The sequence below is a fragment of the Streptococcus sp. 2741 genome (assembly GCF_013276315.1).
Lineage (GTDB): Bacteria > Bacillota > Bacilli > Lactobacillales > Streptococcaceae > Streptococcus > Streptococcus pseudopneumoniae.
In genome coordinates this window covers 1-57,671 of the sequence record NZ_VMKU01000018.1, presented here as the reverse complement: position 1 = coordinate 57,671, position 57,671 = coordinate 1, and the positions used below count along the sequence as shown (strand labels likewise).

Sequence of the window (57,671 nt, the reverse complement as noted above, 5' to 3'; positions counted from 1 at the left end):
CTCCATATCAGGAGTCGTATAATAGCCATCGTCAACACCATTCATTCCGATAAAGGCACGGTCAAAGTGCAATTGGTTAATCTGGTTAAGAGCAACGCCCCCGATACTAGCATCTGTCGCCGTCTTGACGTTTCCTCCAACCATGACAGTTGGAATCTGCTTTTCAACCAACTGAGCGGCATGGTGAATGGAGTTGGTCACAACTGTAACATTCTTATTGACCAATTCATGAATCAAAAAAGCAGTTGTTGTTCCAGCATCGATAAAGATGACATCTTTTTCTTTAATGAGAGAGGCTGCCTTCTGAGCCAGCAACTTCTTTTCTTGAAGGTTTTTGACAGATTTTTCTTGAATGGTTTCTTCTTCTTGCAAGGAATGGGGCAATTCTGCTCCACCATGCACGCGACGAAGCTTGTTTTCCGCTTCCAACTCATCCAAGTCTCTTCGAACCGTTGATTCTGACGTTTCTAGCAAACTAACTAATTTTTCAAGAGAAACTACATGATGTTGATTTAACTCCTCTAAAATCAGTTGCTTACGCTCTGTTTTTAACACTGAATCACCTCCTGTTATCGTTTACACCATTCATTCTATCATACTTTTTTTCAAAGTCAAGCATTTTTTATCATTTTCCTTCAAATTCTGTCATTTTTCTTATTTACAGAATTTTTATTGCAAGATAAGGACCTTTATGGTAGACTATTTAAGTAAGTATTGGAAGATTACTCAAGAGGCTTAAGAGGCCGTGTTGGAAACGCGGTAGGCGTGTAATAGCGTGCGTGGGTTCGAATCCCATGTCTTCCGTGGAAAAACAGATCTAATACATGATACCCTAAAACTTTGTATTTCTATCTTAGTTTTTGGGTATTTTGTAATTTCTTTACAATCTCCACATCGTTTCAATATACAAGTTCTAGAGAGAGTATGAATTCTTTCCACTCCCTTCTTATCTCATACTATTTTACAAACAGTAAAAGACAAAATCTCAAATACTTCAAGTTTAATTAATCCAGTTTCTTAAACTCTTACTTTTTAACTAAACCATAAAAGATTTTCTTTTCGTTCTTTTTTTGATATACTTTACTTATAAAAACAGATAAATTAAATATCAAAACTTATTATGAAATTCTATAGAGTGTAAAATGAAGGGAAGAACAAAATGTCAAAAGTTGTTAAAGTTACAGGAGCAGAGGTTGTAATCTCACATAATGAAGAGTACTTAAAAATAAATCCATCTGAATTAAATTTTGTTCCAAAATTAGGTGACGAAGTTGAAATTCATAAAGTAGATGGTGAGATTATTATCATGAAAGTTGAAGATAAAAAAGACGACAAAATTAATATTAACATTGTCAATGAAAACAACGCTGTGCAAAATCAGTCACAAGTTGTTCACACTCAAGAAATCGCTACGGGTGTACATTATGTTAATAAGTGGGTTTATGTTATTCTTGCTTTATTCTTAGGCGGATTGGGTATACATCATTTTTACGCAGGATATAACGGAAAAGGTTTCCTTTTTCTGATTTTATCTTTAACAGGAATACCTGCTATTATTGCACTTTTCCAAGGCATCATAGCTCTCTTTAAGAAACCAGATGCATACGGAAGGATCGCTGTCTGATCTACATTTCAGATTTCCACTCTCTAGAATGTAGATAAAGTAGAAAGGAAAGATATGAAAGAGTTACTTCTGACAGATAGTGAAGCTAAAGCTCTCATAAAAATAATTAAAGCAATTGCTAATAAACACAATCGAACTCTTACGAATCGCAGTTCAGGTACTATTGACCTTGTTTGCAAGCATGATACTAGATTTATTTTGAACTACTTCTACAGCACTACAAGCAAAGTTTTTCATCTAAGGGAAACTCAACACAACTACACTCTCTTACGAATCAATCTAAATAATAAATTCCATAAGAACGCAAACGGCGAGAAAGTTTGGGGAAATCGAGTTAACATCTTCTCTGAAGAAGAGTATTATCAAAAAGGGGATGAAACAACTCATTACAAAGCCTATCCACTACCTTATGAAGATATTCTTAACACTGATGACTTCCTGAATATGCTTGATAATTTGCTTGACTATACCAATGTGAACAATCCTGAAAATATAGCAATTAATATACAAGAGGATTTGTTATAATCACCCTATAAAGAAAGGAGAATATCATGAATGCTACTGATATCAAAAATACCTATCTAAATTACATAAAAGAAAACGCTGTTTTTAACGATGTGACTGATACTCATACTGAAGTGATTACTCCTTTTATAGACCCATTAGGTGAAGCTATTGGTTTCTCAATAAAAAGCAATGGAAAACATTTGACAGTTACAGATGATGGTTATACTATCTGGAATTTATCCATTAATAATATTGATGTTACAAAAAAAGGGCGACGTCAAGACATCTTTAACTCACTTCTCCACTTTAATGGATTTGATTTACACGATGGAGCAATCGAACGAACGACTGGTAAAGAACATCTAGGACAAGTCATACATGATATGACACAATTGCTGATGAATGTTTATGACTTTATTCAGCTAACACCTAACAATATTAAATCTCAATTTTTAGACGATGTTAAATCTTACTTCATGAAAAATGAGCATTACACAGTCTTTCCAGCTTTCTCAATTGCAGGTAAATCTCGTTTAGAACACCGCTTTAATTTTGTGTTTATGAGTAAAGGTATTTCAAAAATAGCCAGAGTTCACAATAACATAACCAAACAACAAGTTGATACTATCTTAGCTAGTTGGTTAGATACATCTGAATACCGTAGAAAAGAATATGGAGATACAGAACAGTTGTATATCATTGTAAGCGATGAAGGGTATAATAATATCAAAGATGACCATCAAATCGCTCTACAAGAGTATGGTATTAACATTTTGAACTTCTCAGATAAAGAACAATTAGAGGTCCAATTAGGGAAGTAACTACAAAAAATCCTATATTTACTAAAGCATGCAGAGGAATACTCGAATCGGAGAACGCTTTACGAAGTACATAGATTTCTAGGATGCAACAAATGTTGTATCCTTTTTTTGTATCCCTTTTTTAAAAATAGGGTCTGTTTTAGGCTCTGTTTGTGACTCCTTTTTTAGCAAAAGAATGCAAAGGAATACCAAAGACAAAAACAAAAAACGTTGATTTAACAACGTTTTACCAAGGAATGCAAAGGAATAATGGAGCCGGTGGGAGTCGAACCCACGTCCAAACACCTGCCAACATATTTGTCTACAACCATAGGTTATGTATTAGTTTAACAGCCCCTCGACACATAACTCAAGCCTAGAAACTGCGAGTCTATCAATCTCTTATCAAGCCGCTAGACAAGACTCAATCGTATCTCGCTAATAATAAGACCTGTCATTGAACACGAGCAATCCAAATCGGGTCACGCCTGCTGGTTTTTAGGCAGCTAGAGCGTAAGAAGTGTTATTTTTTGCAGTTATATTTAACTGAGCGTTTACGTCGCCACACGAGTCGCAAAATATGCCTCATAATGCCTGTCGAATCCGTAACGACCCCAAAAGACAATAAAACTATTATACCTTATCTAACACAAAAATGCAAAAAGAAATCACATACCTAAAAAAGATACTATTCGAGAAATTTAGCAAACTGGGATACTAACTACAACTTTCTCAGTGCATAACTTTACGATTATGAATAGAACTTACGAAATCCAATTAACACATACCTAAGATGAAGCTATCTGTTTTGAAGAAATTCACGAAGAGAATTATTCTAAAATACTTTCAGATGAGAATTTTCCTACTCTCTTTGTTTCAATTCATTTGAGTTTAAAAACAATAAAATCAATCCTTATATTATTCGGACTACTTTTCACTTATTGCACCAAAATATAGTAAAATGAAATAAGAATAGGACGAATAGATCAGGACAGTCAAACCGATTTCTAACAATGTTTTAGAATTAGAGGTGTACTATTCTAGTTTCAATCTACTATAAATAGGTTTCATTCGAACTTTAATAGACTATGAAAACCAGTGGAACTTACCCTGACACGGAATTCCACTGGTTTTTTCGATTTTTATCAGATTAACTTCTACTATTCTTAGCTGTGAAAATTAGTTTAGGACTTTAACTTATTTTCAATCTTCTAATCTAAAGGTCACTTCCAGTAAATAAAAATCAGGGTTCTCCTGACTTTTACTTAGCTAATTCTCTTTCTCGTTCTTTCATGATTTTATGATTTTCATACAAACGGGATAAGAACTTAGAAATTTCTTTTAAGATAGAATAGGTTGGCACTGCGACAATCATTCCAACTACACCATAGATATTGCTTGACAACAAAAGTAAAACCAAAATCGTGATTGGATGAACCTTCATAACACTTCCTACGATTCTAGGATATAATATATTGCCATCTACCTGCTGAACAACAAGCATATAAATCACTGCAATCAGCATTCTATGGGGATCAGTGAATATATTTGCGATGATCATAGGAATCAAACCAATACTTGGCCCCACATAAGGAATTAAATTGGCTACACCAGAAAAAATAGCAAAAACTAAAGCATATTTTAAACCAATAATACTATAGCCAATATAAGCTAAACAACCTATAATGATTGCGTCAATCGAAACTCCACTAATATAGCGAGCAATCGTCGCATTTAAATTCTTTAATAAGCCTGCAATATGCAAGCGATCCCTCTTTAGAACCGTTCTTTCAAGCATGGGCAAGAATTTATGTCCATCTAGTAAGAAATAAACCAAAAAAACTGGAGTCATAATCAAAATCAAAACAGTACTGATAAGAGCTGACAAGACGCTCCCCACACTATTTGATACGCTATTTAGGATCTTTTGAAGAATATCAACATAGGATAAGTTTAACTGCTGAATTGTAGCTTCTACATCCAAATTCTGGAGCGCAGGATAATTAGATAAGTCTATGATTAAGTCTTGTACTCGACTATAAATAGTTTGACTAGATATAATCAAGCTAGATAACTGATTAATCAAAATAGGTAAGAGATAGACAACACCTATGACCATTCCCCAGACCAAAGCACACAAGGTAATTAAAATACCAAGTAAACGATTGAGTTTACAGACTTTATTTAAGAAAGTAACAATAGGGTTTGTCAAATAATAAAGAAAGCCCCCTAATAAAAATGGAATCATAATTGTATTAAGCACGCTAACAAAAGGGTTAATCAAAGACCCCATCTGTCTCCATAGGTAAAAGATGATGGTTAAGAGTAAAATTTCTGTGGTCCAAAAAAATAATTTATTTCTACGAAACATGAGTTACCTCCCTCACTCTATTTTACCATATTTTCAAAAAGCTTAACGGATGAATTATTAAAGCAAGAATATTTTTTTTCTTTATGATAGAATAAGACTACTATGAAAAAAATATTGTTAACTTTATTAACTGTCTCCTTTTTAGGAGGTGCTTCTACTGTTGCTGCTCAAGATTTTAATATTGCTGCAAAACATGCCATTGCTGTTGAGGCAAATACTGGTAAAATTCTCTATGAGAAGGATGCAACGCAACCTGTCGAAATTGCTTCCATAACAAAATTGATTACTGTTTATCTGGTCTATGAAGCTTTGGAAAAGGGAAGTATTACCCTCTCCACTCCTGTAGATATTTCTGATTATCCTTATCAATTGACGACAAATTCTGAAGCCAGTAATGTTCCTATGGAGGCCCGTAATTATACTGTCGAAGAGTTGCTTGAAGCAACTCTGGTATCTAGTGCCAACAGCGCCGCTATTGCCCTAGCTGAGAAAATTGCTGGCTCTGAAAAAAACTTCGTTGATATGATGCGAGCAAAACTCTTGGAATGGGGAATCAAAGATGCCACTGTTGTCAATACAACTGGTCTGAACAACGAGACTCTAGGAGATAATATTTACCCGGGCTCAAAAAAAGATGATGAAAACAAGCTCAGTGCTTATGATGTCGCTATCGTTGCCCGCAACCTCATCAAAAAATACCCACAAGTTTTGGAAATCACCAAAAAACCTTCTTCTACTTTTGATGGGATAACAATCACTTCAACCAACTACATGTTAGAAGGTATGCCTGCTTACCGTGGTGGTTTTGATGGACTGAAAACAGGAACAACAGATAAGGCTGGAGAGTCTTTTGTTGGTACTACTGTCGAAAAAGGCATGAGAGTCATCACAGTTGTTTTAAATGCAGACCATCAAGACAATAATCCTTACGCTCGGTTTACAGCTACATCTTCACTAATGGATTATATTTCTTCTACATTTACACTTCGCAAAATCGTTCAGCAAGGCGATGCCTATCAAGATAGCAAAACCCCTGTACAAGATGGAAAAGAAGATACGGTCACTGCAGTGGCCCCAGAGGATATCTATCTAATTGAACGTGTTGGGAATCAATCTTCCCAATCTGTTCAATTCACACCTGATTCCAAAGCAATCCCAGCACCACTTGAAGCTGGAACAGTGGTTGGCCATTTGACTTACGAAGACAAGGACTTGATTGGTCAAGGTTACATCACCACAGAGCGCCCTAGTTTCGAAATGGTTGCAGACAAGAAAATGGAAAAAGCCTTCTTCTTAAAAGTTTGGTGGAATCAGTTTGTCCGCTTTGTTAACGAGAAATTATAAAAAAATCGCGATTTAAACCGCGATTTTTTTTATTACAAATTCATCTTCAAAGTTCTTGATTTTGAGTAGATCTAATGCTCAATGAAAATCAAAGAGTAAACTAGGAAGCTAGCCGTAGGTTACTCAAAGCACCGCTTTGAGGTTGTAGATAAAGCTGACGTGGTTTACACTTTGATTTTCGAATAGTATCAAAGTCCTTGATTTTGAGTATATCTAAAATCAAATTTTACCCAACTGACCCTTCCATCTCATAGCTAATCAAGCGGTTCAGCTCAACAGCATACTCCATTGGAAGCTCTTTTGTGAAGGGCTCCACAAATCCCATAACAATCATTTCTGTCGCTTCTGATTCTGACAATCCACGACTCATGAGGTAATAGAGTTGTTCTTCTGAAATCTTAGAAACCTTAGCTTCGTGTTCCAAAGCAACTTGCGAATTGTGGATTTCATTAAATGGAATAGTATCTGATGCCGACAAGTCATCCATGATAATGGTATCACATTCAATGTGAGAAACAGATTTCTTAGAGTTCTTGTTAAAGGTTACTTGACCACGGTAGTCAACCTTTCCTCCGCCTTTAGCGATGGATTTAGACACGATAGACGAACTGGTATGTGGAGCATTGTGAATCATCTTGGCACCAGTGTCCTGGTGTTGCCCTGCATTAGCAAAGGCAATAGAAAGCATAGTACCACGCGCCCCTTCTCCATCTAGGCAAACAGATGGGTATTTCATGGTTGTTTTGGCACCCAAGTTTCCATCAATCCACTCAACAGTCGCATCTTTCAAGGCTTTAGCACGTTTCGTTACCAAGTTATAAACGTTATCAGACCAGTTTTGGATGGTTGTATAACGCATATAAGCTCCATCCAAGGCAAAGATTTCGACAATGGCAGCGTGCAAGCTGTTGCTTGAATAAGTCGGTGCTGTACATCCTTCTACGTAATGGACACTTGCTCCTTCATCAACGATAATCAAGGTACGTTCAAACTGACCTGTATTTTCGTTGTTGATACGGAAGTAAGTTTGAAGAGGAATATCTACCTTGACCCCTTTTGGTACGTAGATAAAGGTTCCACCTGACCATACTGCTGAGTTGAGGGCTGCCAACTTGTTATCTGTTGGCGGTACCAACTTCGCAAAGTATTGTTTAAACAAGTCTGGGTATTCCTTGAGGGCAGAATCCGTATCTGTAAAGATAATCCCCAATTTCTGGAACTCTTCCTTCATGTTGTGGTAAACCACTTCTGACTCATACTGGGCAGAGGCACCAGCTAGATAAGCACGCTCAGCTTCTGGTATACCAATACGTTCAAAGGTTTCTTTAATCTTTTCAGGAACGTCATCCCATGAACGAGCTGGTTTATCAGATGGTTTTTGGTAGTAGATCAAGTCATCAAAGTCAATCTCTGACAAGTCTGCTCCCCAAGTTTGCATGGGCATTTTTTTAAAGGTTTCGTAAGACTTCAAACGGAACTCTAACATCCACTCAGGTTCTCCCTTGGCAGCTGATAGTTCACGAATGACATCTTCATTCAATCCTTTTCCTGTCGATAGGACAGGCTCTACATCATCATGGAAACCAAATTTATATTCACCAAGGTCAATTGGTTTTGGTTCTACTCTTTCTTCAGCCATAATATCCTTTCTTTCATTCTTCATTTCTACTGATTCATAAGACAAAAGAAACTTGTCTTATTGTTTTTCTTGATTTTCAATTGTTTTCTTAAGGGCAGTCCAAGCCAAGGTCGCACACTTAATCCGTTGTGGAAATTTTGCAACACCTGACAAGAAGGCTGCATCACCTAGTTGGTCTTGGCGGTCATCTTTTTGTCCTTGAACCATTTCAGAAAAAATTGTCGCAAGTTCTAAAATTTCTTGTTTGGTTTTTCCTAAAACTGCGTCCGTCATCATGCTTGCAGAGGCAGTCGAGATGGTACAACCTGAGTTTAGAAAAGCGATATCCTCCAAGCGGTCATCTGCATCAAACTTGACGGAGAGATTGATGACATCCCCACAGGTAGGATTGTTGAGACTGATTTGTTCAGCGTCTTCTAACTTCCCTTGGTGATGTGGATTTTTCGAATGGTCCGCTACCACTGCCATATAAAGGCTATCTAGTTTAGAAAGTGCCATTGAAAAACTCCTTTGTCTTTTGTAAGGCATCGACTAGCTTGTCGCAATCTGCCTTGGTATTGTAGATATAAAAACTTGCACGAGCTGTTGCTGGAACATCCAAATACTGGAGCAAGGGTTGCGCACAGTGGTGACCCGCACGAACTGCCACACCTTCATAATCCAAAGCCGTTGCAAGGTCGTGAGGATGAAGGTCGCCTAGGTTAAAAGCAATGACACCTGAACGTTGAGCCAAGTCCTGTGAACCATAAATGGTCAGTCCTTCAATCGCCTGTAATTTTGGATAGACATATGCAATCAGTTCCTGTTCATGGGCTTCGATGGCATCCATACCAATCTTTTCCAGATAATCCACTGCTGCTGCCAGTCCGATAGCACCTGCCATGTTAGGAGTTCCAGCCTCGAATTTCCAAGGCAATTCCTTCCAACTAGCCGATTGTTCGTAGACGAAATCAATCATCTCGCCGCCAAATTCTATTGGAGACATTTGCTCCAGATACTTTTCTTTGCCGTAAAGGACACCTATCCCAGTCGGACCAGCCATCTTGTGACCTGAAAAGGCAAAGAAGTCCACATCCAAGTCCTGAACATCAATCTTCATATGAGGCGTAGATTGAGCACCATCCACCACCATGATGGCTCCAACTTGGTGGGCTATTTGAGTGATTTCCTTGATAGGATTAACCACTCCAAGAACATTTGAGGCATGAGCTAGGGAGACAAATTTCACCTTATCAGTCAATTTAACTCGCAAGTCATCCATATCCAAGGCACCGTCCCTGAGATAAACATAGACAAGCTCTGCCCCAGTCTTACGGCAGGCTTCCTGCCATGGAATGATATTGGAATGGTGTTCCATGACAGAAATCAAAACTTGATCTCCCTCAGTCAGAATCTCCTCAGCAAAGCGAGCTACCCAGTTAAGACTGGTTGTCGTTCCTCTGGTAAAGAGAACTTCCTTTGTAGAGTCTGCATTGATAAACTTACGAATGGTTTCACGAGCCGCCTCATAAGAAGCTGTCGCCCTTTCTGCCAAGGTATGAACACCACGGTGAACATTGGCATTGTCCTTCTCATAGTAGCGGTTAATCGTTTCAAGAACAGCTAGTGGTTTTTGTGTCGTTGCAGCATTGTCTAAATAGACCAATGGCTCATCGTTGACAATCTGGTCTAAAATTGGAAAATCCTTGCGAATCGCTTCTACATCTAACATAGGCTACCCCTTAGCGTTTTGACAATTTTTCTTCGATAGTCGCAATCATTTCATCACGAACTTCCTTGACTGGAATCTCAACGATAACGGAGCCAAGGAAACCACGGACAACCAAACGTTCTGCAGTTGCCTTATCCAAGCCACGGCTCATGAGGTAGTACATATCTTCTGGATCCACCTGACCGATAGAAGCCGCGTGTCCTGCAGTAACATCATTTTCGTCAATCAAAAGAATTGGGTTAGCATCTGAACGCGCTTGGTCTGAAAGCATGAGAACACGACTTTCTTGTTGCGCATCTGCTCCCTTAGCACCCTTGATGATGTGACCGATACCATTGAAAGTCAAAGTTGCTTTTTCAAGAATAACCCCATGTTGAAGGATATTTCCAATTGAGTTGCAACCATAGTTGGTTACACGAGTATCAATCCCTTGTACCTGACGGCCACTTGAAAGAGCTACAACCTTGAGATCTGCATGGCTACCATTTCCAATCAAGTCGCTATCAAAGTCAGCAACAACATTCCCTTCGTTCATGACACCGATTGCCCAGTCAATGCTTGCATCGTTGCCTAATTTACCACGACGGCTAATGTAAGCAGTGACGTTTTCACCTAGACGGTCAATCGCAGCAAACTTCACTTGAGCACCAGAACGTGCAATCACTTCGACAGTGATGTTTGCAGTTGCTTTTGTACTTCCTTCACCACGTGACTCTAAACGCTCCAGATAACTAATCTTAGAATTTTTACCAGCGATAATCATAATATGCTTGTTAAACGGTACATCGCTATCGCTGTCTTGGTAGAAAATACCTTCGATTGGTTCTTTAATCTCAACATTATCAGGAATATAGAGGACAGCACCACTATTGAAATAAGCTGTATGGTAGGCTGCCAACTTATCATCGTCATACTTGACAGATGACATGAATAATTCCTCAACAAGCTCTGGAATTTCTTCTAAAGCTGAATGGAAGTCTGTAAAGACGACACCCTGTTGAGCCAACTCAACTGGAATTTGCTCAAAAACAGTTTGCGTTCCTACTTGCACCAACTTCAAGTGGTTATCTAAAGTTGTGAAATCTGGAACATTTACTGATGGCTCGCTTTCTGTAATCGTTCCATCACCCAGATTCCAACGGTGGAATTTGACACGCTCAATAACTGGTAATTCCAAAGTCTCAATCTTGTCAAAAGCTTTTTGACGGAGGTCAGCCAACCAGCTTGGTTCAGCGTGCATTTCTGAAAAAAGTTTAATATTTTCTTTAGTCATTTACTTCTCCTAAAAGATACGAGGGAATTACAATTCTTCCTTGTAGTCGTAGCCAAGTTCTTCAGCTAGTTTTGCGTATCCTTCACGCTCCAAACGCGCAGCCAATTCTGGACCACCAGAAAGGACAACACGACCTTCCATCATGACGTGTACCACGTCTGGTGTGATGTAGTTCAAAAGACGTTGGTAGTGAGTGATAATCATAGCACCAAAGCCTTCACCACGCATAGCATTGACACCTTTTGATACGACTTTAAGAGCGTCAATATCAAGACCAGAGTCAATCTCATCCAAAAGGGCAAAAGTTGGTTCCAACATCAAAAGTTGAAGAATTTCATTTCGTTTTTTCTCACCACCAGAGAAACCTTCATTGAGATAACGTTCAGCCATTTCTTCTTTCATGTTGAGCAATTCCATTTTCTCGTCCAACTTAGTGATAAACTCACGAACTGAAATCTTTTCATCATCTTCTTTACCAGCATTCATAGCGGCACGAAGAAACTCAGCATTGGTAATTCCAGGAATTTCAGATGGGTATTGCATAGCAAGGAAAAGTCCCATACGCGCACGCTCATCCACTTCCAACTCAAGGATGTTTACGCCATCAAACAAAACTTCACCTTTGGTTACTTCATAGTTTGGATTTCCCATGATAGCGGCAGAAAGAGTCGATTTACCTGTACCATTTGGTCCCATGATAGCGGCAATTTCTCCTGTTTTCAGGGTCAGGTTCACCCCTTTTAAAATTTCTTTTCCTTCAATCTCAACGTGAAGATCTTTGATTTCTAATACTGACATGATAGTTCCTTTCTTTTTCAAGACCTTTACAGTGCTTACTAGAAACATACTAGTTGTCTCTAGAAAATACGGTAATACTCAATGAAAATCAAAGAGCAAACTAGGAAGCTAGCCGCAGGTTGCTCAAAGTACCGCTTTGAGGTTGCAGATAAAGCTGACGTGGTTTGAAGAGATTTTCGAAGAGTATAAAAGGTCAATAAATATACTTTTATAGTATAACAAAAAAAAGCCTAAAAGGCTTTGATTTTGTCTGGAAGCTGAGGGCTAGTCTTTCCTATTAAAATGCTGATCGATGACATCAACGATTTTGCCCATCACATAACTGACACGAAAATTTCTGAAGAGTAAAATTGCCCAAAAGGCTGCCATAATATAGCGGCCAGTCATCCAGGCTTCATTGAAAAAATAGGTCTCAGCAGCTGTAAACAGCGCCATAATAATAAATTGTTGTTTATTCATAAATTTATTGTATCATGAAATCTTTCTTTAGTCTTCCTCTACCTTCACTTTATCAGCCAAAAATTCAAATCCTTCTGGAATCAGACTTTCTTCTGCTTCTTTTTCAGTTTGAGAAGATTTGGCTTTGGCTGAAAAGGCTGCGCGAACTTCTTTCCATTCCTCCATGGAAATAGCTAAAATCTCAGGTGAAAAACCTGCTGCCTGACTGAGGATGTTGCCAAACATAGTGTTGAGATTGTCCCGTTTCATGGTTTGACCAGCATTAAAGTTAGACTCAAAAGCAAGAATTGCATGGTGTTCATTGGCCGCAACCGGTTGAGAACCAACCAGCAAAGCCTTATCCGGCCCACCTAGACTTTCAATTACCTCTCCCCAGGCATTCTGCAAGCGAATCAGGTTTTGACGTGCCAAATCAGGATTTTCGACAGCCTCTTGTAAGATAGATTGCACTTTATTGCGATCTACACGATAGACTGTTTTGCCCGTAGCTGGACGACTAGGAGCTGGACTTGTTGGCTTGGATACAGTTCCCACATTTGCGAGTTCTTGTTTGAGACGTGTCACTTCCTGTCTCAGCGTAGCAATTTCATGTTCAACTGCCCCAGAAAGAGCTAGTTCAGGCTTAATCTCTGCTAAACGGATGGTCATCATCTCAGCATAAATCTTGGGCTGCAAACTAGACTTAATATCTGCTAAACTCACTGTCGCTAAGCGAATCATTTCAAACAGATTTTCCTGAGGAAGTGCCAAATTTTCTACAAAGACTGGACTATGATGAGTATTTTCTCCCCCTGTTTGAACAATTAACAAGTCTCTTAAATAGTGCAAAAGGTCGGTCACAAAACGGGTCATGCTCTTACCATTATCAAAAAGAAGATTCAAGCAAGACAAAGCTTTGGGAACATCCTGTTGAGACAAGGCAGCCACATAATCATCCAAGGCTGATAGGCTAATGGTGCCAGTAATTTCTTCAGAGATGGCAGTCGTCAATTCATTTCCCTGTGTCAAACTCAGGGCTTGATCCAAAATAGACAAGGCGTCCCGCATTCCACCTTCCGCTCGTCTGGCAATGATTTCCACAGCCTCTGGTTCAGAACTGATATTTTCTTTTTCTAAGATATAGTGGATATGTTCCTTAATATCCTGTGTCTTAATTGATTTAAACTCAAAACGTTGCACACGGGATAAAATAGTAGCAGGAATCTTGTGCAATTCAGTAGTGGCCAAAATAAAGACTACATTCTGTGTTGGCTCTTCCAGCGTCTTTAGGAGGGCATTAAAAGCCCCTGTAGACAGCATGTGAACCTCATCTATGATATAAACCTTATAACGAGCAAGACTAGGGGCGTAGGTAGATTTATCACGAATTTCACGAATTTCATCCACCCCATTATTAGAGGCCGCATCCATTTCAATGACATCTTCTAAACTACCGTCCGTCACTGCCTGACAAATATAGCAGTTATTACAAGGTTCACCACCCACTTGATTGGGACAGTTCATAGCCTTAGCAAAAATCTTAGCTACACTGGTTTTTCCCGTTCCACGTGGACCAGAAAAAAGATAAGCATGACTTATTTTTTCTTGTTCCACTGCTTGTTTAAGAGTCTTAGCCACAACTTCTTGACCAACCAACTGGGAGAAGTTTTGACTTCTATATTTTCGATAAAGTGCTTGATACATTAAGATTTTTCCCCAAACATTGTAAAGTCCCATTCCGTCTTTTCAAGCAAAATAGCAACAAATTGTTCCAAATAATCTCGATCCATAGCATCGTAATCCTCAATCTCTGAAGAATCCAAATCCAGAACTCCAAGTAGTTGGCCATTCTTTATCATCGGCACCACAATTTCACTTTTAGCTAGACTGTCACAAGAAATATAGTTGGGATAGGTACTTACATCACCAACCAGGACTGTTTCCTGAAACTCAGCAGCTTCACCACATACGCCCTTGCCTAGTGCAATACGGATACAGGAAACACCTCCTTGGAAGGGACCTAAAACCAATTCCTTTCCATCGAACAAATAAAAACCTGCAAATACGGTATTCGGAAAACGTGATTTTATGAGAGCACTGGCGTTGGAAAGATTAGCCAAAACATTGGTCTCGCCTTCCAATAGGAAGGACAATTCTTCATTTAACATTTGATAACGTGATTGTTTTTCTGATTTTAACATAGAACTATTATATCAAAAAAGGAGCAGAGACAAAAGAAAAATCCCTTGTTTAGTAAACAAAGGATTTTGTGAATTTTCAATTTGATTAAAGTTCGATATCACCAAACAAATCAGCCATTGAAAATCCTGTTTGTGTTTCTGGAAGTTCGAAATCACGCTTCTCTTGACGTCTTGGACGACGTGGACGAGCAGCACGTTTTTCTTCTTTTTGTCCTTCTTCTTGAGCTGGACGTTCTTCAAGAGCTTTAATAGAAAGTGATACACGCTCTGCATCTGCGTTAACTTCAAGAACTTTAACTTGAACTTCTTGACCAACTTTAAGAGCTTCTTTTGGATTTTCAATACGTTTGTGTGAAATTTGTGATACGTGAACAAGTCCATCGATACCTGGCAATACTTCAACAAATGCACCGAAGTCAGTCAAACGTTTAACTGTTCCTTCTACTACATCACCTTTAGCCAATTTTTGCTCAACACCATCCCATGGTCCTGGTACTGTTGCTTTAAGTGAAAGTGATACACGTCCTTCTTCTTCGTTAAGATCAAGGATTTTCACTTCAATTTCTTCACCAACAGTTACAACTGATTTTGGTGAAACGTTACGTTCATGTGACAATTCAGTCAAGTGAACCAATCCGTCAACACCACCAAGGTCGATGAAAGCACCGAAACTTGTGATACGAGCAACTTTACCAGTTACAACATCACCAACAGCAAATTTACCAAATACTTCAGCGCGAGCTGCTGCTGTAGCTGCTTCAACAACTTCACGACGTGAAAGGATGAAGCGGTTTTCTTTAGCATCAACTTCTTTGATTTTAGCGTCAAATTCTTGACCTACAAAACGCTCAGTGTTACGTACGAAACGAGTATCCAACATTGAAGCTGGGATAAATCCACGAACACCTTCAAATTCTACTGAAAGTCCACCTTTAACGGCACGAGTTCCTTTAACAGTAACAACTTCTTCTTCGCGACCAACAAGTTTGTCCCATGCTTTGCGAGCTTCAAGGCGTTTTTTAGATACAAGGTATGTAACTGTATCAGTATCTTTACCAACTACTTGACGAAGTACAAGAACATCCAATACTTCTCCTACTTTAACAAAGTCATTGATATCTGCATCGCGATCGTTTGTCAATTCGCGAAGAGTCAAGACACCTTCAACACCAGTTCCAGAGATTGCAACGTTAGCTTGAGTCGCATCAACTGTCAATACTTCAGCACTAACAACATCACCAGTCTCAACTTGGCTAACGCTATTTAGCAAATCTTCAAATTCGTTCATCTAAAAAATCCTCCAACAATCAAGTTTTTTCTTAAACTTGACATACTTATAATTTTTTTCCTAAGCACCCGCAAGGACATGTTCATATCATTCACGTCTTTCAATTATAAAAATAAAATACCCTAAGATATTTTGCTTTTTATCTTGATTATTACCTAAGAACTGGGGTAGCTGGATTCGAACCAACGCATGAGGGAGTCAAAGTCCCTTGCCTTACCGCTTGGCTATACCCCATTGATAAAATGGAGAGAGAGGGATTCGAACCCCCGAACCCGAAGGAGCGGATTTACAGTCCGCCGCGTTTAGCCTCTTCGCTATCTCTCCTACAATCAACATGGACTATTATATCATGAAAATTTCAAAAAAACAAGACTTATTTTGCTAAATTATAATTTTCAATCAAAATTTCCACAGCTTTTTCCAATTTTTTATAAAAACTATCGACATTCCCATTCTTTATGATGGCAAATTGTCCATCTAATTCGGCAATTTCTCCGATAATTTTTTTACCAATGATCAAGGTATAGCCTTCAAAACTGTCTTTTCCTACATTAACTTTGGCATCTGCTACTTGAATTTCGATTTTTTTATCTTTCTTACTCATTTCATACCTCTCTTCACTTTTTCTATTGTACAAGAAAATCCTAAAACTAGCAAGAAAAAACTCTATATCAGGCTTGTCTGATATAGAGTTTTATGTAAACAACCTCAATCGGTTTAGCATAGCTAATAGTTAGTAAACAAGCATAATTGACTATCCTTTTTAGGTTATCAGTGAGTCTCACCACCTACTAACTGCAAATCCTTATCTTTGTAGTCTACAATAGCTTCAATAGCTAGCTCTATGCCTCTTACAATATCGCATAGACTCATTCCTGCAGTATTCGGCTTATTTACTACTTGTTCCATCATATATGGAATATGCATGAAACCTGCTCTCATATTAGGGAATTTTTTATCCACTAAATAAAGAGCTTGGTACATCAAATGATTGCAAACAAAGGTTCCTGCACTATTGGACACAACTGCTGGAAGTCCCTGTTTTTTAATATCTTGTACCATCGCTTTGATAGGTAAACTACTAAAATAGGCCGATGCTCCATCAATACGAATCGGTGTATCAATTGGTTGATTGCCTTCGTTATCAGGTATGCGAGCATCATCTTGATTAATAGCCACTCGTTCAGGTGTTAAGCCGGTCCTGCCGCCTGCTTGTCCAATACAAAGTACAGCATCTGGTTGATATCGTAATATTTCTGCCTCTAAAACTTCTGACGACTTATAAAAAACCGTTGGAATTTCTACCCAGCGAACTTCGGCCCCATTAATCTCAGATGGTAATAATTTTACAGCCTCCAAAGCTGGATTAATCTTTTCACCTCCAAAAGGATTAAAACCTGTAACCAATATTTTCATTTTATTTTCCTTTACTAAAATGCGAGAAAGTACATTAAGAATATGTGAATAACAATCATTACTAGAGCAACACCTGCTTGAGACTTTATAACGCCATTCTGATCTTTCATATCCATCAATGCTGCTGGTAGAGCGTTAAAATTAGCAGCCATTGGGGTCAATAAGGTCCCACAATAACCTGCTGTCATGGCAAGAGCACCAGCCACAATTGGATTAGCTCCTAGAGCAAATACAAAGGGAACTCCAACACCTGCTGTAATAACGGTGAATGCTGCAAAAGCATTTCCCATAATCATTGTGAATAGAACCATTCCAAGAACATAGGCCAAAACTCCTATAAAGCGACTATCTGAAGGAACAATACCGCTAATCAGATGAGAGATAACATCACCAACACCTGCTACAGTAAAAATAGCCCCCAAAGCCCCTAATAATTGGGGAACAATCCCACTTGTTGAAACTTGCTGAGTCATTCGATTATTTTCTGATAACAGACTCTTAGGGTGACTATTGGTAATCACAAGAACAGAAATTGTAGCAAACAAGGCGGCAAGGCTAATCGAAATCTTGCTAAATTCTGGAATCATTTGCGCTAAGACCAACGCAAGTATTGCCATCAGCATAACTGGAATAAAAATTTTATTTTTCAATCTATTAGATTCAATATTGGCTTTCATTTCATCCAAGGATGGCAAGGTTCCGATACGGACTTGCTTAAACAATGTTAACAGCGATAATAGGATTACAATAATACCAATACTCATATTTGGCATATAGGAACCACCTATAAACGTAATAGCCAATAGAGTCCAAAATGCAGATGTTCCAAATCGGACTGGATTTGTTTTATCTTTATAACTACAATAGGCTGTATGGAGAAATTGACAACCAATCACAATATAGGTCAACTCTAATAGTTGCTTTGCCAACTCTGTCATTTTTGTTCTCCTCCCCTAGTCTTTTCTGATGTCAATTTTTTATCAAATAAATAATTGTAAATCCCCACTACAATAAGTGTTATAACAGCAACAATAATAGATGCAGAAGCAATCCCTGCATAATTGCTTTCATAGCCTAACTGATCTAATGTTCCCCCTATCAAGAGGACTCCCCCAGCACCTACAAACGTATTTTGAGCAAAGAAATTTCCAAAATTTTCATTTGCAGCCGCACGCGCTTTTATTGTCTCATCTTCAACCTCTGTTAACTTTCTACCTAATTGAGACTCTGCTGCTGCTTCTCCCATAGGTTGAACCAAAGGTCTGACAAACTGAGGGTGTCCTCCTAGACGAATTGAAAAGAAACCAGCTAACTCTCGAATAAAGAAATAAACTGTATAGAAGTTTCCAACTGTCAGACCTTTAATCTTTCGAATCAAATCAATTGATCGTTGCTTGAGTCCAAAGGTTTCTGACAGTCCCACAAGAGGTAAGGTAACCATAAAAATCGTGAGCACTCGCTGATTGCTAAATTCTTTTCCCAAAATCTCCAAAAATTCAACGAGAGAAACACCTGAAACTAAAGCTGTAACCAAACCAGCTAAGACTACTGTTGCAATTGTATCAAATTTTAAAATAAAACCCACAACAATGATTGCTATTCCTATTAATCTAATCCACTCCATATCAAACTCCTTTATATCCAAAATGACAGTATTTTTAAAATTTTATCAAGATCAATACCATTCCTTATTTAATGTGTTTTTCTAGTTCTTTTTGGTATTTGCTATTGGATTCCAATTTTTCTTTTTGCCATTTTTCAAGAGCTTCGTCATATTCTTTTGTTGTAACAATATCTTTTTGCAATCTCATTCCTTTAAAGATATATGGATCCCCCTTAATACCAACTTGTGAGTATGGTTTTGAGAATGGCACGACATTACTTACAACTGGAGAACCACCAGATGAGGCTGTTGGCATCAATAATGAACTATCTGTCAACCAAGCTTGAGCTTTTGCATATTTTTCATATCTCTTCTCTAGGTCAGTGGTCTCAGAAACAGCATCTTCTAACAATTTCTTATATTGATCCAAACCAAGTTTCGCTACAACATCCTTATCTTTTCCTTTAGTAATACCAAGGTGTTTCATGGCAGAACCAGATTTTGGATCCATAATATTCAAGTAAGACGCTGGATCTTGATAGCTTGGAGCCCATCCTGTACTGTTCAAATCATAGTCTTTTTGAGAAGGAACACGCGCTTGTGAAGTGATTGTTTCCTTTTCATTATCTGTCATTTGAAGAACGTCGATAACAACATTTTCAGCACCAAGAGTTGATTCGATTGACTGTTTGAAAGAGTTGCTTTGTTGAACGGCGATGGTATCTGTTTGTTCAACTGGGACATCCAAGTGAATTGGGAAAGTGACCCCTTTAGATTCCAAGTCTTTCTTAGCTTTTTCGAACGTAGCTTTAGCCTTGTCAGGGTTGTAAATAGAGTCCTTACCGTCAACTAGCTCAACACCTTTCCATTGGTCACCGTAGTTCACCAACTCTGCTTGAGCGATTTGACCAAAGTTCTTACCCCCTGCTTGTACAAAGTTGTCAGGAACGAGGCTGTTACGAATAATCTTGTCCGCACCATCTTCACCGTTTAGCTGGGCAGCATACGAATGACGGTTGAAGGCAAAGTTGATAGCCTGACGGAAGTCCTTATTAAGCATAGCTTCTTTTGTAGAAGTCTTTTGCTCTTCGCTTGTTTTCGCAGTTTTATTGTATGACTGACGATTTACGTTAAAAGTAAAGTAATAACTACTTGAGTCCTGTGGGCTATAAGTGATTTTATCTCCGTATTCTTTCAAAGTCGAAGCAAAGTTTGAGCTGCTTGGGAAGAGACGGGCTGTCGTATAAGCACCAGAGGAGAAGCTACGGATCAAAGACTCCTGATCTGAACCATCGTAGTAGGTCAATTTAATCTTCTCAATTTTAACATTTTCTTTATCCCAGTAATTTGGATTTTTTTCATATTCAATCAACGATTTAGAAGTCAATGTTTTTAAGAAATAAGGTCCATTGTAGAGAATCCCTGCTGGGCTAACCTCTCCGTAATTCTTTCCAGATGCCTTTAAAAACTCTTCATTTACAGGCAACATCGTCGCTGTTGTAACTTTTGAATTCCAGAAACTTTCTGGCGCATTCAATGTATACTCAACTGTGTAGTCATCCAAAGCTTTAACACCAACTGCAGAGAAATCATTGGTTTCACCAGTCATATAGGCGTCCAAGCCTTTGATTGAATTTTGGATGAGAGAGACACCGTCTGACTTACCATCAGCAACGTGTTTTAGTCCTGTCACAAAGTCATGGGCTGTTACTTCTGCGTATTCTTCGCCTTCTGATGTGTACCATTTCACTCCTTTACGAAGTTTATAGGTATAAGTCAATCCATCTTTTGAGACAGACCAATCCTCAGCCAAAGAAGGAATAACATTACCATATTTATCATTTTCCATCAAACCATCAACGACATTTCCGATAATATCTGTTGTGGATGTACGCGTTGCTATGCTGTAGTCCAAGGATGCTGGATCCACTGCATAGACATAAGAAAATGTTGTCGGAGCATCTGCTTCTTTATCAGCTTTTCCACAGGCTGCTAAAAGATGTTGTGCTTAGGATAAGTCCTGTTGTTAAAATCCACTTTTTCGATTTCATAAAAATCTCCTTTAATATATTTTTAATCTACTTTTACAATCCAACCTTCTGGCGCTGGAATATCACCAAACTGAATACCTGTCAATTCATCATAGAGTTTACGAGTCACAGGACCTACTTCTGTTTCGCTATAGAATACATGGAAATCATTACCGTGTTGAATGCCTCCAATTGGAGAAATAACCGCTGCTGTACCACAGGCACCTGCCTCTACAAAACGGTCAAGGTTATCAATTGGAACATCACCCTCAATAGGAGTTAAACCCAAGCGGTGTTCTGCCAAATAAAGCAAAGAATACTTGGTAATAGATGGCAAGATAGATGGACTCAATGGTGTTACAAATTCATTATCAGCTGTAATTCCAAAGAAGTTAGCTGATCCGACTTCTTCAATCTTTGTATGTGTTGATGGATCTAGGTAGATAACATCTGAGAAATGACGTGACTTGGCCAATTTCCCTGGCAAGAGACTGGCAGCATAGTTTCCACCAACCTTAGCCGCACCTGTACCATTTGGAGCAGCACGGTCATATTCATCCTGAATCAAGAAGTTGGTTGGGACCAAACCACCCTTAAAGTAATTTCCAACTGGCATAGCAAAGATAGTAAAAATATACTCCTCTGCTGGTTTTACCCCGATAATATCTCCGACACCAATCAAAAGAGGGCGAAGATAGAGGGTTCCACCTGTTCCGTATGGTGGTACGTATTCTTCATTGGCACGGACAACTGCTTTACAAGCTTCTACAAACATTTCTGTCGGAACTTGTGGCATCAAGAGACGGTCACATGTCCGTTGCAGGCGTTTGGCATTTTCATCAGGACGGAACAGTTGAACACTGCCATCCTTAGTACGATAAGCTTTCAAACCTTCAAAGGCTTGTTGACCATAGTGAAGACTTGGAGAAGACTCTGAAATATGCAAGGTTGCATCTTCTGTAAGTTCTCCTTGATTCCATTGTCCATTTTTAAAATGAGCAATATAGCGATAAGGTAATTTCATATAGGAGAAACCAAGGTTTTCCCAATCAATCGTTACTGTCATATTCCACTCCTTATTCTAAAAACCTATTTCTTATATTCTACACTATTTTTCTAAAATAGCAAGTATATTTTGTAATTTTCAGAAAATTTCTTCAATAAAAAGAACCAGCTCTTAGAACTGACTCTTCATTTCACTTATTTAGCTTCTGTAAATACTTCTTTAAGATAAGCGTCAAAAACTTCTTCATCTGAAATCGTGTCAGAAATGAAGCTTCCATTGCTAGTGCGTTCTGACAAGTTCAAGTCTTGCAATCGGCTTTCATAGATTGTTCCTTTATTGGATTGGACAAGCAGAATTTGATCGTTCCCGTCCACTTCTGTACTGAAGAGGTCACCAACGAAGCCTTGTTCTGCAACTGCACCAGCCAAGAAGACACGGTGCGGTTTGTTTTTCAACTCACGCAAGACTTGTAGTCCTCGTTTGGCACGGCTGGTTGCCGGAATTTCGTCAATAGAAACACGTTTCAAACTTCCACGTTGGGTCAAGAGGTAGAAGGATGAGGTATTGCAAATAAAGGCAGACTGGAGAACATCATCTTCTTTCAAGTTCATAGCCTTGACCCCTGCAGCCTTGGCACCGACAACCGGAACCTCTTCAATATTGAAACGAAGGGCATAACCGTTTTGGCTAATCAAGACAACATCATCCAATTTAATTGGAGCCACTGCTACAATCTGGTCTGTCTCGTCTTTGAGCTTAGCATACTTGACAGACTTAGTTTTATAGGTCCGCCATGGAGTGAATTCTTTTCGTTCTACCCGTTTGATTTGACCAAGACGAGTAGCTGCAAAATAAGTTGTCGCATCATCAAACTGATCCACAACTTCCACATAAAGGATTTCTTCATTCGTTTCAAAATTGGTAATAGTTTGGCTCAAATGCTCTCCGATGTCCTTCCAGCGAATATCTGCTAATTCATGGATTGGTCTGTAGATGACATTTCCAAGAGTCGTGAACATCAAGAGATGCTGGGTTGTCTTGGCAGATTGAACAAAAATCAAACGGTCGTCATCACGTTTGCCAATTTCCTCTAGCGTTGAAGCCGCAAAGGAACGCGGGCTGGTACGCTTGATGTAACCTGCCTTGGTTACGCTGACGTAGGTATCTTCCTCGGCGATCAGACTAGCTGTATCAATCTCGATTGCTTTCGCAGTGTCTTCTAAAGTACTCAAACGTGGAGTCGCAAATTTCTTCTTGACCTCACGAAGTTCTTTCTTCATGAGATTGTACATGGTCCGTTCATCACCGATAATCGCCGCAAGCATAGCAATCTTTTCACGAAGTTCTGCTTCTTCTTCCTGCAAGACAACTACGTCTGTATTGGTCAAACGGTACAGTTGCAAGGTTACGATAGCCTCAGCCTGTTCTTCCGTAAAATCATAGCTAACTTTGAGGTTTTCCTTGGAGTCAGCCTTATTCTCAGAAGCGCGGATAAGAGCAATGACTTCGTCCAAAATCGAAATCACACGAATCAAACCTTCGACAATATGGAGACGCTTCTCAGCCTTCTCCTTGTCAAAGCGGGAACGAGCCAAAATCACTTCACGACGGTGGGCGATGTAGCTAGACAAGATTGGAACTATCCCAACCTGACGAGGCGTGAAATTGTCAATCGCCACCATATTAAAGTTGTAGTTGATTTGCAGGTCTGTGTATTTGAAGAGATAGTTGAGAACGAGCTCCGTATTAGCGTCTTTTTTGAGCTCAATCGCAATACGAAGACCATCACGGTCAGACTCATCACGAACCTCAGCAATGCCTGCCACCTTGTTATTGACACGAACATCATCGATTTTCTTGACTAGATTGGCCTTGTTGATTTCATAAGGAATCTCAGTAATAACGATTTGTTCCTTACCACCTTTTAGCTTTTCAATTTCAGTCTTGGAACGAACAACCACGCGCCCTTTCCCAGTCTCATAAGCTTTCTTGATTTCATCACGACCCTGAATAATAGCCCCTGTAGGGAAGTCTGGTCCAGGCAAGAATTCCATGAGTTTATCAATCTTTGCAGTTGGGTGGTCAATCATGTAAACTGCAGCATCTATGACCTCAGCTAAATTATGGGGAGGAATGTCTGTGGCATAACCAGCCGAAATCCCAGTCGAACCATTGACCAAGAGGTTTGGAAAGGCTGCTGGCAAGACTGTCGGCTCTTTCTCGGTATCGTCAAAGTTCCAAGCAAAAGGAACAGTCTTTTTATCGATATCTTGAAGAAGGTAGCCAGCAATTTCAGACAAACGCGCCTCAGTATAACGCATAGCCGCAGGCGGATCTCCGTCCATAGAACCGTTGTTACCGTGCATTTCGACCAAAATCTCACGATTTTTCCAGTCCTGTGACATACGAACCATGGCATCATAGATGGAACTGTCACCGTGTGGGTGGAAATTCCCCATGATATTCCCGACAGACTTGGCCGACTTACGATAGCTCTTGTCAAAAGTATTTCCATCTTTATTCATCGAATAAAGAATACGACGCTGAACCGGCTTCAAGCCATCACGAATATCTGGCAAAGCCCGGTCTTGAATAATGTACTTGGAGTAGCGACCAAAGCGCTCTCCCATGATGTCCTCTAGGGACATGTTTTGAATGTTAGACATATAGGATACAGAGCCCGTAAAATACCAAGTGAAAATAGAAAATTCTTGAAGTAAGCAAGCTCACCAGAGAATTTATCTTTTTCACGCATCATTTAGGGCGTGTTCAACTCCTTTCAAAGAATATAGAGTATGTGTAATGATAAAAGGATTAGTCCAATGTTCAGTTACCGTAAGTAACCAAACTATCCTTTCTGTAATTTAATATGTTGCTTCAGTTAACAAGGAATTTCACATAGCATTTAGGGCATGTTCAATTTCTTTCGAAGAATGTAGTGTATTTTTTATGGAAAAAGAAAAAATATAGAGTAAGTGAGTTTCATCCAATTCCTGTATCGCCATTTCCACTTGAAAGTCTACTCCACAAATCCTCGTTTATACTTGATATGACTGGCGATATTGCTATCTACATCTTTCTTATCCCAAAGTTGGAGTTCCCATGGGTAGTAAAAATTACTTTTATTTTTAAAATAGATATGAATACCGACATAGCCATCTTTATCACGTAAATACCAGTTTTTTAGTCCGTACAGCTCTTGCCAATCATCTAGTTTCTCCATAACTTGAGCTATCTCTTTGGAACTTAAAATCATACGAGCACCAAAAATATCATTAAGAATTGAATTCACAGGATAGCCCTCTTGACGCTCTGAAAAACGTGTAATTTTATCTAAAATAGACTCAGAAGTTTTGACACGATAAACATAGGCAATATCTTGGACATCCGCTTTCATCAGATAATCATTAATTGACTCATGTAAATTCAGACGGTAGGCCAAAATCGCTTTAGTCGGAACTTTTGAAAAGGTATGCTTGAGATTGATTTTTTCCACCTTACCCGTTTCAAAATAATCTTTAGAATATTCTCGATGAATACGATTAATCTCTGTAATGAGGCGTTCCACTTTTTCAATCATGAGTCTTCTCCTCTCGCTTTTTCATTTTTCCAGTTATTCCCAAACTTCTTCACTCTTTCCTTAGCATACTCAATCATCTTCTCAGCCACTTCTTTATCGTAGTCAAATCCCATTTTTTGAGCAAGAAATTGAGCTTCTTGGTGGAAAAGTTGCATCGTAGCCAATAAAGACTGAGTAATTTTATCTATACTTGAAAAATCAAGCAAATCTGAGAATTCCTTTTCTTTATCAGTGGGTAAATAGTTAAAAAGATACTTATAATTCTTGCCGACGTCTACTGTTCCCTTATCACTTGCGACCTGCCAAGCCAAGATTTTCAAGAGTTCTTGTTGGCAAATACCATAGAGATGGTCAGTAGCATAGAATACCTGCTTGCGACAAATCCCTTTGACAACGTAGGCTGACACCCACCAAAATTCATTACAGGAATTTTTAAAATCCGTTTCAGTAGCTGGGGTTATCCAGTGACGCTTTGGACTGGGAGAATAGGACTCAAATAAGTCCTTCTCATCTTCCAAAACTATGAATTTCGACTCGCTATCTACCCATTCTTTCATGTGTTCTTTAGGACATAGGGTTAAATCAATGCGGTTACCATCCTCAAAGAGCATGAGATAAAGATGTCGCTGGTCAAGTAGGACATGCTGTTCAATCAGGCGTTTGCCAAAATGCTCCAACCAAGAAAGGTCACTCGTCAGATTATCTAAATCATCCACGACATAGACCACGTCATAGTCTTGAAATTCATCTTTTAGGGCCTTTGGATTTGCCCGTGAACCAGACATGGCGACAGCTTTAACTTGTAAAGTTTTGGCAGTTTGTAAAATCAGATTTAGCATTTCTGTCTCAGCTCTCATGTCAGTACCTTCTCATTTTATAGATTACTAGGTGTCTACTTCTTCTTACTGGATAGTTTTTATATTATAATTCCCTTGTCTTGTAAAGACTGTATCCTTCGTAGTAGTATGAAGCATCTACTCCCTTAAAGAAACTGGTCTGACTGAGGTCATCCGTCAAGTTATTGAGGAGTAAATACTTGAGTTCTCCAGTCGATACTGCACTACGCTTCATGGCATTCAGGTATTCATCCTTATCAATGGCGTTCCAATCTACCACCTTACCCAGCTTCTCACGAAGCATACAATCTAGCCAAATCCGCATGGCGCGTCCATTTCCCTCACGGAAAGGATGGGCAATATTCATATCCGCATACTTATCAACCACTTGATCAAAATTGTCATGAGGAAGTTTGTCAATATACTGTAAGGATTGCTCTAAAAAAATACGGGGGGCAAATTGAAAGTTATCCTTTGCAATATTGACATCACGGATTTTTCCAGCGAAATCATAGATACCTGAAAAAAGATAGTGGTGAATAGCTGACAGCCCTGCAAATGTCCCAACTTCCATCTTGAACAAGTCTCCTGTCTGAAAAAGCAGGGCGGCTTGTTTTTTTGTCAGTTTTTCTTCTGCATCTGCCAGCTGGGCTGAGTTTGTAATGCCTAGTTTATTTTCCAATACCATATCTTCCCCTTATTAACGCCATTTTGTTATGAAATCATGTTCTATCAAAACCTAAATAAGTTGAAAATCCTAGAAGATAGATCACTCTTGCAACTGCCAATTCACTATCATCTTCAATATTTCCTTCTGCTTTCATAATGATTTCTTCAAAAACAGTATCATTTGGCACGATCTCTGTTCCCATTTTTTCTACTGCCTTCTCAGCTACTGATGGTAAATTCATACACATCTTATAAAAGGCATCTTTTTCACCCGTTACCATGAAATAAAATTGATCCAGGCTAACTCTACGAATAAATTTGTGACCAACTTTTTCCCCGTCAACTTTAGGTTCCCATTTAATATTTTGAGATTGCTTTGAAATTGCTTCGACCAAGAAACAGGCACAATCGTCATCCTTCAATAACTGATTTTGCATCTTGATAAAAGTCTTCCCTGATGATGCAGAATTCATAGTATTGTGTTTATTTTTCATTTCAACATAAATTCTACTTACACGCGAACCATCAGGTAAAGAAATTCCTTCTGGATTCTCATATATAACATCCCAGCCACCTTCTTTTCCATTATCTGGGACACGACAATTCTTCATATATCTGAAAATAGTTTGATGGAAATAGCCAATATCATTATTATTTGATTTATCTCTTTGGCGAAAAATTTCATTACTAATAATTTCATCCCAAGAACTACGATAAACCGACTTATCAAAAATTAATTTTACAGGATCTACAATATTCTTATTAAATCGTTTCAAATCAAAAGATTTCAATTTTTCACCATACTTCGAAATAGTATCCTGAACATGTTTTAAAAAATCTTCTTCACTAATAAAATCTACATCCCAAGTCATAATTGCTCCAAACTTTCTTTTATCTTTATCCCCACTTCATAAGCCAAGTTAACTGGAACAGCATTCCCCACTTGCTTATATTGATTTCCTATGCTCCCTTGGAATATCCAATCATCTGGAAAACTTTGAATGCGAGCATTTTCACGAACTGTAAAAGGACGAGCCTCCAATGGATGGCAACGTTCTGTTTGTTTTTGGGTAGGAGATGTTAAAACTGTTAAAGATGGTTCATCTAAACTCATTCTTCTCAAAATACCTGTCCTGCCCCCAGTCATATCCCAAGTTGACTTCATATACTCTTTTGCAATATCTTCTGGAATATCACGCCAATAGCCACCTGGGGGAACTAATTCAAAAATTTTTCTCTTGTAATCAGAATATTGTGCACCAACACTAGGCGGACTATCTAATAATATATCTCTCAATACTGGCTTATATTCATGTGGTTCTGGATAATCAAACGAAATAATATCAGCTAAGTCATTTCTAACCCCAACCATAATCATACGTTCACGTTTCTGAGCCACTCCATAATCCCAGGCATTTAAAACCTTCCATTTAACCGTGTAACCTTCATCCGAAAAAATATCCATAATAGTTCGAAATGTTTTTCCATGATCATGAGAAACTAGGCCACGTACATTTTCAAAAACAAACATTTTCGGTTGAAGTTTATTTAGAAATATTGCATAGTGGTAGAATAATGTACCTCGAGCATCCTCTAAACCTAAACGTTTCCCAGCATAAGAAAAAGCTTGACAGGGAGCACCTCCGCTCAACAGTTCTAGTTCTCCCTTTTTTATATTAAAATATTCCTCCAAATCAAGAGATGAAATATTTGCAATATCATCATGAATGACATTCCAACTAGGTCTGTTGTGTTTCAATGTTGCCGCTGCTGCTTTATCAAACTCAATCAAACCAATGGCTTCGAATCCAGCTTTTTCTATTCCAAGTGCCAAACCACCTGCACCTGCAAATAATTCAATAACTCTCACTCTTATTTCCTCTTTAAACTAACTTAAAACACTGTCGCTTCTTCCAGCGTAAACTTGACATTGTCCTCAATCCACTTACGGCGTGGTTCAACCTTGTCTCCCATGAGGATATTGACACGACGTTCGGCGCGTGCTAGATCTTCGATGGTGACACGTATGAGGGTACGGGTTTCTGGATTCATGGTTGTTTCCCAGAGCTGGTCCGCATTCATCTCACCAAGACCTTTATAACGTTGGAGTGTAGCACCTTTACCGAACTGCTTGCGGAGTTCTTCTAGCTCTCCATCCGTCCAAGCGTAGGCTACTTCTTCTTTCTTGCCTTTACCTTTTGACATCTTGTAAAGAGGCGGAAGGGCGATGTAGACATGACCTGCCTCAACTAGGGGACGCATGTAGCGGTAGAAAAATGTCAAGAGTAAAGTCTGAATGTGGGCACCGTCGGTGTCCGCATCGGTCATGATAATGATCTTATCATAGTTGGTATCTTCAATAGAGAAGTCTGCTCCAACACCTGCACCGATGGTATAAATCATGGTATTGATTTCCTCATTTTTTAGGATATCCGCCATCTTGGCCTTGGCTGTATTGATAACCTTACCACGAAGAGGTAGGATAGCCTGGAATTTACGATCACGACCTTGTTTGGCAGAACCACCGGCAGAGTCCCCCTCGACTAGATAGAGTTCATTCTTAGCTGGATTCTTGGACTGGGCTGGGGTTAATTTACCAGACAGCAATCCCTTATCTTTCTTATTTTTCTTGCCATTTCGGCTCTCATCACGTGCCTTACGGGCTGCCTCACGAGCATCACGGGCCTTGATAGCCTTGCGAATGAGATTAGAAGCCAATTCCCCATTTTCCATAAGGAAGAAGGTCAACTTATCTGCCACAATTCCATCCACAACTGGGCGGGCAAGAGGGCTTCCTAGTTTGTCCTTGGTCTGTCCTTCAAACTGGAGGTGTTCTTCAGGGACTAGAATAGAGAGAACGGCTGCTAGCCCCTCACGATAGTCTGATCCTTCAAGGTTTTTATCTTTTTCCTTGAGAAGACCTGTCTTACGCGCGTAGTCGTTCATAACCTTGGTAATAGCGGACTTGAGTCCTGTCTCGTGCGTTCCACCGTCCTTGGTGCGAACGTTATTAACAAAGGACAAAATATTATCTGAAAATCCGTCATTGTACTGGAGGGCCACTTCCACTTGAAAACCATTGTCTTCCCCTTCAAAGTAAAGAACCGGCGTCAATGTTTCCTTGTCTTCGTTCAGATAAGAAACAAAGTCCTGCACCCCATTCTCATAGTGGAATTCAATCGCTTCATCTGTTCGTTTATCAGTCAAAGACAAGGTCACATTTTTCAAAAGAAAGGCTGATTCATTGAGGCGTTCTGAAATGGTATTGTATTTGAAGTCTGTCGTAGAAAAGATAGTCGCATCAGGCATGAAGGTAACCTTGGTACCTGTTGTAGTCTTGGGTGCAGTACCGATTTTCTTCAAGGTCGTGACAGGTTTTCCACCATTTTCAAAACGTTGCTTATAGATTGCCCCGTCACGGATAATTTCAACTTCTAACCAACTAGAAAGGGCATTAACAACGGAAGAACCCACCCCGTGCAGACCACCTGATGTCTTATAACCACCTTGACCGAATTTCCCTCCGGCGTGAAGAATGGTAAAGATAACCTCAACAGTTGGAATTCCCATAGCGTGCATACCAGTTGGCATCCCACGTCCATGGTCTTGAACCGTTAAACTGCCATCTTTATTGATGGTCACATCAATACGGTCACCAAATCCAGACAAGGCTTCATCGACAGCATTATCGACGATTTCCCAGACTAGGTGGTGGAGCCCAGCGCCATCGGTCGATCCGATATACATCCCTGGACGTTTTCGGACCGCATCCAACCCTTCTAGCACCTGAATGGCATCATCATTATAATTATTAATATTGATTTCCTTTTTTGACACAAGGAACCTCCTATTCGTTCATCTTTACTATTCTACAGGTTTTCCAAGGATTTTGCAAAATTTTTCTTTCTCCGCTGTGACAATTTCAGAAGAGATTCTCTGCCTTTCTTCTCCATTTCATGATATAATAGGAGTATGATTACAATAGTTTTATTAATCCTAGCCTATTTGCTGGGTTCGATTCCGTCTGGTCTCTGGATTGGACAAGTATTCTTTCAAATCAATCTGCGTGAACACGGTTCTGGAAATACTGGAACAACCAATACTTTCCGCATTTTAGGTAAGAAAGCTGGTATGACGACCTTTGTGATTGACTTTTTCAAAGGAACTCTAGCAACGCTTCTTCCAATTATGTTTCATCTGCAAGGCGTTTCGCCTCTCATCTTTGGACTTTTGGCTGTTATTGGCCATACCTTCCCTATCTTTGCAGGATTTAAGGGTGGTAAGGCTGTCGCAACCAGTGCTGGAGTGGTTTTCGGATTTGCGCCTGTCTTCTGTCTCTACCTTGCAGTTGTTTTCTTTGGAACCCTCTATCTTGGTAGTATGATTTCACTATCTAGTGTCACAGCATCTATCGCAGCCGTTATCGGAGTTCTACTCTTTCCACTTGTTGGTTTTATCCTGAGTCACTATGACCCTCTCTTCATCGCTATTATCCTAGCACTTGCTAGTTTGATTATCATTCGTCATAAGGACAATATCGCTCGTATCAAAAACAAGACTGAAAATTTGGTCCCTTGGGGATTAAACTTAACCCATCAAAATTCTAAAAAATAAACGCCAGTTTGAACAGAACTGACGTTTTTTTGTATACTTATTTTGATTTGATATAGTTGATACCATCTGCTTTTGGTGCAACTGCTTTTCCAAAGAAGGCTGCCAAGACAAGAATTGTCAAAACATAAGGTGCGATTTGAAGATAAACCGCAGGCACACCTTGTAGGAACGGTAATTGAGAACCGATAACAGCCAAACTTTGTGAAAGTCCAAAGAAAAGACTAGAAAGCATGGCTCCGATTGGATTCCATTTTCCAAAAATCATAGCAGCAAGGGCGATAAATCCAGGTCCAACAATAGTTGTCACTGAGAAGTTAACTGAGATTGATTGAGCATAAATCGCTCCGCCAATTCCACCTAGGAAACCTGAAATAATAACCCCTAAATATCTCATCTTGTAGACATTGATTCCCAACGTGTCCGCTGCTTGAGGATGTTCACCAACAGAGCGGAGACGAAGACCAAAGCGAGTTTTGAAGAGAATAAACCAAGCAAGGAACGAGAAGGCAATCGCCAAGTAACCAAGAAGGCTAGTTGACTTGAAGAAGATATCACCGATTACTGGGATATTTGCCAAGACTGGGAAATCAAAGCGTCCAAAAGTCTGACTTAGGTTGTCGGTTTGTCCTTTGTTATAAAGGACTTTCACTAAGAAAACAGCCAAGGCTGGCGCCATCAAGTTCAATACCGTACCGCTGACAACATGGTCTGCACGGAAATGCACCGTCGCAGCTGCGTGAATGATAGAAAAGATTCCCCCTACCAATCCTGCTACAAGCAAGGATAGCCATGGAGTTGCTGCTCCAAATTGTTCTGCAAATTCAAGGTTAAAGACAACTCCAGAAAAGGCACCCATAACCATAATTCCTTCAAGACCGACGTTTACCACACCACCACGTTCAGAGAAAACACCACCAATACTTGTAAAGATGAGGGGTGCTGAATAAATCAGCATAGAAGACACCAAGAGGGTGAGCAAGGTTGTAATAGACATCTTTACTTACCTCCTTTAACTTGTTTTTTCGGTTTGACAAAGCGTTCGATAAGGTAATGAACACTGACAAAGAAGATAATAGACGCTGTTACAATGCTAACAAGCTCAGACGGTACCTGCGCCGCATTCATACCAGGAGCTCCAACTTGGAGAACACCAAATAGAAAGGCTGCAAAGAGAATACCAATTGGTGAGTTGGCCGCAAGCAGACTAACCGCCATCCCGTTAAATCCAACAGCCAATGACGCCCCTTGAACATAGACATTCTGGAAGGTTCCAAGTCCTTCAACAGCTCCACCAAGACCTGCCAAGGCACCTGAAATAATCATTGATAGGATAATCGTTCGTTTTGCAGAAATACCAGCGTATTCTGAAGCATGTGGATTAAGACCAACAGCACGGATTTCAAAACCAAGGGTTGTTTTCTTGAGCATGAACCAAATAACTGCAACAGCAATGATGGCAAAGAAAATACCAATATTCATCCGCGAATTACCAGTCAACTCAGCCAACCAAGGGGTCTGATAGGTTGCATTAGCCCCAACACGAATGGTCGAATCTGTACTTTGCATAAAGTCTTTAGGGAAGGCATGGATAAAGGCATTCCCTACATACAAGACAATGTAGTTCATCATGATGGTTACGATAACCTCTGAAGTCCCGAGATAAGCTCTCAAAACACCTGGAATAGCTCCGACAATCCCACCAGCAATCAAAGCAATCACGATAGTTGCTAGAATCATCAAGGGACGTGGCATATCTGGATGCGACAGGGCAAACCAACCACTGAGAATCCAACCTGCCAAAGCCTGACCAGGAAGCCCAACGTTAAAGAAACCTGCACGACTGGCAACAGCAAATCCAAGACCAATCAAGACCAAAGGCCCCATTGCACGGAAGATTTCTCCAATCCCACGCAGGCTACCAAAGGCTGTATAGAACAATTCTTCGTAGCCCCAAATAGCATCATAGCCGAAGATCCACATGACAATGGCTCCAAGTAAAATTCCAAGGAAGACAGAGATCAAGGGAACCGAAATTTGTTGTAATTTTTTAGACATCACTCTTCTCCTTTCCCAAGTTTCCACCAGCCATCAAGACACCAAGTTCTTGTTTATTGGTTGTTTCTGGTGACACAATACCTTGAATCTTACCATCATGAATAACGGCAATACGGTCTGAGACGTTTAAAATCTCATCCAATTCAAAGCTGACAACTAGAACAGCCTTACCATTATCACGCTCTTCAATCAAGCGCTTGTGGATATATTCAATGGCACCGACATCCAACCCACGAGTTGGCTGGCTGACGATAAGGAGATCAGGATCACGATCAATTTCACGAGCAATAATTGCTTTTTGTTGATTTCCTCCTGAAAGTGCAGCTGCAGGAACAAATTCACTGGCAGCACGAACATCAAATTCTTCCATTAGCTTTTTAGCATAAGAAGTAATATTTGAATAGTTCAAAATTCCATTTTTACTATGTGGTTCTTTGTAGTAGGTTTGAAGGGCAATATTTTCAGAAATCATCATCTCTAAAATCAAACCATCACGGTGACGGTCTTCTGGAACGTGCCCAACACTTAGCTCTGTAATTTGTCGTGGATGCAAGCCTACAATTGAATCTCCTTTTAGCTCAATGCTACCAGATTCAACCTTGCGAAGACCTGTGATGGCTTGAATCAGTTCAGACTGACCATTTCCATCAATCCCCGCAATTCCAACAATCTCTCCAGCACGAACATCCAAGGACAGATTTTTCACAGCTGGGACACCGCGGTTTTCATTGACCACCAAGTCTGTAATAGACAAGACCACTTCTTTTGGTTGAGAGGCTTGTTTCTCCGTTTTAAAGGAAACAGAACGTCCCACCATCATTTCTGCCAAATCAGCATTGGTAGCCCCTGCAATTTCGACGGTTTCAATTGATTTCCCACGACGGATAACTGTAACGCGGTCAGAAACTGCGCGAATCTCGTCCAACTTGTGGGTGATCAAGATAATTGATTTTCCTTCTTTGACAAGATTTTTCATAATAGCCATCAACTCATCAATTTCTGATGGAGTCAAAACAGCCGTTGGTTCGTCAAAGATAAGGATATCAGCCCCCCGATAAAGGGTTTTTAAAATTTCTACACGTTGTTGGGCTCCGACTGAGATGTCTGCTACCTTGGCAGAAGGGTCAACAGCTAAGCCATAACGTTCAGAAAGAGCCTTGATTTCTTTGCTAGCTCCAGCAATATCTAGTACACCATTTTTAGTCAATTCACTTCCTAAAATGATGTTTTCAGCCACCGTGAAAGCTTCTACCAACATAAAGTGCTGGTGAACCATTCCGATTCCCAAGCCAGCTGCTTTAGATGGTGAATCGAGATTGACAACTTGACCGTTGACCGCGATTTCACCACTAGTTGGTTCAAGAAGTCCTGCTAACATGTTCATGAGCGTGGACTTTCCAGCCCCATTTTCTCCTAAAAGTGCATGAATTTCACCCTTTCGTAGGTGCAGGTTGATGTTGTCGTTGGCAACAAATTCGCCAAACACCTTGGTAATATCACGCATCTCTATGACATTTTCGTGTGCCATGTGCTCTTCCTTTCAGAGTCTTATTTTATTTCAATAAAACTTGCTAGTTTGTCTAGTAGCAAGCTTTACTGAGACAAAATGACTTTGTCTCAACTCTTAAAAAAGCGACCGAGGGCCGCTTCCTAAGAAATGACTTCCATCCATTATTTTGCAGGAACTTTTACGCTTCCATCAAGGATTTTAGCTTTAGCATCTTCGACAGCTTTTTTACCTTCTTCTGAAAGGTTTGTTACTGCCAAGTCAACCCCTTTATCTTTCAATGAGTAAACGATCACTTGACCGCCAGGGAATTCACCTTTTTCTGCCTTGTTAGAAATATCTTTTACAGTTGTACCAACTTGTTTCAAAGTAGATGCAAGAACAAAGTTTGATTCTTTGCCATCTTTAGAAGTGTATTTACCTTCTGCTTCTTGGTCACGGTCAACACCGATAACCCAAACTTTTTCATTTTCAGGACGGCTTTCGTTGAGTGATTTTGCTTCTGCAAAGACACCAGCACCTGTACCACCAGCTACTTGGTAAACAATATCTGCACCAGCTGCGTATTGTGCTGCTGCAATTGTTTTACCTTTAGCAGCATCACCAAATGAACCAGCATAGTCAACTTGTACTTTGATAGATGGGTCTACTGAGGCAACACCTGCCTTGAAACCAGATTCAAAACGAGAGATAACTTCTGACTCCTGTCCACCTACAAAACCAACTTGTTTTGTTTTAGTTGTTTTGGCTGCAGCTACACCTGCAAGGTAACCTGACTCATTATCAGCGAAAGTTACGCTCGCAACATTCTTTTTATCTTTAATCACATCATCAATCAAGACATAGTTCAAGTCAGAATGTTCTTTAGCTGCTTCTTCAACCGCATTGTGAAGGGCAAAACCAACACCGAAGATTAGGTTGTAACTTCCAGCCGCTTGTTGCAAGTTGTTAGCGTAGTCAGCTTCACTTGTTGATTGGAAGTAAGTGAAACCGTTATCTTTTGAAAGATTGTGTTCTTTACCCCAAGCCTGCAAACCTTCCCAAGCTGATTGGTTGAATGATTTATCATCAACACCACCAGTATCAGTGACGATTGCTGCTTTTGTCTTCACATCAGAAGATGAATCTGCCTTACGAGAAGAGCGGTTACCACATGCAGCAAGTCCAACTGCTGCCACTGCTACTAGGCCAAGACCTAGCCATTGTTTCTTGTTCATTACTGAACCTCCTAAATAAGATGTGCAACGATGTTGCAAGTATGGATTGGTTGGCCACAAGGACCGTGCCACTCAGAGAGCGACTCAGACTAAGTTAAGTCTGTAAAAGAGTATGGAAGTAACTCCCCGACCGTCATCTCGACCGTCGATTTATCTTTTGCGACTAAGGTCACTTTTAGATCTTGTTCAAAAAATTCGACCATTACTTGGCGACAAGCACCACATGGTGAGATTGGTTTTTCAGTCTGTCCATAGACAATCAATTCTGAAAACTCTCTTTGTCCTTCAGATATAGCCTTAAAAATGGCTGTTCTCTCACCGCAATTGGTCAAAGGATAGCTAGCATTTTCGATATTCACTCCCGTGTAAACACTTCCGTCTTTGGCTACTAAAACTGCTCCGATAGGAAAGTGAGAATAGGGGACATAGGCTTTCTTGCTGGTTTCAATTGCCAGTTCAATCAACTCAGTAGTCGCCATCTGCCAATTCTCCTTTTAGAATTGCTACTCCAGCTGACGTTCCGATACGGGTCGCACCTGCTTCGACAAAGGCAAGAGCATCCTCATAAGAACGAGCTCCACCAGCAGCCTTGACACCCATATCAGACCCAACTGTTTCACGCATCAATTGAACATCTGCTATCGTAGCGCCACCAGTTGAAAAGCCAGTAGATGTTTTAACAAAATCAGCTCCTGCTTTTTGGGCTAATTGACAAGCCACAACTTTTTCTTGATCTGTCAGAAGGCAAGCTTCAATAATGACTTTCACTAACTTGTCACCACTTGCTTCTACAACAGCACGGATGTCCGATTCAACCAAGGCTAAATTACCTGATTTGAGAGCCCCAACATTGATCACCATATCAATCTCATCTGCACCATTTTGGATAGCTTCTTTTGTCTCAAAAGCTTTCACAGTTGAAGTTGTTGCTCCCAAAGGGAAACCTACTACTGTGCAGACCTTGACATCTGTGCCTTCAAGCTCTTTTTTAGCATGTTCAACCCAGGTCGGATTAACGCAAACACTGGCAAAATCATACTCTCTAGCCTCAGACAACAAACAATCAATTTGATTTTCTGTTGCATCTTGTTTTAAAAGCGTATGATCGATATATTTATTTAATTTCATATTCGGATTCTCCTGCGGTTTATGAGATAATTTCTATAATTTCTCGTAAACTTTGCACCCTATCATTTATTTTAACATATTTTTGAAAATCTGTAACTAGCTGATGAGAAATTTTTCCATTTGTGTATACTTTTGCAACAATTTCTCCCTTTTGAACGGAATCTCCAACTTTCTTTTCAAAAACAATTCCTGTTTCATAATCCAAGGCATCAGACTTGACTGCACGGCCTGCCCCCAGTCTCATAGCATAAAGCCCAAATTCCATAGCTGGAAGAGCTGAAATAACACCCGTCTCCTGAGCAGGGATTTCCACCACATGGGACACATTTACAGGACGATAGAGGTCTTCTAAGTCTCCACCTTGGGCTTGGACCATTTCCTCAAACTTAGCCAGCGCTTGGCCATTTTCAAGATGTTGGCGAACTTCTTCAACTGTTTTATTTACATTTGCCAGACCAAGCATAATTTGAGCCAATTCACAAATAAAGTGGGTAATATCCTGACGTCCTTGACCTTGTAGAATCTCCAATGCTTCAAGGATTTCCAGACGATTTCCAATCGCACGCCCTAAAGGCTGGCTCATATCCGTAATCACCGCTACTGTCTTCCGGCCAACAGCCTTACCAAGTTCCACCATGGTTTGAGCCAACTCACGCGCCTCATCAACCGTCTTCATGAAGGCGCCCTCACCGACAGTTACGTCTAGCAAAATAGCATCCGCTCCTGCCGCGATTTTCTTGCTCATCACCGAACTCGCAATCAAAGGAATCGTGTCGACAGTTGCGGTCACATCACGGAGGGCGTAGAGAAGTTTATCTGCTTTAACCAGCTGGTCTGATTGCCCAATGACAGATACACCAATATCCTGAACCTGACGAATAAAATCCTCTTGACTGCGCTCGACTTGATAGCCTTTAATGGACTCCAATTTATCAATTGTCCCACCAGTATGACCAAGGCCACGACCACTCATTTTTGCCACAGGCACACCAAAGCTAGCAACAAGAGGAGCTAAAATCAAGGTTACCTTATCGCCGACACCACCAGTAGAATGCTTGTCAACTTTCACACCATCAATGGCAGACAGGTCAAACTCTTGCCCTGTCTTGACCATCTTCATGGTCAAATCAGATATTTCTCGAGTCGTCATTCCTTTAAAATAAACAGCCATAGCAAAGGCAGACATCTGATAATCAGGAACAGTTCCTGATACATAGCCTTCTATCAGCCATTCAATTTCACTTGAAGTCAGTTCTTGACCGTCTCGTTTTTTTTGGATTAAATCAACTGCTCTCATTCTTTCACACTTCTAAGGATATAGTATCCCTTATCTTTTTTAAGGATTTCACAATTGCCAAACACATCTTCCATCTTAGACTTGGCACTTGGAGCCCCTTGTTTTTTCTGGATGACGATGGTCAAATCTCCACCAATTTCCAAGAAATCTTTACTTTTCTCGATAATTTCATGAACGACTTTTTTTCCAGCACGAATAGGGGGATTGGAAATGACATGTTCAAATTTCCCTTCAACTTGTTCATAGATGTTGGACTGGAAAATCGTCGCTTCTACTTTATTTCGTTCAGCATTTTGTCGCGCCAAACCCAAGGCACGATTATTGATATCGACCATGGTAGCCTGAACGCCATAAGCCTTAGCTAAAGACAAGCCCAAAGGTCCGTAACCACAGCCTACATCAAGGACAGTTTCTCCTTGGTTGACCTCCAGACACTTGAGCAAAAGCTGACTTCCGAAGTCAACCATCTTCTTGCTAAAAACACCTGCATCCGTCAGAAAGGTCATTTTTTCTCCCAACAATTCTACTCTCAACTCATGAATGTCGTGAGCAGCGTCAGGATTTTCTGCATAGTACATTTTATTCATAACCCTATTCTATCATATTTTGGATCGAATTGTAAATCGTTTACATATCCAAAATAAAACAAAAAGATTGAAGGAAGGTGCGTTACAATAGCTCCCCTTCAATCTCTTTCAACTTTTATAAGCAACTTGTATTTCATCTAGGACTACAGCTATCATTGCCATGATAAAACAACAAATTTATTGTCTATAATCAAGCGCATTTTTATTACTATTGCTTAACCTTCAGATACTTAATTATCAACAAAATTCCCAACAAAATATTTAGATAAAAGCCCAATTGATACGTTTGTGTCAGGATTTCCAAACTTGTCCAAAGTCGTATCAAATCTTCTAGTGACATGCGGAAGAAATAACCCTCTGTCGCAATCCATAGAACTAAAAAGCAATAACTACCAGCAGCAAGCCATTTCGCCCATCGTTTTTTTAGGAAGAAAGCAATCAAAAGCGAACAGATAAAGACAGCTGTTACAATGGCATGTTCCATCAAAAAAGTAAAACCGTAATAGATTTCCACAAAGCGTCTACCATTATCCGCATTGACTCCTTTTATAAAAGGTAAGGCAAAACTTAAAATAAAACAGAGTTCCAATAGGTAACGTTTCAAGATTTTCATAGTACACCTCCTATAAGTTATAAACCCCAAAGCCCCCTTTATAGCTGATAAGTCAGTAGAAAGCAGCTCCTACTTCATCAATAAATTGTTCATCCTCTATCTACTTATATTATATACTATTGACTTACCACATTCAAGAAACCGCTTTATTTTTTTAACTTTTTATGGTATGATAGACAAAATATCTAGGGGAAAACAAATGACCAACGAATTTTTACATTTTGAAAAAATCAGTCGCCAGACTTGGCAATCTTTACATCGAAAGACGACACCTCCTTTGACAGAAGAGGAATTAGAATCCATCAAGAGTTTTAATGACCAGATTAGCTTGCAGGATGTTACCGATGTCTATCTCCCCCTAGCCCATCTCATCCAGATTTACAAGCGTACCAAGGATGATTTGGCCTTTTCAAAAGGGATTTTCCTTCAACGTGAAAGCAAATCCCAGCCTTTTATCATTGGGGTTTCTGGGAGTGTTGCCGTTGGAAAATCCACAACCAGTCGCCTACTTCAAATCCTACTGTCCCGTACACTTACAGATGCTAGGGTTGAGTTGGTAACAACTGACGGCTTTCTCTATCCCAACCAGACCTTGATTGAACAAGGGATTTTAAATCGTAAGGGATTTCCTGAAAGCTATGATATGGAAGCTCTTCTCAACTTCTTGGACTGCATCAAAAATGGACAAGATGTGGATATTCCTGTCTACTCTCATGAAGTCTATGACATCGTCCCTGAAGCAAAACAACGAGTAAAAGCTGCTGACTTTGTGATTGTCGAGGGGATTAACGTCTTTCAAAATCCACAAAACGAGCGTCTCTATATTACTGACTTCTTTGACTTTTCCATCTATGTTGATGCTTCAGTTGATGACATCGAGAGTTGGTATCTAGACCGTTTCTTGAAAATCCTGAGCCTAGCCCAAAACGACCCTGATAGCTACTATTATCGTTTTACACAAATGCCGATTGGGGAAGTGGAATCCTTTGCCCATCAGGTCTGGACCAGTATCAATCTCACAAATCTACAAAATTATATTGAACCAACTAGAAATCGTGCAGAAGTGATTCTTCATAAAACAAAGAACCATGAAATCGATGAAATTTACTTAAAAAAATAATTTTCCCTTGTCAAAACGTAAGTTTTCAGATATAATGGTATAGTTAGTAAATATGGAGGTAAGAACATTGGCAAACATTAAATCAGCTATCAAACGCGCTGAATTGAACGTTAAACAAAACGAAAAGAACTCAGCTCAAAAATCAGCTATGCGTACTGCTATCAAAGCTTTCGAAGCAAACCCATCTGAAGAACTTTTCCGTGCTGCTAGCTCAGCTATCGATAAAGCAGAAACTAAAGGTTTGATTCACAAAAACAAAGCAAGCCGCGATAAAGCTCGTCTTTCAGCTAAACTTGCTAAATAAGAAACAGTCCATAGAGGCTGTTTTTTTGTCTCCAAATAGGAAAAGGTAGAAAATGAAAATTGCAATTATCGGATATTCTGGTGCTGGTAAGTCAACGCTAGCTGAAAAGTTATCTCTCTACTACTCCATCCCAAAACTTCATATGGACACACTCCAATTTCAACCTGGTTGGCAAGACAGTGACCGTGATTGGATGTTAACCGAGATGAAAAATTTTCTCACCAAGCATGAAGCTTGGGTCATCGATGGTAATTATTCTTGGTGTTATTACGAAGAAAGAATGCAGGAAGCTAACCAAATCATCTTTTTAAACTTCTCTGCTTGGAATTGTTTGCTAAGAGCCTTTAAGCGCTATTTAAAATACAGAGGAAAAGTGAGAGAAAGCATGGCTAAGGGATGCCCCGAGCAATTCAACTGGGAATTTATTCGTTGGATTCTCTGGGATGGTCGAACAAAAAATGCTAAGGATAGATACCAATATTTAAACAATACTTACCCAGAAAAGATGCGTATTCTCCATTCTCAAGCAGAGATTGATTGTTTTTTGCAATCTCTTAAAAAATAGACGGTAGAGCAACATTTCATTAAGGTCACAGTATGGACTGAATGACTAAAAAAGGAAGATTTTCATCCAGAAAGTCTTCCTTTTGTGTTCTCTTTTATTCAGCAATCAAGGTTTCTAATCCAACCTTCATCATATCGGTGAAGGTATTTTGACGTTCTTCTGCAGTCGTGTCCTCATCTGGATTAACCAAGCTATCAGAGATTGTCATAATAGCTAGCGCGTCAACATGGTGTTGGGCTGCCAGATAGTAAAGTGCTGCTGCTTCCATTTCCACAGCCTTGACTCCCCATTTACCAAGCTCGATGTTCTTTTCAAAGTAGTTTGAATAAAAGACATCAGATGACAAAACGTTCCCAACGTGGGTTGTCATACCGAGATTTTTGGCAATATGATAAGCCTTATCTAGCAAATCAAAGCTAGCGATTTGTGGGAAATCGTACTGTGGCCAGTCATTGCGGATGATGTTAGAGTTGGTTGCAGCTGCCTGCGCCAAAACCAATTCACGTACGTGGACATCTGCATTCAAAGATCCTGCAGTTCCCACACGAATCAATTTTTTCACTCCGTAGTCAACAATTAACTCACGCGCATAAATCGAAATAGATGGCATTCCCATCCCAGTTCCCATAACAGATACACGGTGACCCTTGTAAGTACCAGTGTAACCAAACATGTTACGCACTTCGTTAAAACAAACAGCATCTTCAAGGAAATTCTCCGCAATAAATTTCGCACGAAGAGGATCCCCTGGAAGAAGAATTTTATCAGCAATTTCACCCTGCTGAGCAGCAATATGGATAGACATAATTTATGATACAAAGAGCGACAAGAAAACGACTGAAAATTAGGAATCTGACGAGAAATCCTGATTTTTCAGTCAGATTATCTATTTTCCAAGTTTTCCGCTCGTGTTCAAATCAGAACACACGCTCTACCTTTCTTTATTTTATATTGAGAAAGATACCAAACCCGTCAAAAAGCAAAGGGAAAATAGGAGTTGGGCGCAGTGAGCGATGCTCGCTAGACCAACTATCTTTTTCCCACTGCTTTTAGGGTGGGGTCAATTCCTTTCTTAATTTTGATGATATTGAGAAGATTAGAACGGCTTCAATTCAAACCCGAACTCCCCTTCTCTTCTGAGTTTTTAGAAAAGTTTTCCGCTCGTGTTCAAATCAAAACACGCGCTCTACCTGTCTTTTTTATATTTTATATTGAGAAAGATACCAAACCCGTTAAAAAGCCAAAGGGAAAATAGGAGTGGGGCGCAGTGAGCGATGCTCGCTAGACCAACTATCTTTTTCCCACTGCTTTTATGATGGGTTCAATTCCTTTCTTTCTTAATTTTGATAATATTGAGAAGAGTAGATCGGATTCAATTCAAACCCGAACTCCCCTTCCTTTCTAAGTTTTTAGAAAAGTTTTTCCGCTCATGTTCAAATTAGAACACCTCACTATACCTTTCTGTTTAATTTTGTTCTCTCACAGATAGCTACCTGAGTTCTATTCAAGCTCAGGTAGTACTTTCTTATAAACTAAATCATCTCATTCTTGAATAGTAGGATTTTTTACAAGACATCGTCATCAGAAATCTTAGAATTTAATGTTGTTCCCCAATGGGTAATTTTACGGTGGGGTTGAGCTAAAATTGGTCTGTTTTCATAGATTGTTTGCCATCTATTCCATAGTAGACCTGTCTTTTTCTCAATCTTAATTCGCAGATTTCTCATGTTTCCTTTGATTGGGAGGTTGAGGACAAAACCTGCAGTCTGGTTGCGACCGTTTCCTTCCCAAGAACGACTACGAACAACTTGGTTTCCATCTTTGTCTACTGTAACTTCTTCCCAAGTTATAGAGTAGCGGGCAATATAAGCTCCACTATGTTGAATTGTCAATGTTTTGTCTTTCACAGGCGTTTGACTGATTGGTTGAACTGGCTTAGAAACTTGTGTCGCCGTCTCACCATTCGTAGCGATAAAGCGGAAAACTTCTACTTCTGCAAGACTGAGGGCTTGATTGTTCTTACGTAGTTGCACACGAACACGGCGTCCCAATTTCCCATTTAATTGAACATCCAAGCTCGTTCCGTCAAGTTTAGCAACATACTGTCTAGCAACTTCTTTCCCTTTTTCATCATATAAAATCACATCAAAGTCTGACAGACGTTTAGAAAGCTCTCCATCCCCACGGTTATGAAGGCGAACAAGTCCTACCTGTTCTGTACGACCTAAATCAACTTCCCACCAAGGCTGGTTTTCAAATTTTGTATGGGTAATTGATTGCTGGCTATAACTACTATTGGTATTGCCATCCAAGGCACGACTAGCATCTCCACCAAAATCAGTAGAACTTTGCTTAGCTTGTTTTTTCCAAGCGATATTCTCAGCACGATATACTTGGACTTCTGCAAGACTGAGGGCATTATAGCCTTCTAGCTCAATCCGAACATAGCGCGCTTTTTTATGGTTAATCGCAATTTGTGCTGACACATCTTTAAGAGATGTTATTCGTTTTCTCTCAATTTCTTTACCAGAACTGTCTAACAGAATGACATCAAAGTTTGCCAATCTATCCTGGGCAGTGTCTGTTCGGTTGTAAATATTGATTTGGCGAATGGTTTCTTCTTTAGCCAAATCTACTTGCCACCAAGGCTTAGATTGGAAGTTGGTATGAGTGATAGAATTGTGACCATAGTTACCATCAACTTTGCCATCCACAGCTCTTCTAGCATCTCCTTCGAAAGCTGTCGAACTTTGAGTAACCTGTTTCCCTAAGGTAATATTTTCCATTGGTTCCGCGCTTGGTTGACTAGAAGATTGGGGCAGAGCCTGTTTCTTAAAGAATCGCACTTTATCCAATTTTGGATCACGATAACCATGTTTATCCAAGGTAGTTCGTTTACCAATATTAAAGTTAGGAATATCATTCATTCGACTTTCAAAATAGCCACGAGAACGGTGTTTAAAGCGTGAATTACCTGTAAATGTAACAATATCACGATCGTTATGAATCAAGGGAGTCACAACATTATCATTATCAACCACATAATGCTTAATTTTTCCACTAACAGCTAATTTACGGCTTTCCAAACCAACATCCCAGAAATCATTCTCAGCATTCCAAACCGCTCTGGAAGTAATCACTTTAGGCGCACTGAAAGTCGTCACTTTTCGCAATACATGGTTATAAAAATCAGGATATTTTTGGTAAGCTTCAACCGCTGCAATCTGAGCTAGGTAGCCTCCAAGAGAATGGCCTGTCATATACAACTTGGTAATACTTGTATCCTTGGCTAATTCCCCAACAACCTTGCGGATATCATCCGCTTGCGCTGGTTTATTTCCTCCTAACAAAACAAAATCTGCACTTAAATCTTTTGCATCATTCCGTCTTGTTCCACGTATAGCCAACATGTGCACCGTTCCATCTTTGAGATAAGGAAGGTCGCTCTTGGTCTCAAATAAGAAAGCATCCAAGCCACTATCTGTATGATAGGCTTTTTTCATCTTCCAGAAAGAAGCCAATTCATTGTGCATGAGTTTGTATTCTTGACGGTCAAGATAGAGACTAGGGAAAGGATTCTTATGATCTAAAATTTTCTCAATATAATCATCGTCTCGATCGGCTAACTCCATAAAGAGAAGAGAATCACGGTCTGTGACATACCATTCTTTCTTATTGTCATCTTCTCCATCTGCCAAACCATCCCCATCACTGTCTGCTAGCAAGGGATGACTGTTATATCCTAGATAATCCTTACCATCTTTGTTGTACACATAAAGTTCATCTTTGTTTTTGATGCCATCTTGGTCATCATCCCCTTCCAAATCAAGAACTTTTTCACCGTAGAGAGATTCATCAATCAAATCATTTTCTAAATGCAATTCCCCTTTGGAAATCTTCACCAAATCTTCTGCTGTTAGAGAACGAGTATTTGTTGGTTTTTCTGTCACAGCTTCTTCTTTAGTTTCTTCTACAGGAGCAAGAATAGGTAAGTATTGAGCTGGCTCGGTTATCTCTACTTTTGACTCTTCCCTTTTGTTTTCAAGAACTTCACTTGCTTCCGGAAGCGTTTGAGGAGCTAGTCTTGACTCCTCTCTAAGAGGAGTTTCTAGTTTTGGAGTAGCATTTTCCGGCTCTCTCAATTCCTCCTTAGGATCTAGCACTCTTGTTGCCACTTCAGATGTTACATCTTGCTGTAGTTCATTGGCTGAAATTCCAGCTGGAGCTAGAAATGCAAAGCCGACTGCAACAGATACAACTCCGATACTTAATTTTTTTATGCCAAAGCGCATCATTCGTTGACCAATTTTCATTATTCTTTATCTTTCTTTTCGTTTATTTGTAAGCAGACTCAAGCGAAATCTCCTTGTCCCCTATATAGGACAAGACTGAGAAATTCAGAAAGTAATACTCTTCGAAAATCTCTTCAAACCACGTCAGCGTCGCCTTACCGTAGATATGGTCACTGACTTCGTCAGTCTTANNTCCTAGTTTGCTCTTTGATTTTCATTGAGTATAAATTCATTCTTATCTCTTCTTATCATACTAGTCTGCTTGGCTAGGAAGCTAATTCCAGCATCCTAGATTCTTGTCTTTCACAATGCTAACTATCAGACTCTTTCAGTTACAAGAGTAGGAAGAAACCCATAGTCTACCTATGTTTCTTCTTTGTTCCGAATAGCCAGTCAATCATGAAAAGGTAGAGGTATTCCCCCTTTTAAATCTTTTTTCTTACAATTCTGCAAGAATCGCTTTAAGCAAACCTTTGAAATCACCTTTGACACCTTCAGTCACTTCTACAACTTCTTCGTGATTGAGTTCTTCTTGGAAACCAGCCGCAAAGTTAGTGATACATGAAATTCCCAGAACTTTCAAGCCAGAGTGGGCTGCCACGATAACTTCAGGAACCGTAGACATACCAACTGCATCTGCTCCCAGTGTCTTATAGGCACGGATTTCTGCTGGTGTTTCATAAGTTGGACCAGTAACACCGATATAGACACCTTCATCAAGCTTGATATCAAGTTTTTTAGCAACTTCATGGGCAGTAGCACGGTATTCTGGAGTGTAGGCCTTAGACATATCTGGGAAACGTGGACCAAAGTCATCCAAGTTTTCACCCATCAATGGATTTTGCCCCGTCATGTTGATATGGTCTGAGATAGCCATCAAAGTACCAGGACCATATCCAATACCACCAGCTGCATTGGTTACAATGACACCTTCACATCCAAGAACTTTCATGACACGTACTGGGAAAGTCACGACCTCCAGAGGATTTCCTTCGTAAAAATGGAAACGACCTTGAAGAGCCAAGACCTTGCGACCTGCAAGGTCACCATATACTAATTTACCAGCGTGACCGACTACTGTAGAGCGGCCCCAGTTTGGAATCTCAGCATAGTCTACTGCAACTGGATTTTCGATTTCTTCTGCCAGTTCTCCCAGTCCTGATCCAAGGATTAGACCGAACTCAGGCGCTTGAATTCCCTTGTCTTTCAGGAAAGCAGCTGTTTCATGGATTTTGTTTAAAAATGTCATTGTGTGTCTCCTTTATTATTTTTTTAGCATTTGACCGATTTTTTCAAAAGTTTTAGCATTGCGAATGGTAATGTGGCGATAGAAAGGCATCTTGAGCAGATCCTTGTGATAGGCAGTTTTAGAGTAGGTTTCTTCAGAAAATTTCCCCAGAAAATCCCAAGTTTTCCAAAATAAAGCACTTCATCTTTCAGCTCTAAACTTTCAACTGTCGCGATGACTTGGTCCACATCCAAACCCTCAGTGTAAAAGAGAAAATCTTTTCGTGCCAAGTCTCTGTTCCACCAAGCTGGTAGATTTTCAAGTTCCGCCTCAAAGTCCTCTAGACTCAGTAAAGAAAAGCTCTGAATAAATGGATAATGGACTGCAAAGAAAGTCTCTAGCTTTTCAACCAATTGGGCTTTGGAATCTATCGAAGTAAAGAAAATATTGCCACTATTGATGTAGCTCTCAACCTTTTCCAGTCCCAAGTTTGTCAATTCTTGACGAAGCTCCGCCATGACGACCTTATTCTTACCACCAACATTGATACCTCTCACCAGCAAAGCATAGCGCGTCATCTTATACCAATTTATCTAAGAAACTTTCCCCAATCATAGCAGTTTCCACACCAAAGTTATCGGCAACAGTCGCTGAAATATCTGCAAAATGTCCTACTGGAATGAGACCATTTCCTTTAAAGGCAGGGCTATAGGCCAACAATGGAATATATTCCCGAGTGTGATCCGTTCCTGCATACGTTGGGTCATTTCCATGGTCCGCAGTAATCAAGAGAAGGTCATTCTCTCTCATAGCTGCGATAATTTCAGGTAAGCGTTCATCAAACTCATGCAAACAATCACGGTAACCGTGAGCATTACGACGATGGCCGTAAAGGGCATCAAAGTCAACTAGGTTTGTGAATGAGAATCCTTTTTCAAACTCAGCAAGTCCCATAGTCTTCAATAGTGTATCAATTCCATGACTATTTGACTTGTTGTGACCCATGTCATGGTTGATACCAGCACCGTTAAAGATATCGTTGATTTTACCCACAGCATAAGTATCGATACCAGCCTCATTCAATTTATCCAAAACAGTTGGGGAAAATGGAGATACAGCCAAGTCACGACGGTTTGCCGTACGAGTGAAGTTACCTGGTTCACCTACATAAGGGCGAGCAATGATGCGACCAAGAAGGGCAGGACGCTCAAGGGTAATCGAACGAGCGTATTCACAGATACGGTACAATTCATCCAAAGGAATAATGTCTTCGTGGGCAGCAATCTGCAAAACAGGGTCAGCTGAAGTATAGATAATCAACTCTCCAGTTTCCATCTGACGTGGTCCAAAATCATCGATAACAGCCGTTCCTGAATAAGGTTTGTTGGCTTCACGAATAACCTTGCGTCCTGAGAATTCTTCGATTTTTGTCAGGATTTCTTCTGGGAATCCGTTCCAGAAAGTATCGAAAGGCTCAGTAATGTTGAGTCCCATGATTTCCCAGTGTCCAGTCATAGTATCCTTACCAAGAGATACTTCCTCTAATTTTGTTGCATATCCAGTTGGATTGCTTTCAGCTGCTACAGTCTTAAGAGGAGTTTCACGAGGAATATTTCCAAGACCTATTTTAGCCATGTTTGGGACATTCAAACCAACTGTTTTTGAAATGTGTCCCAGTGTGTCAGAAGCTCCATCTGGAACCCCTGCATTGACAAAGTTATTAGCATCTGGTGCTGCACCGATTCCTACAGAATCCAGTACCACCAAATGAATACGATTAAATTTAGACATCTTATGCCCCCTTCTATTTTCCTTTTTTTGAAGTTGAAATCTGAACTCCATCTCGTCCAGCAACGATTACCTTATCCACCATTTGGTTGAATAAACCATGCTCCACAACACCAACGACATGGTCCAATTCTTGTCCAAAAGCAATTGGATTTTCAATGACATCCAAGGCGAGGTCAATGATAAAATTCTGCATATCCGTCACAAAACGTTGGCCGTCTTTTTCACGGAAACTTGGTTTGTAGCCAGCTCGCTCAAAACGACGAAAGACTTGTTCTGCGCCATACTGAACCACTTCTACTGGCAATTTAAAAGCACCTAGTTTTTCGACCAGCTTGCTTTCATCCACCACCCAAATGTATTCTTTTGATGGTGTTGCGACCACCTTTTCCATGAGAAGGGCACCACCACCGCCTTTGATTCCGTTAAACTGACTATCCACTTCATCCGCGCCATCAACCGTCACATCGACAAAGTCTACTTGGTCAATAGACTTGAGCGGGATATTAAGGCCTTCTGCCTGTTTAGTGGTCACACTAGAAGTTGTTACAGCTGTAATCTGCAATCCTTCTTCCTTGATACGACGACCGATTTCTTCTACAAAATAATAGGCAGTCGAGCCTGTTCCAAGTCCAACGACCATTCCATCGCTCACGAACTCAGCAGCCTTGATACCTGCCATTTTCTTCAGATTTTCCACCGATTTACCTCCATCATTCTCAGTTCTTATTCTACTATGAAATCGCTTTTTATTCAAGTAAAAAGATCAAATTTACATTTTTTATCAATCTTTCTTTGAAAACATGCATTTTATTTTTATAAAACGAATAAAAATGAATTTATCTTTTATGTATTTGCTTTGTTCATCTCTTTCCAGTTCCAAAAACAAGACCTTAACTTTGATACGTCTAGTTTAGCATTAAAGCAGGCGCATTTCAAGAATCATAAATTAAGAGAAGGAAGTGGGTTTATCTATCTATTTTAAACAAGTTTATCTTTGCTTACCCTCTCTTGTTGACAAATAATTTTCATTACTTTAGGAATACAATTACTAATCTCCGTTGGCAAAACCACATACTGTTCTTGAGCTAGTTCTTGGGCAATAGCTGAATGAAGATGGGTCGCTACCGTCACACATTCGTAGAGACTGGCCTGTCGGAATTGGCCTGCAAATCCTGCAATCATTCCAGCAAGAGTATCTCCCATCCCCCCAGTCGCCTGATAGGGACCGCCGACCTGTAACTGGTAATAATCAGATTGGCTAGCTTGCCAAATACGAGTAGCCGGACCTTTCTCCACCAAAATTGTTCCTTGAGGAAATGAAGTCAGGGCACTAGCTGTTGCATCTTCCTTTTGCTTTTCAATAGCAATACCAGACAGCTTTTCCCATTCTTTTTGGTGGGGAGTTAGGATAAGCTGGTTAGACGGAAACGACAAACTTGTCCTAGCAAGAATGGTCAGGGCACCACCATCTACAATCAAAATCTGATTCTGTTTTAAGCTAGCAAAGACCTGTTTGACTAGATCTTCTCCAAAAGCATCGTCTCCTAAACCAGGTCCCAGCAAGACAACTTCTGCCTTCTCCAACTGCTCTTTTAACAATTGCTTGTCTTGAAGAGAAAATGCCATAGCCTCAGGTAAATGGCTGTGCAGAGCTGGAATATTTTCCCTGTCCGTTCCAACGGTCACCAATCCTGCACCACTCTTAACAGCAGCTAGTGCAGCCATAATGATAGCACCTCCATAAGGATAAGTGCCACCAAGCAGCAGCAGACGACCATGGTCTCCTTTATGACTTGTACGAGAACGTTCAATAATAACTTTTTCTAGTAAAGTTTGATCAATCACTTTCATCGTTTTTTCCTCTCGCTTTTATTATACAACAAAAAGGAGGCGCAGACCTCCTTTTGTAATCTTATATCTAAAATTTAATACTCATTTCTGCCATTTCAGATATAGCTATAGAAAATACACTCTCTTCAGCGATTTTTCTCTTATTTTCTATCCAATGTCCGAAGTGCTGCCTGATAAGTTTGCTCCATTAGCATGGTAATGGTCATAGGGCCTACACCTCCAGGAACTGGTGTGATGTGGCTAGCAAGTGGGGCAACTGCCTCATAGTCAACATCTCCACAGAGCTTCCCATTTTCATCGCGGTTCATACCGACATCAATGACAACCGCACCTGGTTTGACAAAGTCAGCAGTCACAAACTTAGCACGACCGATTGCGACTACAAGAATATCTGCTTTAGCAGCCACCTTGGCAAGATTATGGGTGCGTGAATGGGTCAAGGTTACTGTTGCATTTTTGGCTAAAAGAAGCTGGGCCATGGGTTTTCCAACAATGTTTGAACGACCGATGACGACCGCATTTTTACCTTCTAATTCAATCCCATATTCATGAAACATTTCCATAATTCCTGCAGGTGTCGAAGGAATCATGACTGGATGACCAGACCAGAGACGCCCCATGTTTAAGGGATGGAACCCATCCACATCCTTTTCTGGATCAATAGACAATAGAACCGCCTCTTCATCAATGTGTTTTGGTAATGGCAACTGGACCAAAATCCCATGCCAAGCTGGATCCTGATTATATTTAGCAATCAGGTCTAACAATTCCTCTTGAGCAATGGTCTCTGGAACTCGCACTACTTCGCTACGGAAACCAGCCGCAAGAGCTGACCTCTCCTTGTTGCGAACGTAGACTTGGCTGGCTGGATTATCCCCAACCAAAATCACTACCAAACCAGGTACTAGACCTGTTTCTTCCTTTAATTTTGCAGTCTTTTCAGCCAATTGCCCCTGCAATTTGACCGCTAAAGCTTTCCCATCAATGATCTGTGTCATATCACTTCTCTTTTCTTTCAAATATCTTCCATTATAGCAAAAACTGCCTGCACCCCCTAACACTTATTTCCTAGGCTATCCTATAGTTTCAAACTATAAGAAAAATCTCTGGTTGAGCTTTTCACTAATCTTGTCTTGAAATTTTAAAATAGATTATAAAACCTTACTCAAGAAGTCTTTAGTCCGTTGTTCTTGGGTTTGTTCAAAAATCTGTTCAGGTATTCCGTCTTCAACAACCACACCGTCTGCCATAAAGATGACACGATCTGCCACCTCACGGGCAAATCCCATCTCATGTGTTACGATAACCATGGTCATTCCTGACTTGGCTAGATCTTGCATAACAGCCAATACCTCACCCACCATTTCAGGATCCAAGGCTGAAGTTGGCTCGTCAAAGAGTAAAACATCTGGTTCCATAGCCAACCCACGCGCGATAGCAATCCGTTGCTGCTGCCCACCTGACAAACTCTGTGGATAAGCGTCTGCCTTATCCGGCAAACCAACTTTTTCCAACAGCTCTTGAGCTCTCTTCTCAGCAACTGCCTTGCTTTCACCTTTGGTCTTGATAGGTGACAAGGTAATATTTTCCATCACAGTCATATTAGGAAAGAGGTTAAATTGTTGGAAAACCATGCCCATCTTCTCACGCATGGCAAAGAGGTCATTCTTCTTGTCCGTAATATCGACTCCCTCAAAGATAACCTTCCCCTTGGTTGTTTCCTCCAACAAATTCATAGAGCGAAGCAAGGTAGATTTCCCGCTCCCCGAAGGACCGATGATAACGACAACTTCTCCTCTTTTAATCTCGAGGTTGATGCCCTTCAATACTTCATTCTTTCCAAAAGATTTATGTAAATTTTCAATTTTTATCAAGATTTCTGTCATTATTTCTTATCTCCTTGTCCCATATGTTTTTCAAAAGCTTTCAAGGCTACTGTCAGAATAGAGGTCATAATCAAGTAGTAAAATGCTGCAAATAAAAGTGGTGTTAAAGGTAGATAGGTTGTTGTAGAAACTGTTGTAGCCCCATTCCACAACTCCATGACCCCAATAGCTGATAAGAGGGAGCTGTCCTTGATAATGGTGATAAATTCGTTCCCCAATGCTGGCAAAATATTTTTGATTGCTTGTGGCAAAATCACATACCGCATCGCATTTTTAGGACGAATCCCTAAAGAATAGGACGCCTCTAACTGCCCCTTAGGAACCGCATTAATCCCAGCACGAACAGTCTCAGAAACATAAGCACCACTGTTCATAGAAATAATCAAAATCCCTGGAATCAGACGAGAAAGATCAACACCCAAAATCCCAACCTGAATAGTCGGAGCATTGATGTGCATAAGAGCAAAGGTAATCATAATCTGAACCATCATAGGTGTCCCACGGAAAATCCAAACGTACAAGTTGGCCAGCCAAACAAGCGGTTTAAACTTTGAACGTTGCCCAAAAGCCAAGACAACCCCCAAAATGGTTCCCAAAATGACAACACAGATAGAAATAAGAACCGTCACAACAGCCCCATAGTTAAAATAAGGTAAATACTTAGGTAAAAAAGAAAAATTCATAGTCACACTGCTTTCTAAAATAGAATACTGTATGATTATAACGTATATTGAATTAAAATTCAAATCTTTTATCCAATTTATTTAAAAATCTTTAAACTAGCAGAATTAGCGAGAAATCTTAGTTTTTTTCTAGTCAAGTTGGCCTCCTTTATGGTAAAATAGTAACGATAAGAAATGAAGGAGAATCAAAATGGAATCACATTTGGTTAGAATCATCAACCGCCTTGAAGCAATGGCAAACGATGGCGGAAATTTAAAACGTAATTTTGAACGCGAAGGAGTTGTTGTTGCAGAAGTTGCGTACAGCCACGACGAAGAAAACGGCTCAATCTTTACCCTTCGTGACGTAGAAGCTCGCGAAACGTATACGTTTGATAGCATTGACTTAATTGCAATGGAGATTTACGAACTTCTCTACTAATCTAAAACAAGCTGGGATTGTCCCTGCATGTCTAACCAAAATCCTTTTTGTCTCACAAATAGGATTTTTTTATAGTCCAAATTCACAAAAATTTTCATTGCAACAACTTTTCAAAGCTGCAATCTTTTTACTTGCTTTACACCCCAATCCTGTTATAATGAGAGTATAGGAATTTGACTATTTTTGACCTTTAAACAGATCAGGATAAAGAAAGAAATGAGGTAGATGTATGCTTTGTCAAAACTGTAAAATCAACGACTCAACAATTCATCTTTACACCAATCTCAATGGAAAACAAAAACAAATTGACCTCTGTCAAAACTGCTACAAGATTATCAAAACAGATCCTAACAATAGCCTCTTCAAAGGTATGACGGATCTGAACAATCGTGACTTCGATCCCTTTGGTGATTTTTTCAATGACCTAAACAATTTCAGACCTTCTAGCAATACTCCTCCTATTCCCCCAACCCAATCAGGTGGAGGTTACGGTGGAAACGGCGGTTATGGTTCCCAAAATCGTGGTTCTGCTCAAACTCCACCAGCAAGCCAAGAAAAAGGCCTGCTGGAAGAATTTGGTATCAACGTAACTGAGATTGCCCGTCGTGGAGACATTGACCCCGTTATTGGGCGCGACGATGAGATTATCCGTGTCATCGAGATTCTCAATCGTAGAACCAAGAATAATCCTGTTCTTATCGGTGAACCGGGTGTCGGAAAAACTGCCGTTGTCGAAGGCCTAGCTCAGAAAATTGTTGATGGTGATGTTCCACATAAACTCCAAGGCAAACAAGTCATCCGTCTGGATGTGGTTAGCTTGGTGCAAGGAACGGGGATCCGTGGACAATTTGAAGAACGCATGCAAAAACTCATGGAAGAAATTCGCAAACGTGAGGACATCATCCTCTTTATCGATGAAATCCATGAAATTGTCGGTGCTGGTTCTGCGAGTGATGGTAATATGGACGCAGGAAATATCCTCAAGCCAGCCCTTGCTCGTGGGGAACTGCAACTGGTCGGCGCTACTACCCTCAATGAATACCGTATCATTGAAAAGGATGCTGCCCTCGAGCGTCGTATGCAGCCTGTCAAGGTTGATGAACCAACGGTGGAAGAAACAATCACTATCCTCAAAGGGATTCAAAAGAAATACGAAGACTACCACCACGTTCAATATACCGATGCTGCAATTGAAGCAGCTGCAACTCTTTCCAATCGTTACATCCAAGATCGCTTCTTACCTGACAAGGCCATTGACCTCCTAGATGAATCTGGTTCTAAGATGAATTTGACCTTGAATTTTGTAGACCCTAAAGTCATTGATCAGCGCTTGATTGAGGCTGAAAATCTCAAGTCTCAAGCTACACGAGAAGAAGATTTTGAAAAAGCCGCCTACTTCCGTGACCAGATTGCCAAATATAAGGAAATGCAAAAGAAAAAGGTCACAGACCAGGATACTCCAATCATCAGTGAAAAAACCATTGAGCATATTATTGAACAGAAAACCAACATCCCTGTTGGTGATTTAAAAGAGAAAGAACAATCTCAACTCATCCATCTAGCCGAAGATCTCAAGTCTCATATTATTGGCCAAGATGATGCAGTCGATAAGATTGCTAAGGCTATTCGCCGTAATCGTGTCGGTCTTGGTACGCCTAACCGTCCAATTGGAAGCTTCCTCTTTGTCGGACCAACTGGGGTCGGTAAGACAGAACTTTCCAAACAATTAGCTATCGAACTCTTTGGTTCTGCTGATAGTATGATTCGCTTTGATATGAGTGAATACATGGAAAAACACAGTGTGGCTAAGTTGGTCGGCGCTCCTCCAGGTTATGTTGGCTATGATGAGGCTGGTCAATTAACTGAAAAAGTTCGCCGCAATCCATATTCTCTCATCCTTCTCGATGAAGTGGAAAAAGCTCACCCAGATGTTATGCACATGTTTCTACAAGTCTTGGACGATGGTCGTTTGACAGATGGGCAAGGACGGACCGTTAGCTTCAAGGATGCCATCATTATCATGACCTCAAATGCAGGTACAGGTAAGTCTGAAGCCAACGTTGGATTTGGGGCTACTAGAGAAGGACGTACCAACTCTGTTCTCGGTGAACTCGGCAACTTCTTTAGCCCAGAGTTTATGAACCGTTTTGATGGCATTATCGAATTTAAGGCTCTCAGCAAGGATAATCTCCTTCAGATTGTCGAGCTCATGCTAGCAGATGTTAACAAGCGCCTCTCTAGCAACAACATTCATTTGGATGTAACTGACAAGGTCAAGGAAAAGCTGGTTGACCTAGGTTATGATCCAAAAATGGGAGCACGCCCACTTCGTCGGACTATTCAAGACTATATTGAGGACGCAATCACTGACTACTACCTTGAAAATCCAAGCGAAAAAGACCTCAAAGCAGTTCTGACTAGCAAGGGAAACATTCAAATTAAGTCTGCCAAAAAAGTTGAAGTAAAAACTTATGAAAAAGAAGTATAAATCCTATAGAAAAGGAGTAGAAAATGAAAATTTTCTGCTCTTTTTACTAAAATAACTATAAGTTCTTGACAGCTCTGCCTTTGTCCATTATGATAATAATAAAGATACTAGATAATGAGGAAAATGCAATGGCAAACCCAACTTTCGGAGAAAAAAAAGCAAATACAGACTATGTTGCACGCTATGGAGTGTATGCAGTTATCCCTGACGCTAAACAAAAACAAATTGTTCTTATTCAAGCACCTAATGGCGCTTGGTTCCTACCAGGTGGCGAAATTGAAGCAGGTGAAAATCATCAGGAAGCCCTAAAGCGTGAATTGATTGAAGAGCTTGGTTTCACAGCTGAAATTGGTACCTATTATGGACAGGCTGATGAATACTTCTACTCTCGTCATCGTGATACCTACTACTACAATCCTGCCCACCTCTATGAAGCGACTTCTTTCAAAGAAGTGCAAAATCCACTAGAAGACTTTAATCATATTGCCTGGTTCCCTATTGACGAGGCTATCCAAAATCTTAAACGTGGTAGCCATAAATGGGCCATCCAATCTTGGAAAAAACAGCATAAGATTGACTAATACTCTTCGAAAATCTCTTCAAACCACGTCAGCGTCGCCTGACCGTAGATATGGTCACTGACTTCGTCAGTCTTATCTACAACCTCAAAACTGTGTTTTGAGCAACCTGCGGCTAGCTTCCTAGTTTGCTCTTTGATTTTCATTGAGTATTAGATTTTTGAGTAAAAAGCATAGAAAAACAGCCCCTAAGGACTGTTTAATCTTATACTGTAGCTGCTTGATCCAAGCTTTCACCGATAGCGGCTAGGCGCTCGATTACTTCAGCTTGTGTCAATTCATTTTTTGAAACATAGCGGTTACGTGGGTGAA

At 40.0% G+C, this 57,671-nt stretch carries 53 protein-coding genes, 3 tRNA genes, 1 other RNA gene and 3 pseudogenes (1 of these 60 running past the window's edge); 12 read left to right on the top strand and 48 right to left on the bottom strand.

The features are described 5' to 3' along the window. A protein-coding gene (locus HT671_RS02665) for a DeoR/GlpR family DNA-binding transcription regulator (RefSeq protein WP_000920642.1) crosses the window boundary here: on the bottom strand, positions 1–555 show its 5' portion. It extends 186 nt beyond the left edge of the window; only the first 555 of its 741 coding nucleotides appear in the window; it begins with the start codon at positions 553–555; its stop codon lies beyond the left edge, outside the window. 161 nt (positions 556–716) lie between these two features. On the opposite strand from HT671_RS02665, the gene HT671_RS02660 reads away from it, so the two are divergent. The 4 genes from HT671_RS02660 to HT671_RS02645 all read left to right on the top strand — a co-directional run bounded on the left by HT671_RS02660 (position 717) and on the right by HT671_RS02645 (position 2,952). Next, positions 717–804: transfer RNA gene (locus HT671_RS02660), tRNA-Ser, on the top strand. Positions 805–1,159: 355 nt separating this feature from the next. Then, positions 1,160–1,624: a TM2 domain-containing protein gene (locus tag HT671_RS02655; protein ID WP_023936165.1), complete on the top strand. Its 465-nt coding sequence runs from the start codon at positions 1,160–1,162 to the stop codon at positions 1,622–1,624. 54 nt (positions 1,625–1,678) lie between these two features. Further along, on the top strand, positions 1,679–2,149 hold the full coding sequence (locus tag HT671_RS02650; protein WP_050222949.1) for a hypothetical protein: 471 nt from the start codon (positions 1,679–1,681) through the stop codon (positions 2,147–2,149). A 26-nt stretch (positions 2,150–2,175) separates the two neighbouring features. Then, entirely contained in the window at positions 2,176–2,952 is a 777-nt protein-coding gene (locus HT671_RS02645; RefSeq protein ID WP_050222948.1) for a DUF1828 domain-containing protein, read from the top strand. Between the two features lie 247 nt (positions 2,953–3,199). On the opposite strand, the gene ssrA is transcribed toward HT671_RS02645, so the two are convergent. Next, positions 3,200–3,547: a transfer-messenger RNA gene (ssrA, locus tag HT671_RS02640) on the bottom strand. 645 nt (positions 3,548–4,192) lie between these two features. After that, positions 4,193–5,302, bottom strand: coding sequence for a cell elongation protein CozE (cozE, locus tag HT671_RS02635; RefSeq protein ID WP_023936171.1), 1,110 nt, complete (start codon positions 5,300–5,302; stop codon positions 4,193–4,195). Between the two features lie 102 nt (positions 5,303–5,404). Here cozE and pbp3 point away from each other — a divergent pair, with 102 nt between their 5' ends. Further along, positions 5,405–6,646 carry a D-alanyl-D-alanine carboxypeptidase PBP3 gene (gene pbp3, locus HT671_RS02630; protein ID WP_050222947.1) on the top strand — a complete coding sequence of 414 codons (1,242 nt, stop codon included), beginning with the start codon at positions 5,405–5,407 and terminating at the stop codon, positions 6,644–6,646. A 226-nt stretch (positions 6,647–6,872) separates the two neighbouring features. On the opposite strand, the gene sufB is transcribed toward pbp3, so the two are convergent. The 24 genes and pseudogenes from sufB to parE all read right to left on the bottom strand — a co-directional run bounded on the left by sufB (position 6,873) and on the right by parE (position 30,971). Then, entirely contained in the window at positions 6,873–8,285 is a 1,413-nt protein-coding gene (gene sufB / locus HT671_RS02625) for a Fe-S cluster assembly protein SufB (protein WP_050222946.1), read from the bottom strand. A gap of 57 nt (positions 8,286–8,342) precedes the next feature. Beyond that, on the bottom strand, positions 8,343–8,783 hold the full coding sequence (gene sufU, locus HT671_RS02620) for a Fe-S cluster assembly sulfur transfer protein SufU (protein WP_050222945.1): 441 nt from the start codon (positions 8,781–8,783) through the stop codon (positions 8,343–8,345). After that, positions 8,770–9,996 (bottom strand): cysteine desulfurase, encoded by a 1,227-nt coding sequence (locus HT671_RS02615; RefSeq protein WP_050222944.1) that lies wholly within the window; start codon positions 9,994–9,996, stop codon positions 8,770–8,772. Before HT671_RS02615 ends, sufU begins: the two co-directional genes overlap by 14 nt. 10 nt (positions 9,997–10,006) lie before the next feature. Continuing rightward, a complete protein-coding gene (sufD, locus tag HT671_RS02610; protein ID WP_101514360.1) occupies positions 10,007–11,269 on the bottom strand; it encodes a Fe-S cluster assembly protein SufD in 1,263 nt (420 codons plus the stop codon). Between the two features lie 27 nt (positions 11,270–11,296). Further along, complete coding sequence (gene sufC / locus HT671_RS02605; protein WP_000114489.1) at positions 11,297–12,067, bottom strand: Fe-S cluster assembly ATPase SufC; 771 nt, start codon at positions 12,065–12,067, stop codon at positions 11,297–11,299. A 264-nt stretch (positions 12,068–12,331) separates the two neighbouring features. After that, positions 12,332–12,526 (bottom strand): DUF3272 domain-containing protein, encoded by a 195-nt coding sequence (locus HT671_RS02600; protein WP_001041547.1) that lies wholly within the window; start codon positions 12,524–12,526, stop codon positions 12,332–12,334. 27 nt (positions 12,527–12,553) lie between these two features. Then, complete coding sequence (dnaX, locus tag HT671_RS02595; protein ID WP_050222942.1) at positions 12,554–14,209, bottom strand: DNA polymerase III subunit gamma/tau; 1,656 nt, start codon at positions 14,207–14,209, stop codon at positions 12,554–12,556. Further along, positions 14,209–14,706: a GAF domain-containing protein gene (locus tag HT671_RS02590; protein ID WP_023932849.1), complete on the bottom strand. Its 498-nt coding sequence runs from the start codon at positions 14,704–14,706 to the stop codon at positions 14,209–14,211. The genes dnaX and HT671_RS02590 overlap by 1 nt, the downstream gene beginning before the upstream one ends. 85 nt (positions 14,707–14,791) lie before the next feature. Then, a complete protein-coding gene (rpsA, locus tag HT671_RS02585) occupies positions 14,792–15,994 on the bottom strand; it encodes a 30S ribosomal protein S1 (protein ID WP_001001629.1) in 1,203 nt (400 codons plus the stop codon). A gap of 162 nt (positions 15,995–16,156) precedes the next feature. After that, a tRNA-Gln gene (locus HT671_RS02580) sits at positions 16,157–16,228 on the bottom strand. 9 nt (positions 16,229–16,237) lie between these two features. Next, a tRNA-Tyr gene (locus tag HT671_RS02575) sits at positions 16,238–16,318 on the bottom strand. 49 nt (positions 16,319–16,367) lie between these two features. Beyond that, a complete protein-coding gene (locus tag HT671_RS02570) occupies positions 16,368–16,598 on the bottom strand; it encodes a DUF2969 family protein (RefSeq protein WP_050222941.1) in 231 nt (76 codons plus the stop codon). A 167-nt stretch (positions 16,599–16,765) separates the two neighbouring features. Further along, positions 16,766–17,410 (bottom strand): pyroglutamyl-peptidase I, encoded by a 645-nt coding sequence (gene pcp / locus HT671_RS02565; RefSeq protein WP_172923025.1) that lies wholly within the window; start codon positions 17,408–17,410, stop codon positions 16,766–16,768. A gap of 14 nt (positions 17,411–17,424) precedes the next feature. Continuing rightward, the gene (locus HT671_RS02560) at positions 17,425–18,348 is read right to left on the bottom strand and encodes a DUF979 domain-containing protein (RefSeq protein WP_050222940.1); all 924 of its coding nucleotides are present in this window, start codon (positions 18,346–18,348) and stop codon (positions 17,425–17,427) included. Beyond that, entirely contained in the window at positions 18,345–19,034 is a 690-nt protein-coding gene (locus HT671_RS02555; protein WP_023940979.1) for a DUF969 domain-containing protein, read from the bottom strand. The genes HT671_RS02560 and HT671_RS02555 overlap by 4 nt, the downstream gene beginning before the upstream one ends. 64 nt (positions 19,035–19,098) lie before the next feature. Further along, positions 19,099–21,064: pseudogene (locus tag HT671_RS02550) on the bottom strand (peptide ABC transporter substrate-binding protein). Between the two features lie 22 nt (positions 21,065–21,086). Next, the gene (locus HT671_RS02545) at positions 21,087–22,109 is read right to left on the bottom strand and encodes a branched-chain amino acid aminotransferase (RefSeq protein WP_023936685.1); all 1,023 of its coding nucleotides are present in this window, start codon (positions 22,107–22,109) and stop codon (positions 21,087–21,089) included. A 134-nt stretch (positions 22,110–22,243) separates the two neighbouring features. Further along, positions 22,244–24,715 carry a DNA topoisomerase IV subunit A gene (parC, locus tag HT671_RS02540; RefSeq protein ID WP_078929788.1) on the bottom strand — a complete coding sequence of 824 codons (2,472 nt, stop codon included), beginning with the start codon at positions 24,713–24,715 and terminating at the stop codon, positions 22,244–22,246. A gap of 353 nt (positions 24,716–25,068) precedes the next feature. Further along, positions 25,069–25,629 (bottom strand): GTP pyrophosphokinase, encoded by a 561-nt coding sequence (locus HT671_RS02535; RefSeq protein ID WP_050222938.1) that lies wholly within the window; start codon positions 25,627–25,629, stop codon positions 25,069–25,071. Next, complete coding sequence (locus HT671_RS02530; RefSeq protein WP_050222937.1) at positions 25,626–26,486, bottom strand: aminoglycoside 6-adenylyltransferase; 861 nt, start codon at positions 26,484–26,486, stop codon at positions 25,626–25,628. The genes HT671_RS02535 and HT671_RS02530 overlap by 4 nt, the downstream gene beginning before the upstream one ends. Before the next feature lie 64 nt (positions 26,487–26,550). Then, the gene (locus HT671_RS02525; RefSeq protein WP_050222936.1) at positions 26,551–27,153 is read right to left on the bottom strand and encodes a Fic family protein; all 603 of its coding nucleotides are present in this window, start codon (positions 27,151–27,153) and stop codon (positions 26,551–26,553) included. 34 nt (positions 27,154–27,187) lie between these two features. After that, positions 27,188–28,006, bottom strand: coding sequence for an Eco47II family restriction endonuclease (locus tag HT671_RS02520; protein ID WP_050222935.1), 819 nt, complete (start codon positions 28,004–28,006; stop codon positions 27,188–27,190). Further along, the gene (locus tag HT671_RS02515; protein ID WP_050207868.1) at positions 28,003–29,004 is read right to left on the bottom strand and encodes a DNA cytosine methyltransferase; all 1,002 of its coding nucleotides are present in this window, start codon (positions 29,002–29,004) and stop codon (positions 28,003–28,005) included. The genes HT671_RS02520 and HT671_RS02515 overlap by 4 nt, the downstream gene beginning before the upstream one ends. 23 nt (positions 29,005–29,027) lie before the next feature. Continuing rightward, entirely contained in the window at positions 29,028–30,971 is a 1,944-nt protein-coding gene (gene parE, locus HT671_RS02510; RefSeq protein WP_172923024.1) for a DNA topoisomerase IV subunit B, read from the bottom strand. A gap of 135 nt (positions 30,972–31,106) precedes the next feature. Here parE and plsY point away from each other — a divergent pair, with 135 nt between their 5' ends. Next, positions 31,107–31,748 carry a glycerol-3-phosphate 1-O-acyltransferase PlsY gene (gene plsY / locus HT671_RS02505; RefSeq protein WP_023936666.1) on the top strand — a complete coding sequence of 214 codons (642 nt, stop codon included), beginning with the start codon at positions 31,107–31,109 and terminating at the stop codon, positions 31,746–31,748. A 37-nt stretch (positions 31,749–31,785) separates the two neighbouring features. Here plsY and HT671_RS02500 read toward each other — a convergent pair whose 3' ends face one another. From HT671_RS02500 to HT671_RS02460, 9 genes are all read right to left on the bottom strand, one after another. Further along, on the bottom strand, positions 31,786–32,742 hold the full coding sequence (locus HT671_RS02500) for an ABC transporter permease (protein ID WP_023940960.1): 957 nt from the start codon (positions 32,740–32,742) through the stop codon (positions 31,786–31,788). Between the two features lie 2 nt (positions 32,743–32,744). After that, positions 32,745–33,803, bottom strand: a complete 1,059-nt coding sequence (locus HT671_RS02495; protein WP_050207870.1) for an ABC transporter permease — start codon at positions 33,801–33,803, stop codon at positions 32,745–32,747. Next, positions 33,796–35,331 carry an ABC transporter ATP-binding protein gene (locus HT671_RS02490; protein ID WP_000929841.1) on the bottom strand — a complete coding sequence of 512 codons (1,536 nt, stop codon included), beginning with the start codon at positions 35,329–35,331 and terminating at the stop codon, positions 33,796–33,798. The genes HT671_RS02495 and HT671_RS02490 overlap by 8 nt, the downstream gene beginning before the upstream one ends. 143 nt (positions 35,332–35,474) lie before the next feature. Continuing rightward, entirely contained in the window at positions 35,475–36,527 is a 1,053-nt protein-coding gene (locus HT671_RS02485) for a BMP family protein (RefSeq protein WP_050222932.1), read from the bottom strand. 89 nt (positions 36,528–36,616) lie between these two features. After that, a complete protein-coding gene (locus tag HT671_RS02480; RefSeq protein ID WP_050207872.1) occupies positions 36,617–37,006 on the bottom strand; it encodes a cytidine deaminase in 390 nt (129 codons plus the stop codon). Beyond that, a complete protein-coding gene (gene deoC, locus HT671_RS02475; RefSeq protein WP_050207873.1) occupies positions 36,993–37,655 on the bottom strand; it encodes a deoxyribose-phosphate aldolase in 663 nt (220 codons plus the stop codon). Before deoC ends, HT671_RS02480 begins: the two co-directional genes overlap by 14 nt. Positions 37,656–37,674: 19 nt before the next feature. Continuing rightward, entirely contained in the window at positions 37,675–38,952 is a 1,278-nt protein-coding gene (locus HT671_RS02470; RefSeq protein ID WP_050207874.1) for a pyrimidine-nucleoside phosphorylase, read from the bottom strand. Then, a complete protein-coding gene (locus HT671_RS02465; protein ID WP_078374311.1) occupies positions 38,949–39,539 on the bottom strand; it encodes a class I SAM-dependent methyltransferase in 591 nt (196 codons plus the stop codon). Before HT671_RS02465 ends, HT671_RS02470 begins: the two co-directional genes overlap by 4 nt. 208 nt (positions 39,540–39,747) lie before the next feature. Beyond that, positions 39,748–40,152 carry a hypothetical protein gene (locus HT671_RS02460; RefSeq protein WP_050207875.1) on the bottom strand — a complete coding sequence of 135 codons (405 nt, stop codon included), beginning with the start codon at positions 40,150–40,152 and terminating at the stop codon, positions 39,748–39,750. Positions 40,153–40,351: 199 nt separating this feature from the next. Between HT671_RS02460 and coaA the strand changes: the two genes are divergently transcribed. From coaA to HT671_RS02445, 3 genes are all read left to right on the top strand, one after another. Further along, entirely contained in the window at positions 40,352–41,272 is a 921-nt protein-coding gene (coaA, locus tag HT671_RS02455) for a type I pantothenate kinase (RefSeq protein WP_050207876.1), read from the top strand. Between the two features lie 67 nt (positions 41,273–41,339). Continuing rightward, on the top strand, positions 41,340–41,576 hold the full coding sequence (rpsT, locus tag HT671_RS02450; RefSeq protein WP_001274000.1) for a 30S ribosomal protein S20: 237 nt from the start codon (positions 41,340–41,342) through the stop codon (positions 41,574–41,576). Positions 41,577–41,628: 52 nt separating this feature from the next. Further along, a complete protein-coding gene (locus tag HT671_RS02445; protein ID WP_000684199.1) occupies positions 41,629–42,141 on the top strand; it encodes a DNA topology modulation protein in 513 nt (170 codons plus the stop codon). A gap of 94 nt (positions 42,142–42,235) precedes the next feature. Here HT671_RS02445 and deoD read toward each other — a convergent pair whose 3' ends face one another. The 11 genes and pseudogenes from deoD to HT671_RS02395 form a co-directional block, all read right to left on the bottom strand. Beyond that, a complete protein-coding gene (gene deoD / locus HT671_RS02440) occupies positions 42,236–42,946 on the bottom strand; it encodes a purine-nucleoside phosphorylase (RefSeq protein ID WP_000022090.1) in 711 nt (236 codons plus the stop codon). Positions 42,947–43,706: 760 nt separating this feature from the next. Then, entirely contained in the window at positions 43,707–44,627 is a 921-nt protein-coding gene (locus tag HT671_RS12020; protein ID WP_283225753.1) for a thiol-activated cytolysin C-terminal domain-containing protein, read from the bottom strand. After that, a pseudogene (locus tag HT671_RS12015) lies at positions 44,619–46,433 on the bottom strand (discoidin domain-containing protein); the annotation flags it as partial. The gene HT671_RS12020 and the pseudogene HT671_RS12015, both read right to left, overlap by 9 nt. A 439-nt stretch (positions 46,434–46,872) precedes the next feature. Beyond that, positions 46,873–47,682 carry a purine-nucleoside phosphorylase gene (locus HT671_RS02430; protein WP_050207878.1) on the bottom strand — a complete coding sequence of 270 codons (810 nt, stop codon included), beginning with the start codon at positions 47,680–47,682 and terminating at the stop codon, positions 46,873–46,875. A 15-nt stretch (positions 47,683–47,697) separates the two neighbouring features. Continuing rightward, positions 47,698–48,239, bottom strand: a pseudogene (locus tag HT671_RS02425) (DUF1697 domain-containing protein). 1 nt (position 48,240) lies between these two features. Further along, complete coding sequence (locus tag HT671_RS02420; protein ID WP_000033102.1) at positions 48,241–49,452, bottom strand: phosphopentomutase; 1,212 nt, start codon at positions 49,450–49,452, stop codon at positions 48,241–48,243. Positions 49,453–49,465: 13 nt separating this feature from the next. Further along, complete coding sequence (rpiA, locus tag HT671_RS02415; RefSeq protein WP_000429303.1) at positions 49,466–50,149, bottom strand: ribose-5-phosphate isomerase RpiA; 684 nt, start codon at positions 50,147–50,149, stop codon at positions 49,466–49,468. Between the two features lie 281 nt (positions 50,150–50,430). Then, entirely contained in the window at positions 50,431–51,303 is an 873-nt protein-coding gene (locus HT671_RS02410) for an NAD(P)H-hydrate dehydratase (RefSeq protein ID WP_000863091.1), read from the bottom strand. 140 nt (positions 51,304–51,443) lie between these two features. Beyond that, a complete protein-coding gene (locus HT671_RS02405; RefSeq protein WP_000192111.1) occupies positions 51,444–52,301 on the bottom strand; it encodes a bifunctional methylenetetrahydrofolate dehydrogenase/methenyltetrahydrofolate cyclohydrolase in 858 nt (285 codons plus the stop codon). Between the two features lie 153 nt (positions 52,302–52,454). Beyond that, positions 52,455–53,189, bottom strand: a complete 735-nt coding sequence (locus HT671_RS02400) for an amino acid ABC transporter ATP-binding protein (protein ID WP_138703503.1) — start codon at positions 53,187–53,189, stop codon at positions 52,455–52,457. Further along, the gene (locus HT671_RS02395) at positions 53,189–53,872 is read right to left on the bottom strand and encodes an amino acid ABC transporter permease (protein WP_001011644.1); all 684 of its coding nucleotides are present in this window, start codon (positions 53,870–53,872) and stop codon (positions 53,189–53,191) included. Before HT671_RS02395 ends, HT671_RS02400 begins: the two co-directional genes overlap by 1 nt. 190 nt (positions 53,873–54,062) lie before the next feature. Between HT671_RS02395 and HT671_RS02390 the strand changes: the two genes are divergently transcribed. The 3 genes from HT671_RS02390 (at position 54,063) to HT671_RS02380 (ending at position 57,362) form a co-directional block, all read left to right on the top strand. Then, the gene (locus HT671_RS02390) at positions 54,063–54,293 is read left to right on the top strand and encodes a DUF1797 family protein (protein ID WP_000443574.1); all 231 of its coding nucleotides are present in this window, start codon (positions 54,063–54,065) and stop codon (positions 54,291–54,293) included. A 229-nt stretch (positions 54,294–54,522) separates the two neighbouring features. Beyond that, the gene (locus tag HT671_RS02385) at positions 54,523–56,781 is read left to right on the top strand and encodes an ATP-dependent Clp protease ATP-binding subunit (RefSeq protein ID WP_172923022.1); all 2,259 of its coding nucleotides are present in this window, start codon (positions 54,523–54,525) and stop codon (positions 56,779–56,781) included. Positions 56,782–56,909: 128 nt separating this feature from the next. Further along, positions 56,910–57,362, top strand: a complete 453-nt coding sequence (locus HT671_RS02380) for an NUDIX hydrolase (protein ID WP_023938214.1) — start codon at positions 56,910–56,912, stop codon at positions 57,360–57,362. On the opposite strand, the gene HT671_RS11525 is transcribed toward HT671_RS02380, so the two are convergent. After that, complete coding sequence (locus tag HT671_RS11525) at positions 57,359–57,505, bottom strand: hypothetical protein (RefSeq protein WP_171043543.1); 147 nt, start codon at positions 57,503–57,505, stop codon at positions 57,359–57,361. The genes HT671_RS02380 and HT671_RS11525 overlap by 4 nt on opposite strands. Positions 57,506–57,671: the final 166 nt, after the last annotated feature.

Excerpts from the sequence above, each read along its gene's own strand:
- HT671_RS02655 (WP_023936165.1), top strand. The coding sequence starts at position 1,160 with ATGTCAAAAGTTGTTAAAGTTACAGGAGCAGAGGTTGTAATCTCACAT.
- HT671_RS02650 (WP_050222949.1), top strand. The coding sequence starts at position 1,679 with ATGAAAGAGTTACTTCTGACAGATAGTGAAGCTAAAGCTCTCATAAAA.
- HT671_RS02645 (WP_050222948.1), top strand. The coding sequence starts at position 2,176 with ATGAATGCTACTGATATCAAAAATACCTATCTAAATTACATAAAAGAA.
- cozE (WP_023936171.1), bottom strand. The coding sequence starts at position 5,302 with ATGTTTCGTAGAAATAAATTATTTTTTTGGACCACAGAAATTTTACTC.
- pbp3 (WP_050222947.1), top strand. The coding sequence starts at position 5,405 with ATGAAAAAAATATTGTTAACTTTATTAACTGTCTCCTTTTTAGGAGGT.
- sufB (WP_050222946.1), bottom strand. The coding sequence starts at position 8,285 with ATGGCTGAAGAAAGAGTAGAACCAAAACCAATTGACCTTGGTGAATAT.
- sufU (WP_050222945.1), bottom strand. The coding sequence starts at position 8,783 with ATGGCACTTTCTAAACTAGATAGCCTTTATATGGCAGTGGTAGCGGAC.
- HT671_RS02615 (WP_050222944.1), bottom strand. The coding sequence starts at position 9,996 with ATGTTAGATGTAGAAGCGATTCGCAAGGATTTTCCAATTTTAGACCAG.
- sufD (WP_101514360.1), bottom strand. The coding sequence starts at position 11,269 with ATGACTAAAGAAAATATTAAACTTTTTTCAGAAATGCACGCTGAACCA.
- sufC (WP_000114489.1), bottom strand. The coding sequence starts at position 12,067 with ATGTCAGTATTAGAAATCAAAGATCTTCACGTTGAGATTGAAGGAAAA.
- HT671_RS02600 (WP_001041547.1), bottom strand. The coding sequence starts at position 12,526 with ATGAATAAACAACAATTTATTATTATGGCGCTGTTTACAGCTGCTGAG.
- dnaX (WP_050222942.1), bottom strand. The coding sequence starts at position 14,209 with ATGTATCAAGCACTTTATCGAAAATATAGAAGTCAAAACTTCTCCCAG.
- HT671_RS02590 (WP_023932849.1), bottom strand. The coding sequence starts at position 14,706 with ATGTTAAAATCAGAAAAACAATCACGTTATCAAATGTTAAATGAAGAA.
- rpsA (WP_001001629.1), bottom strand. The coding sequence starts at position 15,994 with ATGAACGAATTTGAAGATTTGCTAAATAGCGTTAGCCAAGTTGAGACT.
- HT671_RS02570 (WP_050222941.1), bottom strand. The coding sequence starts at position 16,598 with ATGAGTAAGAAAGATAAAAAAATCGAAATTCAAGTAGCAGATGCCAAA.
- pcp (WP_172923025.1), bottom strand. The coding sequence starts at position 17,410 with ATGAAAATATTGGTTACAGGTTTTAATCCTTTTGGAGGTGAAAAGATT.
- HT671_RS02560 (WP_050222940.1), bottom strand. The coding sequence starts at position 18,348 with ATGACAGAGTTGGCAAAGCAACTATTAGAGTTGACCTATATTGTGATT.
- HT671_RS02555 (WP_023940979.1), bottom strand. The coding sequence starts at position 19,034 with ATGGAGTGGATTAGATTAATAGGAATAGCAATCATTGTTGTGGGTTTT.
- HT671_RS02545 (WP_023936685.1), bottom strand. The coding sequence starts at position 22,109 with ATGACAGTAACGATTGATTGGGAAAACCTTGGTTTCTCCTATATGAAA.
- parC (WP_078929788.1), bottom strand. The coding sequence starts at position 24,715 with ATGTCTAACATTCAAAACATGTCCCTAGAGGACATCATGGGAGAGCGC.
- HT671_RS02535 (WP_050222938.1), bottom strand. The coding sequence starts at position 25,629 with ATGATTGAAAAAGTGGAACGCCTCATTACAGAGATTAATCGTATTCAT.
- HT671_RS02530 (WP_050222937.1), bottom strand. The coding sequence starts at position 26,486 with ATGAGAGCTGAGACAGAAATGCTAAATCTGATTTTACAAACTGCCAAA.
- HT671_RS02525 (WP_050222936.1), bottom strand. The coding sequence starts at position 27,153 with ATGGTATTGGAAAATAAACTAGGCATTACAAACTCAGCCCAGCTGGCA.
- HT671_RS02520 (WP_050222935.1), bottom strand. The coding sequence starts at position 28,006 with ATGACTTGGGATGTAGATTTTATTAGTGAAGAAGATTTTTTAAAACAT.
- plsY (WP_023936666.1), top strand. The coding sequence starts at position 31,107 with ATGATTACAATAGTTTTATTAATCCTAGCCTATTTGCTGGGTTCGATT.
- HT671_RS02500 (WP_023940960.1), bottom strand. The coding sequence starts at position 32,742 with ATGTCTATTACAACCTTGCTCACCCTCTTGGTGTCTTCTATGCTGATT.
- HT671_RS02495 (WP_050207870.1), bottom strand. The coding sequence starts at position 33,803 with ATGTCTAAAAAATTACAACAAATTTCGGTTCCCTTGATCTCTGTCTTC.
- HT671_RS02490 (WP_000929841.1), bottom strand. The coding sequence starts at position 35,331 with ATGGCACACGAAAATGTCATAGAGATGCGTGATATTACCAAGGTGTTT.
- HT671_RS02485 (WP_050222932.1), bottom strand. The coding sequence starts at position 36,527 with ATGAACAAGAAACAATGGCTAGGTCTTGGCCTAGTAGCAGTGGCAGCA.
- HT671_RS02480 (WP_050207872.1), bottom strand. The coding sequence starts at position 37,006 with ATGGCGACTACTGAGTTGATTGAACTGGCAATTGAAACCAGCAAGAAA.
- deoC (WP_050207873.1), bottom strand. The coding sequence starts at position 37,655 with ATGAAATTAAATAAATATATCGATCATACGCTTTTAAAACAAGATGCA.
- HT671_RS02470 (WP_050207874.1), bottom strand. The coding sequence starts at position 38,952 with ATGAGAGCAGTTGATTTAATCCAAAAAAAACGAGACGGTCAAGAACTG.
- HT671_RS02465 (WP_078374311.1), bottom strand. The coding sequence starts at position 39,539 with ATGAATAAAATGTACTATGCAGAAAATCCTGACGCTGCTCACGACATT.
- HT671_RS02460 (WP_050207875.1), bottom strand. The coding sequence starts at position 40,152 with ATGAAAATCTTGAAACGTTACCTATTGGAACTCTGTTTTATTTTAAGT.
- coaA (WP_050207876.1), top strand. The coding sequence starts at position 40,352 with ATGACCAACGAATTTTTACATTTTGAAAAAATCAGTCGCCAGACTTGG.
- HT671_RS02445 (WP_000684199.1), top strand. The coding sequence starts at position 41,629 with ATGAAAATTGCAATTATCGGATATTCTGGTGCTGGTAAGTCAACGCTA.
- deoD (WP_000022090.1), bottom strand. The coding sequence starts at position 42,946 with ATGTCTATCCATATTGCTGCTCAGCAGGGTGAAATTGCTGATAAAATT.
- HT671_RS02430 (WP_050207878.1), bottom strand. The coding sequence starts at position 47,682 with ATGACATTTTTAAACAAAATCCATGAAACAGCTGCTTTCCTGAAAGAC.
- HT671_RS02420 (WP_000033102.1), bottom strand. The coding sequence starts at position 49,452 with ATGTCTAAATTTAATCGTATTCATTTGGTGGTACTGGATTCTGTAGGA.
- HT671_RS02410 (WP_000863091.1), bottom strand. The coding sequence starts at position 51,303 with ATGAAAGTGATTGATCAAACTTTACTAGAAAAAGTTATTATTGAACGT.
- HT671_RS02405 (WP_000192111.1), bottom strand. The coding sequence starts at position 52,301 with ATGACACAGATCATTGATGGGAAAGCTTTAGCGGTCAAATTGCAGGGG.
- HT671_RS02400 (WP_138703503.1), bottom strand. The coding sequence starts at position 53,189 with ATGACAGAAATCTTGATAAAAATTGAAAATTTACATAAATCTTTTGGA.
- HT671_RS02395 (WP_001011644.1), bottom strand. The coding sequence starts at position 53,872 with ATGAATTTTTCTTTTTTACCTAAGTATTTACCTTATTTTAACTATGGG.
- HT671_RS02390 (WP_000443574.1), top strand. The coding sequence starts at position 54,063 with ATGGAATCACATTTGGTTAGAATCATCAACCGCCTTGAAGCAATGGCA.
- HT671_RS02385 (WP_172923022.1), top strand. The coding sequence starts at position 54,523 with ATGCTTTGTCAAAACTGTAAAATCAACGACTCAACAATTCATCTTTAC.
- HT671_RS02380 (WP_023938214.1), top strand. The coding sequence starts at position 56,910 with ATGGCAAACCCAACTTTCGGAGAAAAAAAAGCAAATACAGACTATGTT.
- HT671_RS11525 (WP_171043543.1), bottom strand. The coding sequence starts at position 57,505 with ATGAAAATCAAAGAGCAAACTAGGAAGCTAGCCGCAGGTTGCTCAAAA.